General features: G+C 63.0%; 58 protein-coding genes (1 of these 58 running past the window's edge). 26 read left to right on the top strand and 32 right to left on the bottom strand.

Annotation, left to right across the window (positions count from 1 at the left end):
- Positions 1–1,351, bottom strand: the 5' portion of a protein-coding gene (gene leuS / locus KPG71_RS10170) for a leucine--tRNA ligase (protein WP_216337960.1). It extends 1,211 nt beyond the left edge of the window; the window shows 1,351 of its 2,562 coding nt (coding positions 1–1,351); the start codon lies at positions 1,349–1,351; the stop codon falls past the left edge of the window.
- Positions 1,352–1,502: 151 nt separating this feature from the next.
- Here leuS and KPG71_RS10165 point away from each other — a divergent pair, with 151 nt between their 5' ends.
- Positions 1,503–2,750, top strand: a complete 1,248-nt coding sequence (locus KPG71_RS10165) for a glycosyltransferase family 4 protein (RefSeq protein ID WP_216337959.1) — start codon at positions 1,503–1,505, stop codon at positions 2,748–2,750.
- A 27-nt stretch (positions 2,751–2,777) separates the two neighbouring features.
- Here KPG71_RS10165 and KPG71_RS10160 read toward each other — a convergent pair whose 3' ends face one another.
- The gene (locus KPG71_RS10160) at positions 2,778–3,260 is read right to left on the bottom strand and encodes a DUF3576 domain-containing protein (protein ID WP_216337958.1); all 483 of its coding nucleotides are present in this window, start codon (positions 3,258–3,260) and stop codon (positions 2,778–2,780) included.
- A 159-nt stretch (positions 3,261–3,419) separates the two neighbouring features.
- Between KPG71_RS10160 and KPG71_RS10155 the strand changes: the two genes are divergently transcribed.
- Positions 3,420–4,070 carry a YggS family pyridoxal phosphate-dependent enzyme gene (locus KPG71_RS10155; protein ID WP_216337957.1) on the top strand — a complete coding sequence of 217 codons (651 nt, stop codon included), beginning with the start codon at positions 3,420–3,422 and terminating at the stop codon, positions 4,068–4,070.
- Here KPG71_RS10155 and KPG71_RS10150 read toward each other — a convergent pair.
- The 5 genes from KPG71_RS10150 to KPG71_RS10130 all read right to left on the bottom strand — a co-directional run bounded on the left by KPG71_RS10150 (position 4,064) and on the right by KPG71_RS10130 (position 9,233).
- The gene (locus tag KPG71_RS10150; protein ID WP_216337956.1) at positions 4,064–4,564 is read right to left on the bottom strand and encodes a L,D-transpeptidase; all 501 of its coding nucleotides are present in this window, start codon (positions 4,562–4,564) and stop codon (positions 4,064–4,066) included. The two genes, KPG71_RS10155 and KPG71_RS10150, sit on opposite strands and share 7 nt — an antisense overlap.
- A 275-nt stretch (positions 4,565–4,839) precedes the next feature.
- The gene (locus KPG71_RS10145; RefSeq protein WP_216337955.1) at positions 4,840–5,058 is read right to left on the bottom strand and encodes a hypothetical protein; all 219 of its coding nucleotides are present in this window, start codon (positions 5,056–5,058) and stop codon (positions 4,840–4,842) included.
- Between the two features lie 3 nt (positions 5,059–5,061).
- A complete protein-coding gene (locus KPG71_RS10140; RefSeq protein ID WP_216337954.1) occupies positions 5,062–5,796 on the bottom strand; it encodes a hypothetical protein in 735 nt (244 codons plus the stop codon).
- A complete protein-coding gene (locus KPG71_RS10135) occupies positions 5,793–8,231 on the bottom strand; it encodes a Lon protease family protein (protein ID WP_216337953.1) in 2,439 nt (812 codons plus the stop codon). Before KPG71_RS10135 ends, KPG71_RS10140 begins: the two co-directional genes overlap by 4 nt.
- Positions 8,232–8,315: 84 nt before the next feature.
- Positions 8,316–9,233: a LysR family transcriptional regulator gene (locus tag KPG71_RS10130; protein WP_216337952.1), complete on the bottom strand. Its 918-nt coding sequence runs from the start codon at positions 9,231–9,233 to the stop codon at positions 8,316–8,318.
- A 243-nt stretch (positions 9,234–9,476) separates the two neighbouring features.
- Between KPG71_RS10130 and KPG71_RS10125 the strand changes: the two genes are divergently transcribed.
- From KPG71_RS10125 to KPG71_RS10075, 11 genes are all read left to right on the top strand, one after another.
- Positions 9,477–10,259, top strand: a complete 783-nt coding sequence (locus KPG71_RS10125; RefSeq protein ID WP_216337999.1) for a 5-oxoprolinase subunit PxpA — start codon at positions 9,477–9,479, stop codon at positions 10,257–10,259.
- Between the two features lie 27 nt (positions 10,260–10,286).
- Positions 10,287–10,523, top strand: a complete 237-nt coding sequence (locus tag KPG71_RS10120; protein ID WP_216337951.1) for an acetyl-CoA carboxylase — start codon at positions 10,287–10,289, stop codon at positions 10,521–10,523.
- Positions 10,524–10,526: 3 nt separating this feature from the next.
- On the top strand, positions 10,527–11,909 hold the full coding sequence (locus KPG71_RS10115; RefSeq protein WP_216337950.1) for an acetyl-CoA carboxylase biotin carboxylase subunit: 1,383 nt from the start codon (positions 10,527–10,529) through the stop codon (positions 11,907–11,909).
- Positions 11,906–12,781 carry an allophanate hydrolase subunit 1 gene (locus tag KPG71_RS10110; RefSeq protein ID WP_216337949.1) on the top strand — a complete coding sequence of 292 codons (876 nt, stop codon included), beginning with the start codon at positions 11,906–11,908 and terminating at the stop codon, positions 12,779–12,781. Before KPG71_RS10115 ends, KPG71_RS10110 begins: the two co-directional genes overlap by 4 nt.
- Positions 12,771–13,742 carry a biotin-dependent carboxyltransferase family protein gene (locus tag KPG71_RS10105; protein ID WP_216337948.1) on the top strand — a complete coding sequence of 324 codons (972 nt, stop codon included), beginning with the start codon at positions 12,771–12,773 and terminating at the stop codon, positions 13,740–13,742. Before KPG71_RS10110 ends, KPG71_RS10105 begins: the two co-directional genes overlap by 11 nt.
- 74 nt (positions 13,743–13,816) lie before the next feature.
- A complete protein-coding gene (gene torT / locus KPG71_RS10100) occupies positions 13,817–14,890 on the top strand; it encodes a TMAO reductase system periplasmic protein TorT (protein WP_216337947.1) in 1,074 nt (357 codons plus the stop codon).
- Positions 14,891–14,962: 72 nt separating this feature from the next.
- On the top strand, positions 14,963–16,465 hold the full coding sequence (locus KPG71_RS10095) for a sugar ABC transporter ATP-binding protein (RefSeq protein WP_216337946.1): 1,503 nt from the start codon (positions 14,963–14,965) through the stop codon (positions 16,463–16,465).
- Positions 16,462–17,472: an ABC transporter permease gene (locus KPG71_RS10090; RefSeq protein WP_216337945.1), complete on the top strand. Its 1,011-nt coding sequence runs from the start codon at positions 16,462–16,464 to the stop codon at positions 17,470–17,472. The genes KPG71_RS10095 and KPG71_RS10090 overlap by 4 nt, the downstream gene beginning before the upstream one ends.
- Before the next feature lie 94 nt (positions 17,473–17,566).
- Positions 17,567–18,295, top strand: coding sequence for an energy-coupling factor ABC transporter ATP-binding protein (locus KPG71_RS10085; RefSeq protein ID WP_216337944.1), 729 nt, complete (start codon positions 17,567–17,569; stop codon positions 18,293–18,295).
- Positions 18,276–18,890 (top strand): energy-coupling factor transporter transmembrane protein EcfT, encoded by a 615-nt coding sequence (locus tag KPG71_RS10080; protein WP_216337943.1) that lies wholly within the window; start codon positions 18,276–18,278, stop codon positions 18,888–18,890. Before KPG71_RS10085 ends, KPG71_RS10080 begins: the two co-directional genes overlap by 20 nt.
- A gap of 33 nt (positions 18,891–18,923) precedes the next feature.
- Positions 18,924–19,469: a biotin transporter BioY gene (locus KPG71_RS10075; RefSeq protein WP_216337942.1), complete on the top strand. Its 546-nt coding sequence runs from the start codon at positions 18,924–18,926 to the stop codon at positions 19,467–19,469.
- Here KPG71_RS10075 and KPG71_RS10070 read toward each other — a convergent pair whose 3' ends face one another.
- The 11 genes from KPG71_RS10070 to KPG71_RS10020 form a co-directional block, all read right to left on the bottom strand.
- Entirely contained in the window at positions 19,470–19,793 is a 324-nt protein-coding gene (locus tag KPG71_RS10070; RefSeq protein WP_216337941.1) for a cupin domain-containing protein, read from the bottom strand.
- 105 nt (positions 19,794–19,898) lie between these two features.
- Positions 19,899–21,278 (bottom strand): sigma-54 dependent transcriptional regulator, encoded by a 1,380-nt coding sequence (locus KPG71_RS10065; protein WP_216337940.1) that lies wholly within the window; start codon positions 21,276–21,278, stop codon positions 19,899–19,901.
- Entirely contained in the window at positions 21,275–21,412 is a 138-nt protein-coding gene (locus KPG71_RS10060; protein ID WP_216337939.1) for a hypothetical protein, read from the bottom strand. Before KPG71_RS10060 ends, KPG71_RS10065 begins: the two co-directional genes overlap by 4 nt.
- 1 nt (position 21,413) lies before the next feature.
- Entirely contained in the window at positions 21,414–22,733 is a 1,320-nt protein-coding gene (locus KPG71_RS10055) for a c-type cytochrome (RefSeq protein WP_216337938.1), read from the bottom strand.
- Between the two features lie 3 nt (positions 22,734–22,736).
- Positions 22,737–23,951: a formate dehydrogenase subunit gamma gene (locus KPG71_RS10050; protein ID WP_216337937.1), complete on the bottom strand. Its 1,215-nt coding sequence runs from the start codon at positions 23,949–23,951 to the stop codon at positions 22,737–22,739.
- Between the two features lie 112 nt (positions 23,952–24,063).
- The gene (gene fdh3B / locus KPG71_RS10045) at positions 24,064–24,657 is read right to left on the bottom strand and encodes a formate dehydrogenase FDH3 subunit beta (RefSeq protein ID WP_216337936.1); all 594 of its coding nucleotides are present in this window, start codon (positions 24,655–24,657) and stop codon (positions 24,064–24,066) included.
- Positions 24,658–24,669: 12 nt separating this feature from the next.
- On the bottom strand, positions 24,670–27,708 hold the full coding sequence (locus KPG71_RS10040; RefSeq protein WP_216337935.1) for a formate dehydrogenase subunit alpha: 3,039 nt from the start codon (positions 27,706–27,708) through the stop codon (positions 24,670–24,672).
- Positions 27,709–27,827: 119 nt separating this feature from the next.
- Positions 27,828–28,019 (bottom strand): ubiquinol-cytochrome c reductase iron-sulfur subunit N-terminal domain-containing protein, encoded by a 192-nt coding sequence (locus KPG71_RS10035; protein ID WP_073035413.1) that lies wholly within the window; start codon positions 28,017–28,019, stop codon positions 27,828–27,830.
- A gap of 56 nt (positions 28,020–28,075) precedes the next feature.
- Positions 28,076–28,705 carry a molecular chaperone gene (locus tag KPG71_RS10030; protein WP_216337934.1) on the bottom strand — a complete coding sequence of 210 codons (630 nt, stop codon included), beginning with the start codon at positions 28,703–28,705 and terminating at the stop codon, positions 28,076–28,078.
- Positions 28,702–29,325 (bottom strand): DUF3306 domain-containing protein, encoded by a 624-nt coding sequence (locus KPG71_RS10025; RefSeq protein WP_216337933.1) that lies wholly within the window; start codon positions 29,323–29,325, stop codon positions 28,702–28,704. Before KPG71_RS10025 ends, KPG71_RS10030 begins: the two co-directional genes overlap by 4 nt.
- Complete coding sequence (locus tag KPG71_RS10020) at positions 29,322–29,861, bottom strand: DUF3305 domain-containing protein (protein WP_216337932.1); 540 nt, start codon at positions 29,859–29,861, stop codon at positions 29,322–29,324. Before KPG71_RS10020 ends, KPG71_RS10025 begins: the two co-directional genes overlap by 4 nt.
- 378 nt (positions 29,862–30,239) lie before the next feature.
- Between KPG71_RS10020 and KPG71_RS10015 the strand changes: the two genes are divergently transcribed.
- On the top strand, positions 30,240–32,198 hold the full coding sequence (locus tag KPG71_RS10015; protein WP_216337931.1) for a 4Fe-4S binding protein: 1,959 nt from the start codon (positions 30,240–30,242) through the stop codon (positions 32,196–32,198).
- On the opposite strand, the gene KPG71_RS10010 is transcribed toward KPG71_RS10015, so the two are convergent.
- Complete coding sequence (locus KPG71_RS10010; RefSeq protein WP_253196185.1) at positions 32,192–32,947, bottom strand: hypothetical protein; 756 nt, start codon at positions 32,945–32,947, stop codon at positions 32,192–32,194. The two genes, KPG71_RS10015 and KPG71_RS10010, sit on opposite strands and share 7 nt — an antisense overlap.
- A gap of 60 nt (positions 32,948–33,007) precedes the next feature.
- Between KPG71_RS10010 and KPG71_RS10005 the strand changes: the two genes are divergently transcribed.
- Genes KPG71_RS10005 through KPG71_RS09990 form a run of 4 tightly spaced genes read left to right on the top strand, consistent with a single transcriptional unit; the run spans position 33,008 to position 35,461 of the window.
- Complete coding sequence (locus KPG71_RS10005; RefSeq protein WP_216337930.1) at positions 33,008–33,211, top strand: DUF6494 family protein; 204 nt, start codon at positions 33,008–33,010, stop codon at positions 33,209–33,211.
- A gap of 2 nt (positions 33,212–33,213) precedes the next feature.
- Positions 33,214–34,278, top strand: coding sequence for an iron-sulfur cluster carrier protein ApbC (gene apbC / locus KPG71_RS10000; RefSeq protein ID WP_216337929.1), 1,065 nt, complete (start codon positions 33,214–33,216; stop codon positions 34,276–34,278).
- The gene (locus tag KPG71_RS09995; RefSeq protein ID WP_216337928.1) at positions 34,275–34,982 is read left to right on the top strand and encodes a biotin/lipoate--protein ligase family protein; all 708 of its coding nucleotides are present in this window, start codon (positions 34,275–34,277) and stop codon (positions 34,980–34,982) included. The genes apbC and KPG71_RS09995 overlap by 4 nt, the downstream gene beginning before the upstream one ends.
- Entirely contained in the window at positions 34,979–35,461 is a 483-nt protein-coding gene (locus KPG71_RS09990; protein ID WP_216337927.1) for a DUF6505 family protein, read from the top strand. Before KPG71_RS09995 ends, KPG71_RS09990 begins: the two co-directional genes overlap by 4 nt.
- Before the next feature lie 39 nt (positions 35,462–35,500).
- Here KPG71_RS09990 and KPG71_RS09985 read toward each other — a convergent pair whose 3' ends face one another.
- The 11 genes from KPG71_RS09985 to coxB all read right to left on the bottom strand — a co-directional run bounded on the left by KPG71_RS09985 (position 35,501) and on the right by coxB (position 45,336).
- On the bottom strand, positions 35,501–36,925 hold the full coding sequence (locus KPG71_RS09985) for an FAD-binding oxidoreductase (protein ID WP_216337926.1): 1,425 nt from the start codon (positions 36,923–36,925) through the stop codon (positions 35,501–35,503).
- Between the two features lie 64 nt (positions 36,926–36,989).
- Positions 36,990–37,808: an MBL fold metallo-hydrolase gene (locus KPG71_RS09980; RefSeq protein ID WP_216337925.1), complete on the bottom strand. Its 819-nt coding sequence runs from the start codon at positions 37,806–37,808 to the stop codon at positions 36,990–36,992.
- 73 nt (positions 37,809–37,881) lie between these two features.
- Positions 37,882–38,466 (bottom strand): GNAT family N-acetyltransferase, encoded by a 585-nt coding sequence (locus KPG71_RS09975; RefSeq protein ID WP_188745006.1) that lies wholly within the window; start codon positions 38,464–38,466, stop codon positions 37,882–37,884.
- A complete protein-coding gene (locus KPG71_RS09970; RefSeq protein ID WP_216337924.1) occupies positions 38,466–39,728 on the bottom strand; it encodes a pitrilysin family protein in 1,263 nt (420 codons plus the stop codon). The genes KPG71_RS09975 and KPG71_RS09970 overlap by 1 nt, the downstream gene beginning before the upstream one ends.
- Positions 39,725–41,113, bottom strand: coding sequence for a threonine synthase (gene thrC / locus KPG71_RS09965; RefSeq protein WP_216337923.1), 1,389 nt, complete (start codon positions 41,111–41,113; stop codon positions 39,725–39,727). The genes KPG71_RS09970 and thrC overlap by 4 nt, the downstream gene beginning before the upstream one ends.
- Positions 41,110–41,793, bottom strand: a complete 684-nt coding sequence (locus KPG71_RS09960) for an SURF1 family protein (RefSeq protein ID WP_216337922.1) — start codon at positions 41,791–41,793, stop codon at positions 41,110–41,112. Before KPG71_RS09960 ends, thrC begins: the two co-directional genes overlap by 4 nt.
- Before the next feature lie 84 nt (positions 41,794–41,877).
- A complete protein-coding gene (locus KPG71_RS09955; RefSeq protein WP_216337921.1) occupies positions 41,878–42,690 on the bottom strand; it encodes a cytochrome c oxidase subunit 3 in 813 nt (270 codons plus the stop codon).
- Positions 42,691–42,716: 26 nt separating this feature from the next.
- Positions 42,717–43,301: a cytochrome c oxidase assembly protein gene (locus tag KPG71_RS09950; RefSeq protein WP_073035399.1), complete on the bottom strand. Its 585-nt coding sequence runs from the start codon at positions 43,299–43,301 to the stop codon at positions 42,717–42,719.
- A complete protein-coding gene (locus tag KPG71_RS09945; protein WP_216337920.1) occupies positions 43,301–43,465 on the bottom strand; it encodes a hypothetical protein in 165 nt (54 codons plus the stop codon). Before KPG71_RS09945 ends, KPG71_RS09950 begins: the two co-directional genes overlap by 1 nt.
- 2 nt (positions 43,466–43,467) lie before the next feature.
- On the bottom strand, positions 43,468–44,409 hold the full coding sequence (cyoE, locus tag KPG71_RS09940) for a heme o synthase (RefSeq protein WP_216337919.1): 942 nt from the start codon (positions 44,407–44,409) through the stop codon (positions 43,468–43,470).
- 84 nt (positions 44,410–44,493) lie between these two features.
- Positions 44,494–45,336, bottom strand: coding sequence for a cytochrome c oxidase subunit II (gene coxB / locus KPG71_RS09935; protein WP_216337918.1), 843 nt, complete (start codon positions 45,334–45,336; stop codon positions 44,494–44,496).
- Between the two features lie 193 nt (positions 45,337–45,529).
- Between coxB and tldD the strand changes: the two genes are divergently transcribed.
- Positions 45,530–46,957, top strand: coding sequence for a metalloprotease TldD (tldD, locus tag KPG71_RS09930; RefSeq protein WP_216337917.1), 1,428 nt, complete (start codon positions 45,530–45,532; stop codon positions 46,955–46,957).
- A gap of 92 nt (positions 46,958–47,049) precedes the next feature.
- Here the strand turns inward: tldD and KPG71_RS09925 are convergent, their stop codons facing one another.
- Positions 47,050–47,514, bottom strand: coding sequence for an Lrp/AsnC family transcriptional regulator (locus KPG71_RS09925; RefSeq protein ID WP_216337916.1), 465 nt, complete (start codon positions 47,512–47,514; stop codon positions 47,050–47,052).
- Between the two features lie 122 nt (positions 47,515–47,636).
- On the opposite strand from KPG71_RS09925, the gene KPG71_RS09920 reads away from it, so the two are divergent.
- The 5 genes from KPG71_RS09920 to KPG71_RS09900 all read left to right on the top strand — a co-directional run bounded on the left by KPG71_RS09920 (position 47,637) and on the right by KPG71_RS09900 (position 53,585).
- Complete coding sequence (locus KPG71_RS09920; RefSeq protein ID WP_216337915.1) at positions 47,637–47,852, top strand: DUF6356 family protein; 216 nt, start codon at positions 47,637–47,639, stop codon at positions 47,850–47,852.
- A 386-nt stretch (positions 47,853–48,238) separates the two neighbouring features.
- The gene (dprA, locus tag KPG71_RS09915; RefSeq protein ID WP_216337914.1) at positions 48,239–49,396 is read left to right on the top strand and encodes a DNA-processing protein DprA; all 1,158 of its coding nucleotides are present in this window, start codon (positions 48,239–48,241) and stop codon (positions 49,394–49,396) included.
- 170 nt (positions 49,397–49,566) lie between these two features.
- On the top strand, positions 49,567–52,086 hold the full coding sequence (gene topA / locus KPG71_RS09910) for a type I DNA topoisomerase (RefSeq protein WP_216337913.1): 2,520 nt from the start codon (positions 49,567–49,569) through the stop codon (positions 52,084–52,086).
- Between the two features lie 112 nt (positions 52,087–52,198).
- Positions 52,199–52,894: a CoA transferase subunit A gene (locus KPG71_RS09905; RefSeq protein WP_216337912.1), complete on the top strand. Its 696-nt coding sequence runs from the start codon at positions 52,199–52,201 to the stop codon at positions 52,892–52,894.
- Positions 52,895–52,958: 64 nt separating this feature from the next.
- Positions 52,959–53,585 carry a CoA transferase subunit B gene (locus KPG71_RS09900; protein ID WP_216337911.1) on the top strand — a complete coding sequence of 209 codons (627 nt, stop codon included), beginning with the start codon at positions 52,959–52,961 and terminating at the stop codon, positions 53,583–53,585.
- Positions 53,586–53,640: 55 nt separating this feature from the next.
- On the opposite strand, the gene KPG71_RS09895 is transcribed toward KPG71_RS09900, so the two are convergent.
- Positions 53,641–54,450: a lytic transglycosylase domain-containing protein gene (locus KPG71_RS09895; protein WP_253196184.1), complete on the bottom strand. Its 810-nt coding sequence runs from the start codon at positions 54,448–54,450 to the stop codon at positions 53,641–53,643.
- A gap of 355 nt (positions 54,451–54,805) precedes the next feature.
- On the opposite strand from KPG71_RS09895, the gene KPG71_RS09890 reads away from it, so the two are divergent.
- Together KPG71_RS09890 and KPG71_RS09885 are read left to right on the top strand one after the other, a co-directional pair.
- On the top strand, positions 54,806–55,024 hold the full coding sequence (locus tag KPG71_RS09890) for a Flp family type IVb pilin (RefSeq protein ID WP_216337910.1): 219 nt from the start codon (positions 54,806–54,808) through the stop codon (positions 55,022–55,024).
- An 83-nt stretch (positions 55,025–55,107) separates the two neighbouring features.
- Positions 55,108–55,386, top strand: a complete 279-nt coding sequence (locus tag KPG71_RS09885) for a hypothetical protein (protein ID WP_367397339.1) — start codon at positions 55,108–55,110, stop codon at positions 55,384–55,386.
- Positions 55,387–55,488 lie beyond the last annotated feature (102 nt).

The following is a 55,488-nucleotide window of genomic DNA, read 5'->3' as shown; positions in this document are numbered from 1 at the left end:
TGTCGCAATGCACCACCGGAATCGGGCACCCCCAGTACCGCTGACGCGACAGGCCCCAATCGCGCAGGCGGTACTTGGTCACGCCCTGCCCAACGCCGTTTTCCTCACAAAAGGCGATGGCCGCGTCGATCCCTCGCTCGCCGGTCTGCACCTCGTCACCTGCGAACCCTTTGACGTAACGCACCTTTTCGGTTTTCGGCGGGACATAGGCCTCGCCCCCGTCCTCGGGCAGAGTGAAATCGTCACCCGGCGTTTCCGGTGCATAGGTCGAGGTAACGGGAAGTCCGTACTTGTTGGCGAAATCCAGATCCCGCTGATCATGCGCCGGACAGCCGAAAATCGCGCCGGTGCCGTAATCCATCAGGATAAAGTTGGCGACGTAAACCGGCAATTCCCATGCGGTATCGAACGGATGGCGCACACGCAGGCCGGTGTCGAACCCCTTTTTCTCGGCCTTCTCAAGCTCTTCCTCCGAGGTGCCCATGCGGCGGCATTCGGCGTTGAAGGCGGCCAGTTCGGGGTTGTCCTTTTCCATCTGGCGGGCCAGCGGATGATCCGGAGAAATCCCGATAAAGCTGGCGCCCATCAGGGTATCGGGCCGGGTGGTATAGACTTCGATCCGGTCGTGGCCTTCGGGGCCATCAATCAGCGAAAAGGCAAACTGCAACCCGCGCGAGCGACCGATCCAGTTGGCCTGCATCAGCTTGACCTTGGCGGGCCAGTCATCCAGCCCGTCCAGCGCCTCGAGCAATTCCTCGGCAAAATCCGAGATGCGGAAGAACCATTGCGTCAACTCACGCCGTTCCACCAACGCGCCCGACCGCCAGCCGCGCCCGTTTTCAACCTGCTCGTTGGCCAGCACCGTCATGTCCACCGGGTCCCAGTTGACCACGGCGTTCTTGCGATAGACCAGTCCCTGCTCCAGCATATCGAGGAACAGCGCCTGTTGCTGGCCGTAATATTCCGGATCGCAGGTGGCGAATTCCCGGCTCCAGTCGATGGACAGGCCAAGCGGCTTCATCTGGCCGCGCATGTCGTCGATATTGCCATAGGTCCAGTCCTTGGGATGTCCGCCAATGGCCATTGCCGCGTTTTCGGCGGGCATGCCAAAAGCGTCCCATCCCATCGGGTGCAGCACGTTGTGGCCGGTGGCCAGCTTGTAGCGTGCGATCACGTCGCCCATCGTGTAATTACGCACATGGCCCATGTGGATGCGCCCCGAAGGATAGGGGAACATTTCAAGCACGTAGTACTTGGGCTTGTCCCCGGACCTGCTGGCGCGGAAAATTCCGGCCTTGTCCCAGGCCTCTTGCCATTTCGCTTCGATCTCGGCGGCAGAATAGCGCGACATGTGCAGCACACCCTTTTGCGGTCATTCGTGTTGCCCTGCGTGATAGGGCCCACACGCCGCGGGGTCCAGTGGCAAGGCGCAAAAAGCGGGGGTTTGCAGGGGCGAGGGCCCCGCCTATAACCGGAAAAAACGGTATCGGGCGGTGCGTTCCATGAAAATCCTGTTCATCCACCAGAACTTTCCCGGCCAATACAAGCATCTGGCGCCGCTGCTGGCCTCGAAGGGGCATCACTGCGTCGCGCTGACCCTGCGGGTGAAAGAGCCGACGACCTGGAACGGGGTGCGCGTGCTGCCTTACGCCCTGCCCGACCGCAAGGGACAGAACACGCATCCCTGGCTGGTCGATCTGGACACCAAGGTCACCCGTGGCGAGGCATGCTATCGTGCGGCGCGCAAGATGAAGGATGCCGGGTTTTCCCCCGATCTGATCCTTGCCCATCCCGGATGGGGCGAATCGTTGTTCCTGCGTGATGTCTGGCCGGATGCGCGGATCGGTCTTTATTGTGAGCTTTATCACAGTGCAGAGTATCCCCATCTGCGGTTCGATCCCGAGTTCGACCAGGGCGATGCCGTTCTGTCGCGGCTGCGTATCCGCATGAAGAACATCAACAATCATCTGCATTTCCAGATAGCGGATGCCGGTATCAGCCCGACCCGGTTTCAGGCCGATACCTTTCCGTCTGAATTCCGCGACCGCATCACCGTCAGCCATGACGGGATAGACACCGCCCTGTCACGCCCTGACCCGAATGCCCGCCTGACTATCGACGGTCAGGTCGATGTGACGCGCGATGACGAGGTGATCACCTTTGTGAATCGCAATCTCGAACCCTATCGCGGATATCACGTTTTCATGCGTGCCTTGCCCCGCCTGCTGCGTGAGCGTCCCGAAGCGAAGGTTCTGATCGTCGGTGGCGACGAGGTCAGCTATGGCGCGCGTCCCCCCAACGGAAAAACCTGGAAGCAGATTTTCATCGACGAGGTGCGCGGCCAGATTTCCGATGCCGATTGGGAGCGTGTGCATTTCCTGGGCCGAATTCCGCATGACAAGTTCACCCGGCTTCTGCAGGTCAGCCGTGTGCATGTCTATCTAAGCTATCCCTTTGTTTTAAGTTGGAGTCTTCTGGAAGCCATGAGCTGCGGCGCGGCCATCGTGGCCTGCGATACCGCGCCGGTCAAAGAGGTCATTGCGCAGGGAGAAACCGGACGGCTGGTGGATTTCTTCGATGGCGATGCGCTTGTCGGGCAGGTCTGTGACATGCTCGACGATCAGAAGGCGCGCGAACACCTGGGCGCTGCGGCGCGAGGTTTGATCCAGAAACGGTATGATTTGCGCGGCATTTGCCTGCCGCGGCAATTGTCCTGGGTCGATGATGTGATGTCAGGTGCGGGGGCCTGAACACCCCCGAACTACGTTACCTGGAAATCAGAACTTTTCGGCCTGAATCCGCAACTGACGGGCGCGCGCAAGGATCGCATCCTCGACAGCACGTTGCGTTCCGCCCGCCACCGGACCGCTACGCGTTTGCAGCGCCACGTTAAGCGAGCGTGCGTCGAGCGCGGGATCGCTGATCAGGATGGTCGCGCGATAGGCCCGTCCACCCCCCGGAGGTGTGCCATACCCCGTTGAAATCACACCCGTAAACGGATCAGCCGTTTGCACCGGGAGGAAATCCAACACGTCCAGAGATGCCGTCCAGAGATACCGGTTGACCTTGACCTCGGCATCGCCGCCCTTGAAGGCGTCGAAAATCGACGATCCGCCGATAAAGTTTCCTTTGGATTCGCGCCCGCCTTCGATGCGATAGGCATCCGGATCGAGCTTGGCGTCGCGGAAGCCCCCGCAAGAGGCAAGCAACGCAAGGCAAACCGTGGTCAGTGCGGCATTTCTGATGCTGTACATGGTCATTACGCGATCCGGCATTGTTTCCCTTCCCTACTATCCAAGGTAACGGATCGGAGCAAGGAGTTTACTGAAATCGTCCTGCCTTGGCCGCCAGGCATTGTGCCTTTGCATCGCCCTGTGGCAAACAGGCACCCGATACCGCATCAGACAAAGGGGCGTGGCATGGGGCTGCAAGAGATCAGAACCCGCATTCACAAAGCCGAGGACGCCGCCGGGCGCGCACCCGGAAGTGTCACGCTTGTCGCGGTTTCGAAACAACAGCCCAATGACCGGGTCGAAGCCATTCTGGAGCAGGGGCATCGGTGCTTTGGCGAAAACCGCGTGCAGGAAGCGGCAGGCAAATGGCCCGATTTTCGCGAGCGTTTTCAGGGCATTGACCTGCATCTGATCGGCCCCTTGCAAACCAACAAGGCGCGTCAGGCATTCGAGTTGTTTCAGGCCATTCACTCGGTCGACCGGCCCAAGCTGGCCAAGACCATTGCCCGTCTGGCCCAGGAAGAGGGGCACTGCCCCGATCTGTTCATCCAGGTGAACACCGGCGAGGAAGAGCAAAAGGCCGGTATCCTGCCAGCCGAGGCCGACGATTTCATCAAGGATTGCAGGGGCATGGACCTTCCCGTCAAAGGATTGATGTGCATCCCGCCCGTCGAGGAAGAGGCCAGTTTGCATTTCGCCCTGCTGGCCAAGATCGCCAACCGCAACGGGTTGGGCGGGTTGTCGATGGGGATGAGCGGGGATTTCGAAAAGGCGATTGCGCTTGGCGCGACCCATGTGCGTGTGGGCAGCGCGATTTTCGGCGAACGCGCCTATTGAGGACGCACGATCAGCCGCGTGGATGGCTGAATTTTCCTTGCGATATCAATCAGGTGATCACGCCGAAAGGCAATACACCCCTCGGTGGGGTAATGCGGCCTGCGCCATTGGTGCAAGAATATGCATGACCCGTGGCCGGGTTTGGCCTCCGGCCAGTTCCAATCGGTGATCAGCACCAGATCGTATAGCGGATCAGCCCGGCGCAGCACCTCATGCGAATGCGGATAAGGCTTTCGAATCATGAGGTTATAGTGGCGATCCTCGGGATCGTCGGACCAGATGTCGCCAGGCCCGATGGGCACCGCCCAGTCGGCGGGCCGCGCCAAGCGATCCAGGCGATAGAGCATGCCGACGATTCGATGCACTCCGATGGGCGTGGCGCCATCCCCCTCGCGTTTACAAGCGGTTACCCCACCGCGCCCGACCGAGCAGGGATAGTGGCGACCGCGGAATCGCAGCCCCATCGGCGTGAGAACGAGATCATCAGGTGTCATGCAGATGTGATGCCCGAAATCACCCCGGCACGGAAGCCGGAGTTTTGTACGAAACGTACGAAATGGACGCGGGTTTCGTACGAAATTCGGCCCCTGGCAGACGGAAAGCATTCATCATGGACGCAAATTCGCCGATTTCACGCGGGGTTAGCAGTTTGGAAAGAATTTCATGATTGGGTCGGGGCGCATATTACGAAAGGGACCGTCGAACCGTCATGCGCAGCGCTCTGCATATCGCCATCCAAGTCATCGCTGTCGGGCGATGGCTATGGGGGTTATTGCGCCTCGCGTTCGGTGATCGCCACCCCGTCGGCAATCGCGTCCGATGGGTGGGTAATGACGCGCTGACCGGGCTCAAGCCCCGCCGACACCAGAACCTGCGTGCTGCCCGTGTCGTAGACCCTGGTCACGCCCCGAGTTCTGAAATCGCCTCCGGCATCCGCCTCCCCCTGGCCATTGTTCCGCACCTGTTGCCCCGCCGGGAGCCATGGCATGCCTCAAACCGGGAGAGCGGTGTCCGGTTCCAGAATGAGCGGACAGCGCGCGGCATCAAGCAGGCGCGCGACGGGTGGCAAGACCCCATGCGGCCCCGATGCGACCACGACGGCGGGGCGGCAACGCTCGAGCCGGGCCAGAAGCGCCTCGGGTGTATCGAACGCGACGACATCCACCCCCGCAAGTCCGGCCAAGGGCGCGGGCCGCACCTCAGACGTCTGCGCCGGAACCAGAACGATCAGCGGTTTGCCCAGCCCCTCGGACAGGTGCGCAGCCAGAGCGGTAAGCCGTGGGGCGGGATCGGTCGCGGAGGCGATCAGAATTACGCAATCGCTGTCGCGCGGTGCGCGGCGGAATCCATAAACGATCAGGTCGCCCGCCCCGGCCCCCTGTTCGAGCACCGCGGCCAGCCGCCCGCGTTCCTGCCGGAACCCCGCCCCAAGAGAGGCGCCGCGCGCCGTGCGCAAAAGCTGTTCCCGAAAGCGGCGCGCATCGGCGCGGAAGGCGGCCTGCATCTGCTCGGCGGTGATTTGCGCGATGCGGGCGCCGGAAAACCCCACGCTGCACGCACGCGGTGCAGCGGCGGCCGCGAGGATCGATTCGTCCACCACCAGCAACCCGTGCAGTTCCGCCCCGATTTCGCGCGCCGCCAGAACGGCGATCTGCATCGTGCCCTCGGCATCGGTATAGCATGTCGCCCCCAGCAGGACGCGCGCGGGGCGTTTGGCCGCGTTCATGACGTGCCCCCCTGTTCCATCGCCGCGCGCATGTAGGTGCGGCGCATGGCGGCATATTCGTGCAGGCGGGATTCGACCCGCGCATTGACGCTGCCCTCGGGGAACGTGCCGTCCTTGCCGCGCGTGCCCGGCTCCTGCCCCGTCAGGACGGCGATGGCATCGGACAGGTGGGACATCGGGACGATGCGGAAGGTTCCGGCCTCGACCGCGTCGACCACCCGGCGGCGCAGCGCCAGATGTTTGACATTGGCCTGCGGGATCAGCACCCCCTGCCTGCCGGTCAGCCCGCGCGCGGCGCAGATATCGAAAAAGCCCTCGATCTTTTCGTTCACGCCGCCGATGGCCTGAATATCCCCGAACTGGTTGACCGATCCGGTGATCGCGAAGGACTGGTCGACCGGCACCCCGGAGAGCGACGAGATCAGCGCCAGAAGCTCTGCCGCCGAGGCGCTGTCACCGTCCACGCCGCCATAGCTTTGCTCGAACACCAGCGAGGCCCAAAGCGACATGGGCGCATCGGTGGCATAGGTCGTGGCAAGATAACCCTGCAGGATCAGCACCCCCTTGGAGTGGATCGGGCCGCCCAGTTCGGTTTCGCGTTCGATATCGACCAGCTTGCCCGAACCCATCCGCGTGCGGGCCGTCAGGCGCGAGGGGCGGCCAAAGGCATAGCCGCCGATTTGCAACACGGAAAGCGCGTTGATCTGGCCGACGCGCGTGCCGTCCGTGTCGATCAGGAGGGTCTCGCGGGTGATCGCCTCGTGGCTGAGATCGCGCAGGCGGCTGGCGCGGCGTTCGCGTTCGTGCAGGGCCTTTTCGATATCGGTTTCGGCAATGGCGTCATGGCCGTTGCCGTCGGCCCAGTGATCGGCCTCGCGCAGAATGTCGGACAGGGTGTCGGTGTTCAGCGTCAGCCGTTCGGAATCGCCGGTGAGGCGGGTGCTTTCGCGCAGCAGCGCGGCCACCCCGGCGGCCTGAAGCGGACGGGTGCCAGCCTTGCGCGTGATGGCGGCGATCATCCCGGCATAGGCGGTCAGATCCTCCGGGTCGGCGGGCATGTGATCGTTGAAATCGGCTTCGAGCTTGAACAGGTGGGCGAAATCCGGGTCGAGCGCGGACAAGAGATAGTAATGCGAGCGCTCGCCCACCAGGATCACGCGCGTCCTGAGCGGCACCGGGTCGGGATCGAGCGAGACGGTGGAAATCAGGCTGAGCCGTTCTCCCGGCGAATAGATGGCGATTTCGCCGGTGCGCAGGCAGCGTTTGAGCGCGTCCCAGGCCAGCGGCTCGGACAGGACATGCAGCGCATCCAGCACCAGGAACCCGCCATTGGCGCGGTGCAGCGCACCGGGTTTGATCATGGTGAAATTGGTGACCAGAGCGCCCATTTCCGAGGCGTATTCGATGCGCCCGATCAGGTTGCCGAGAGTCGGCAGGGCCTCTTGCACCACGGGTGCGCCACTGTCGGCATCCTCGGGCTGGCCGACGATCACGTTGACGGCGTAGCGCTGAAACTGGGGCTTGGCGTAATGTTTCGAGGTGGCGCCGGGAAAGGGGCCGTCCTGTGCGCCGTCTTCGCGCAGCAGGAACAGCGCGGCGTTTTCGATCAGGTCGGCGCGCACGGTTTCGAGATAGGCGCGCACGGCATCGAGATCGGGAAAGGCGCGCTGCACCCCGGCAATGGCCGCATCCACCCCGTTGCGGGCCATTTCGGCATTCAGCGCCTCGACCTGCGCGCGGTGTTCCTTTTCGCGGGCGGGCGCGGATTTGAGCACTTCGGCCAGTTCGTCCTGCGTGAGGTCGACCGCCGCGTCGATGGTGTCGCGCTCGTCGTCGGACAGGGCGTTGTAGGTATCGGGCGTCAGCACCTCGCCCTCATGGGTGCCCGCGACGGTGAACCCCATCGGCGTGCGCAGGATCGCCACGCTGCGCGACCGGGCGCGTTCGAAGAGTTGGGTCATCTCTTCTTCGTGGGCGTCGGCGAAGGTCTGCTCGATGGCGTTGCGGCGGGTCTGGTAATCTTCGGATTCGAACAGTGCCGGGATGTCGTTGGCCAGTTCGTCGATCAGTTGTTCCATCGCGTGACGCAGGCGGTTGGCCTGCCCGGCGGGCAGTTCGATAGCGCGGGGTTTGTGCGGGGCGTCGAAATTGTTGACATAGACCCAGTCACTGGGAAGGGGGCGGGTTTTCGCGGCCTCGTCGAGAATGGCGCGCACGATACGGTGGCGGCCGCTGCCGGGGGTGCCGAGGACGAAGGCGTTGAAATCGCCATGCCGCATCCCGGCGGCCATGCGGATGGCATCGACCGCGCGGTCCTGCCCCAGCCAGCCGGGATCGGTGGGCAGGTCGGCGGTGGTGTCGAAGCCGAAATCCCCGGCGGTGATACGTGCGCCAAGCGCCGAGGCCGGGAGGGCTTCGGGAAGTCTGGAGGTCATGGCCGGTCTCTCCTGTTGCCCCGAGGCTGCCGGGGCGGCGGATGTCAGTCTGGGACACAGCGTAGCGGCAGGCCTTGATCGGGATCAAGGCCGGGGGCTGGTGAACCAGGTTTGCGGATCGACGAAAGATTCGCGGAAATAGTCATGCACCAGCGCCAGCGGCCCGGTGATCTCGGTGCCCTCGCGCCAGGCCAGCCCGACATCCATCGAGGGGATTTCAAGCGTCGTGGAGGCCGTGCCGATGCGTTTGCCTTCGAGCGACCACGGACGATAGACCATATCGGACAGGATGGTGACGCCCTGCCCGTTGGCCACCATCGAGCGCACGGCCTCGACCGAGGCGGTGCGCAGTTTCACCTTGGGCTGATAGCTGGTGGTGGACCAGTATTTCATGGTGGTATGCGCGGCCTCGTCCACGGTGAGCATGATGTAATCTTCTTCGGCGATATCGGCGAAGCTGGCCTTACCCGCGCGGTGGAACGGGTGGTTCGACGGCACCCAGAGCCGCCGGGTGGAGCGCAAAAGCGTTTCGGTTTCGATCTCGGGGTTGGTGAGGTTCGAGGTCAGGACCACGGCCATGTCGAAGCGGTTGGACAACAGCCCCTCTTCGATGCTTTCGCGGTTCAGTTCGCTGAGACGGATCTCGATGCCGGGGTAGAGATGCGCCAGCCGGTCGAGGTGATACGGCAGGAAATAGCCGATCACGGTATAGGTCGCGGCGATGGAGATCACCCCCTCGGCGGTCGAGCGGCGATGGCTGAGGTTCTTGGCCTCGTCCAGCCGGGTCAGGATATCCTGCGCCGAGGCTAGGAATTCACGGCCCGCGTCGGTCATTTCCATACCGTGGGCCGAGCGCAGGAACAGGTCGGCGCCCAGTTCGGTTTCCAGATCGCGGATCGCCGTGGTGATGGCCGATTGCGAAATGGACAGCGCGGTGGCGGCGCGGCTGACCTGCCCCGATTCTGCGGTGGCCACGAAGTACTTGAGATGGCGAAAGTTCATGATCTGCCCATTCTTTCATCCTGTATCCAATGAATACCGAAACACCGAGTATCGGAAAATCAGATAGAACTGTTCACAAACCGACTGAATTTCCAGCATAGCTTTATTTATCAGATAGTTGGAATTTCCCGAGCCACACAACCTATTCTGTTTTTCAGATATATTAAAAGCAAATATTAGAAATTTACAAGTCATGGGTCCGGCGTTGATCCTTTCCCAATCCAAAACGCGGGGATCATGACGATGAAGACTATAGTCGATCTGAATTGCGATATGGGCGAAGGCTTTGGTCAGTGGACCCTCAGCGAAGCCCCCGACGAAGAGCTTATGTCGCTGATCAGCTCGGCCAATATCGCGGCCGGGTTCCATGCGGGCGACCCCAATTCGATGGACCGGGTGGTGAAGCTGGCGCAGCAATACGGCGTGGGTCTGGGCGCGCATCCCGGCTATAACGACCTTCAGGGGTTTGGCCGCCGCTATATCCACACCAATGCCGAGGAACTGGTCAACGACATCGTTTACCAGGTGGGCGCGATCCGCGAGTTCGGGCGGCGCTACGGCATCCCGCTGCAGCATGTGAAACCGCATGGCGCGCTTTACATGGAGGCCGCCGTCAACGAGGAACTGTCGCAGTGGATGGTGGACACGCTGCAAAAGATCAGCAGCGACACGATCATTTTCTGCATGGATATTTCCAAGACCTACGAGGTCGCCACGCGGCTGGGGCATCCGGTGGTGCGCGAATTCTACGCCGACCGCGATTACGACGACAGCGGTTCGATCGTGTTCAAACGGCAGGTCGCCCGCCCCGATCCCGAGCAGATTGCCGAAAAATGCGTGCGCGCCTGCAAGGAAGGCAAGGTGCGCACGGTCGATGGCAACGATATCGGGATCGAATTCGAATCGATCTGTTTTCACTCGGACACGCCCGGCGCGCTGGAGATCGGCCGCGCCATTCGCAAGGGGCTGACCGATAACGGCATCACCGTCGCAGCCGCCGCGACGGTTCTGGAACAAGCAAGCTGAGACGACAACCCGTCAGGAGGACACATCATGGCAGACATTCAATCCCCCCTTCCCGGAACCTTCTATCACCGCCCCTCGCCCGAGGACGCGCCCTACAAATCCAAGGGCGATGCGGTGGCCGTGGGTGACGTGATCGGGCTGGTCGAGGTGATGAAAACCTTCATCGAGGTCAAATCCGAAATCGCGGGCACCTTTGGCGACTATGCTACCGGGAACGAGGCCGCGGTGACCGCCGGTCAGGTTCTGGCAACGCTGGACGACTGAGCCATGGCCATCGAGCGCCTTTTCATAGCCAACCGGGGCGAGATCGCCGTGCGGGTGATCCGCGCCGCGAAAGAGCTGGGTATTCACACCATTCAGGCCCATTCCGAGGCCGATGCCGACATGCTGGCGGTGAAGCTGGCCGACGAGGCGGTGTGCATCGGGCCGGCGGCGTCGAAAGATTCGTATCTGGACGTGGACCGTGTGGTAGCCGCCGCGAAAGAGGCCGGCGCGGACGCGGTGCATCCCGGCTATGGGTTCCTGTCGGAAAGCCCGCGGTTCGCCCGCGCGCTGGAAGATGCCGGGATCACCTATGTCGGGCCGTCGGCGGACACTATCGAACGGATGGGCGACAAGGTGGCGGCGCGGCAGGCCGCCGAAGCGGCGGGCACGCCGGTTGTGCCCGGATCGAAAGGCCGGATCGAAAACGTGGACGAGGCGGCGCAAGTGGCTGCCGAAGTCGGCTATCCGGTGATGATCAAGGCCGCTGCGGGCGGTGGCGGGCGCGGTATCCGCATTGCCGACACCGAGGATGACTTGCGCAAGCTGGCCCCGCAGGCGCAGGCCGAGGCGCAGGCGGCCTTTGGCGAAGGGGGTCTTTACCTGGAACGCGCGGTGCGCGATCCGCGTCATATCGAAGTGCAGATTCTGGGCGACGGCACCCGCGCGGTGCATTGTTTCGAGCGCGAGTGCTCCCTGCAGCGCCGCCGCCAGAAGGTCTGGGAAGAGGCCGGTGCGGTGTGTCTGGACGACGAGACGCGCACAAAGCTGTGCGCCTCTGCCGTGGCGCTGGCCGAGGCGGTGAACTACAAGGGGGCGGGCACGCTGGAGTTTCTCTATGACGAGGCCAGCAACGAGTTCTTCTTTATCGAGATGAACACCCGCATTCAGGTGGAACATCCGGTGAGCGAAATGATCACCGGCATCGACCTGGTGCAGGAGATGATCCTCATCGCGGGCGGCGAGCCGCTGCGCCTGACGCAGGATCAGATCACCCCGCAGGGCCATGCGATCGAGGTGCGGATCAATGCCGAAGACCCGCATATGCAGTTCATGCCCTTCCCCGGCCAGGTCGGTGCGCTGACCCTGCCCGAGGGAGATGGCGTCCGGGTGGATCATTTCCTGTACGAGGGATACCAGATTCCGCCGTTTTACGACTCGCTCATCGGCAAGGTGATTGCCCATGCGCCCACGCGCGCGCAAGCCATCGACCGGCTGCGCGACGCATTGCAGGCCCTGAAGATCGAGGGCCTCAAGACAACCATTCCCCTGCATCTGGCGCTGGCGGACGACCCGTATGTGCAAGCGGGCGCGTTCCACACCCAATGGCTGGAACCGTGGCTGGATGCCGGAAACCTGACCCCCGAAACAACAGGAGGTGCATCGTGAAGACACGTTACACATATGGCGGAGACGAGCATGTCTACGTGGAGATGGACGAGGAAATGTCGCTGGAGGCGTTCTTCAAGTCCCTGTCCATGTCCAATGCCGTCCGAGAGGCCGACATTCCCGGCGTGACCGAGATCTGCCCGGCGAACGCATCGTTCCAGGTGCGGTATGACCCGGACGTGACCGCGCCCGACGAGATGCTGAAGCGCATTCAGGATCTCGAACACATGGCCGACAAGGCCGAAAAGCGGATGACCACGCGGATCATCGAAGTGCCGGTCTATTATCAGGACCCGTGGACGCACGAGACCTTGATGCGCTTTCGCGAACGCCATCAGGACCCGGACGGGACCGATCTGGATTATGCGGCGCGCATCAACGGCTATGACAGCGTGGAGGCGTTCATCGAGGCGCACCATTCGCAGCCGTGGTTCGTGTCGATGGTGGGCTTCGTGTCGGGCCTGCCGTTCCTGTACCAACTGGTCGAGCGCGACAAGCAGATCGAGGTGCCCAAGTACCTGCGCCCACGCACGGACACGCCCAAGCAGACGGTGGGCTATGGCGGCAGTTTTTCCTGCATCTACTCGGTGCGCGGCGCCGGGGGCTATCAGATGTTCGGCATCACCCCTATGACGATCTACGACCCGCGGCAGGAAACGTCCTATCTGCGCGATTTCCTGGTGTTCTTCAAACCCGGCGACATCGTGAAGTGGAAGCCCGTCGACCGCGCCGAATACGACCGCATCCTTGCCGAGGTGGACGCCAACACATGGACGCCGCGCATTGCCGAGGTCGAGTTCGATCTGGACGAGTTCAACAAGGACATGACCGCCTATAACGCCAAGCTGATGGAGGCGCTCAATGACGCTTAAAATTGTCAAATCCGGCCTCGCCACCACGATTCAGGATATGGGCCGCCCCGGCTATTTCCATCTGGGCATCCCCGAGGGGGGCGCGATGGACCGCCTGTCGATGCGAGCGGCCAACATGCTGGTCGGCAACCCTGAGGACGCCGCCGGTCTGGAAGCCGTGTTCATGGGCCCCGAGATCGAGTTCACCCAGGAGGCCAGCGTCGCCGTGACCGGCGCGGAACTGCCGGTGATGGTGGACGGCGAACCGCGCGAGACCTGGACCAGCTTCACGGTGAAGCCGGGACAGGTGTTGAGCTTCGGCTTTCTGCAAGCGGGCGCGCGGGCCTATATCGCCGTGTCCGGCGGCATCGCGACCGAGCCCGATCTGGGCAGCCGTTCGACCTATCCCATCGGCGCACTTGGCGGGGTCGAGGGCCGCGCGGTGCAGCCCGGCGACGAATTGCCGGTGGGCGATGCCCCGACCGTGGCCGAGGGGCGCAGCGTGCCCGCCGCGTTGCGGCGCGGGCCGGGTAATCCGGCGGAATTGCGGGTGCTGACGGGGCTTTACTGGTACCGTCTGACCGACACCGCCGGACAGCAGTTCTTCGAGGACACCTGGACCGTCGCGGCCGAGGCCGACCGGATGGGATACCGTTTCAAGGGCGGTCGTCCGCTGGATTTCGTCGAGCGCGAACAGCCCTTCGGCGCGGGGGCCGATCCGTCGAACATCGTGGACGGGTGCTATTCCTATGGCTCCATCCAGGTGCCAGGCGGAACGGAACCCATCGTGCTGCACCGCGACGCCGTGTCGGGCGGGGGGTATTTCACCCTTGGCGCGATCATCTCGGCGGACATGGACCTGATCGGGCAGTTGCAGCCCAATACGCAGGTGAATTTCGTCAATGTGGACATGGACACCGCATTGGCCGCACGGGCCGATCGCAAGGCCATCATCCAGAAAATCCGCGAAGAGCTGGGGTAACCGCCTGCGGGACAGCGGGGCGCGGGTGCGCCCTGCCAAACAAACAAAACCGAACTGACAAGGAGGTCAGACACATGAACAAGCATCTGAAACTGGCAAGCGCACTGGCGCTGGCCACGGCCCTGCCCGCCAGCGCGATGGCGCAGGACGCGTGGTATCCCTACCCCGCCGAGGAAGTGACCCCGGCCTTCAGCGCCGATGGCGAGGTGAGCGAGGTCACCTATACCCCGCTCGAGGCCGCAGCGCAGCCGTGGAACATCTGCGTGTCCTTCCCGCACATGAAAGACGCCTATTGGCTGGGCGTGGATTACGGCGTGGTGGACGAGGCCAAGCGCCTTGGCGTCAAGCTGAACGTGGTCGAGGCCGGGGGCTATACCGAGTTGAACACCCAGATCAGCCAGATCGAGGATTGTGTTTCCGGCGGGGCCGACGCGGTGATCATCGGCGCGATTTCCTATGACGGGCTGAACAACGTGATCAGCGAAGTCGCGGGCCAGGGCATTCCGGTGATCGACGTGATCAACGGCGTGTCCTCGGGCGACATCGCGGCCAAATCGCTGGTGTCGTTCCGCACGATGGGCTCGGAGATCGGCAACTACCTGGCCGAAAAGCACCCTGCGGGCAGCGACGCTGTCAAGGTGGGCTGGTTCCCCGGACCGGCGGGCGCCGGTTGGGTCGAGGCCGCGCATGAGGGCTTCATGGCCGCGGTCGAGGGATCGGCGGTCGAGGTGCTGGAGCCGCGCTTTGGCGATACCGGCAAGGAAACCCAGCTGAAACTGGTCGAGGACGTGCTGCAGGCGAATCCCGACGTGCGCTATCTGGCGGGCACCGCCGTGACCGCCGAGGCCGCGCAGGGCGTGATCCGCGAGCGCGGACTGAAGGGCGAGGTCGATCTGCTGGCCTTCTACATGACGCCGGGGGTTTATACCGGCATTCAGCGGGGCTTCATCCTGGCCGCGCCTGCGGATTCGATGGTCATTCAGGGCCGGATCGCCGTGGACCAGGCGGTGCGCATTCTGGAAGAGCAAGACTACGTCAAGCATGTGGGGCCGAAGATTTTCGTCGTCGACCCCGAAAACATCAACGACGTGCCGCGTGAAAACATCCTGCCGCCCGACGGGTTCCGCCCGGAATTCTCGGTCGAGTAATCCACCACTCACGATCAGGTGCCGGGGCTGCCATGCGTGGCCCCGGCACGGTCCTCCCCCGGAGACATGACAATGCCTTCCCAACCCCTGATCCGCACCACGGGTCTGTCCAAGCAATATCCCGGCGTTCTGGCGCTGGATTCAGTCGATTTCGAACTGATGCCCGGTGAGGTGCATGTTCTGTTCGGCGAAAACGGCGCAGGAAAATCGACGCTGATTTCGATGCTGGCCGGGGCCAACAGCCCGAGCGCCGGCACAATCGAACTGAATGGCGAAAAGATGCGTTTCGGCTCGGTCGCGGATGCGCAGGCCAAGGGGATTTACACCGTCTTTCAGGAATTTTCGCTGATCCCGACGCTGAGCGTGGCCGAGAACATCTTTCTGGGTTGGGAGCCGATGAAAGGCCCGTTCGTGGATCATCGCGAGATGCGCCGCCGCGCCGCCGAGATGTTTCGGGAACTGGATTTCGAGATCGACCCGACCGAGGTGACGGGCCGCCTGTCGCGGGCGCAACAGCAGATGGTCGAGATCACCAAGGCGTTTCATGGCGACCTGTCGGTTCTTATTCTGGACGAGCCCACCGCATCGCTGACCGACCGCGAGGTGGATCACCTGTTCGATTTCATCGAAACGCTGAAGGCGCGCGGTGTGGGCATCATCTATATTTCGCACCGGATGCAGGAATTTGCGCGGATCGCCGACCGGGTGACCGTGCTGCGCGACGGGGCCAGGATCGGCACCGTGGCCATGAATGAGACCGATGACGACGCGCTGGTCGAAATGATGACGGGCCGCGCGATTTCCGAGATTTACCCGCAGATCGCACATAATCCCGGCGAGGTGCTGGTGCGCGCCGAGGGGTTGCGCACCAACGGCGTGCAGGCCGCCGACGTGGACATCCGCGCCGGTGAGGTGCTGGGCGTGGCGGGGCTGGTGGGGTGCGGGAAGTCGCGCCTGTTTCGCGCGATGATGGGTGTGGCGCCCCGGCTGGCCGGGCGCGTCACGCTGAAAGGGCAGGACATCACCCACGCCCCCACAAGGCAGATCATTCATCACGGCATGTATTACCTGTCGCCCGACCGCAAGGGCGAAGGGCTGGACCTGGCGAAAACCGCGAATGACAATCTGGCGGTGAACCTGGTGATGGGCGGGCGCGGCGGGACGGGGCTGATCAACTGGTCGGCGGTGCGTGAGGCCAGCGTTCAGATCGCCGACTATGTGGAGTTGCACGAGGGATACCGCACCAGGCTGGTGTCGCAACTGTCGGGCGGCAACCAGCAGAAGGTTCTGTTCGGCAAGTGCTTTGGGCAGGACGCGGATATTTACATCCTCGACGAGCCGACGGTGGGCGTGGACATGGGCACGCGCGCGGCGCTCTACCTGCTGATCAAGGAACTGGCCGAGGCAGGCAAGGCGGTGGTCGTCATTTCCTCGGACCTGCCCGAGGTGATGCATCTGGCGCACCGGATGCTGGTGATGGCGCATGGCAGGCTGAGCGCCGAGTTGAGCGGCGACGAGATGACCGAGGACACGATCCTCAAACACTTCTTCGATGAAAGCGGAGCGACACAATGAGTTCAGACACCCAAGCGACCGGCGTCAAGGCGTGGATCACGCGGCTGTTCGTCAAGGTCGGCGTCTTGCCGTTCTTCCTGCTGGGGGCGCTGGTGATTTTCACCTTGCTGTCCTCGAAGTTCCTGACCGGGCAGAACCTGATCAACGTGGCGCGGCAATCGGTGTATCTGGTGCTGGTGTCGATGGGCCAGATGCTGGCACTGGTCACCGGGGGGTTCGATTTGTCGGTGGGCACGGCGATTGCGCTGACATCGGTGGTATCGGCGATGGGCATGGTGTGGCTGGCGGGGATTTTCCCCGATGCGATCTGGCTGGCGATCCTTCTGGGTGCGTTCCTCGGCTTTGGCGCGGCCCTGATGGTGGGGTTGGTGAACGGCATCGGCGTGGCCTATTTCGAGGTGTCGCCCTTCATCATGACGCTTGGCGTGTCGTCGGTGGGGGCGGGGTTTGCCCTGTTCCTGACCGGGGGCGTGCCGGTTTCGGGCCTGCCCTTTCAATTCGCCGACACCTTCGGGTTCGGGCGATTGTGGGGCATTCCCGTGCCGGTGATCATCGCCGTGATCTGCATCGTCATCATGTGGGTGCTGATGGCGCGCACCCGGCTGGGCACGCAGATTTACGCCGTGGGCGGCAATATCAAGGCCGCGCATCTGTCGGCGATCAACACGAAGCGCACGTTGCTGCTGGCCTATATGATCTGCGCGCTGATCGCGTCACTGACCGGCCTGCTGCTGACCGCGCGGGTGGAATCGGGCGAGGCGAACCTTGGCGGGTCGATCGCGCTGGAATCCATCGCCGCCTGTGTGATCGCGGGCGTGTCGCTGCGCGGCGGGATCGGCCGGGTGGAAAACGTGGTTCTGGGGGCGTTCTTTATCGTGCTGGTGCAGAACGGGATGAACCTGGCGCAGGTCAGTTCCTACATGCAGATGGTGTTGCTGGGCGCGCTGCTCATTCTGGCGGTGATTTTCGACCAGATCCGGTATCGCATCATCATGCAGGGGCGCTGAGCACAGGATTTCTGTCTGGCATGTCGGGGGCGCGCGGGCTATTGAACCGGCCCAGACCGGGCCCCGCGCGGGCCGCAACGCGGGGCAAGGCGCGATGACGGCACAGGCCGCACCCAGCACAGGCATCGAGATCACCGGCGTGACCTGCCGGTTCGGTACGCGGGAGGCGCTGCGCGATGTCTCGCTGTCACTGAGCGAGCGGCGCATCGGGATCATCGGGCGCAACGGATCGGGCAAGACCACCCTGTCACGCCTGATCGCCGGTCTGATCGCCCCGGACGAGGGCGACGTGCAGGTTGCCGGTGTGGATGTCTACAAGGACCGCAAGGCGGCGATCCGCACCGTCGGCATCCTGTTCCAGAACCCCGATCACCAGATCATCTTTCCCACGGTCGAGGAAGAGCTGGCCTTTGGCCTGCGCCAGTTGGGCCAGTCCAAAGCCGAGGCGCGCGATGGCGCGCGCAAGATGCTGGCGCGGTTCGGGCGCGGCGAATGGCATGACCGCCCGGTCGACAGCCTGTCGCAAGGGCAGCGGCATCTGGTTTGCCTGATGGCGGTTCTGGCGATGGAGCCCAGGGTGATCGTTCTGGACGAGCCGTTCTCCGGCCTCGATATCCCGACGACGCGGGCGCTGCGCCGTCATCTCGACGCCCTGCCCGCCACGCTGATCCATGTCACCCATGACCCGGCGGCGCTGACGGGGTATGATCGGGCGATCTGGCTAGAACAGGGTACGCTGGCCGGGGACGGCCCGGTTGACACCGTGCTGGCCGAATACCTGAGCGCAATGCAGGAGGCGGGCGATGCTGACGCTGACCTCTGACATCCGCACGCCGTATCACCGGCTGCGGGCGGGCGTGAAACTGGCGGCGCTCTGCGTGGCGACGGTTGCGCTGTTCTGGCTAGAGAGCGTGCCGGGCATGGCCGCCGGACTGGCGGCGGTGGCGGCGCTCTATTTTGTGCCGGGCTGGCGGTTTCTGCGCGAAGGCATCGCCCTGCTGAAACCCGTGTGGTTCTTCGTGGCGCTGGTTGTCGCCTGGCACGCCGTCATGGGGCAGACCGTGGCCGGACTGATCATCGCCCTGCGCCTGATCGCGGCGGTGGCGCTGGCCAATCTGGTGACCATGACCACCCGGTTCGACGACCTGACGGACGTGGTGATGTGGCTGCTGACGCCACTGCGCAAACTGGGCGTGAATACTGCGCCGCTTGGGTTTTCCATCGTGCTGGTGGTCCGCTTCATTCCCGTCCTGATGGACAAGGCGCACAAGCTTATCGACGCCTGGCGCGCGCGCAGTGCGCGGCGTGTGGGCTGGCAGATCGCCCTGCCGATCACGCTGATTGCCATTGACGACGCCGAGCATGTGGCCGAGGCTTTGCGCGCGCGCGGCGGGCTGACCCCGCCGCAAGATCAGTGACGACCAAGATCACACATAAAGGAAACGCGACCCATGGAACGTCAAATCACCCTAATCGCCCTGTTCGCCGCGCTGATCGCGGTGCTGGGGCTGGTGCCGAAATTCACGCTTGCCTCGGGCATCCCGATCACCGCGCAGGGCATGGGTATCATGCTGTGCGGCACGGTTCTGGGCGCGCGGCGCGGAGCGCTAGCCGTTTTGCTGTTCCTCGGGCTTGTGGCGCTTGGCCTGCCCCTGCTGGCCGGTGGGCGCGGGGGTTTGGGCGTGTTCGCCGGGCCGACCGTGGGGTTCCTGATCGGTTTCCCCATTGCCGCCTTCGTGGCCGGGTGGATCACCGAGCGGATGCGCGGCACGCCGGTATTCCCCGCCGCGCTGATCGCATCAATCGTCGGCGGGATTCTGGTGCTTTACATCCCCGGCATCCTTGGCATGACGGCGATGCTGGACATGAGCGCCAAACAGGCCACGCTGTCGATGGCGCCGTTCATCCCCGGTGACCTGATCAAGGCCGGTCTTGCCGCCGCGCTGACCGCATCGCTTTACAAGGCGCGTCCGGCCAGCGTGCTGTCGCGCGCCTGATCAGCCCTGATCCAGGAGGTCGAGATCGAGCCCCTGCTTGAACTCGACCTCGACAAAGGCCATCGGCGCATCGCCGCCGTTGATCACGTTATGCTCGACACCCGTGGGCCGGTGATAGGTCCGGCCCGGCGGCAACAGCACCTCGTTCACCGTGCCATCGGGCATTTCCAGCTTCATGTTGCATTCGCTCAGGGCGACGATCACGTAGTCGAATCCATGCACATGCCAGCCGGTTTCGGCGCCGGGGGCGAAATCGAACCGGGTGATGCGATGCGCTTCGGTATCGGTGAGGGTTTGCGGCTGTGCTTCGGGGCGGGCGGTCATCGGAAAATCCTTTCGTGATCTCATCGACCGGCAGCCTAGGATCTGCCCCTGTGAATTGCCAGACCTATCCTGCGGAGACGGCCCCGATCCGGGGACTCAGGCGGGTCAGATGCCCCAGGCGGCGCATTTTCGATCCACCGTCTTGCGCGATACGCCAAGGCGGCGGGCGGCCTCGGCACGGTTGCCGTCACAGGCATCCAGAACGTTCAGGATATGGCGCTGTTCGACCAGTTCCAGCGTTTCGATGGCCTCGGCCCCGGTCACTTCGCCCGCGCCGGAAAATTCGGTCGGAAATTCACCCAGAATCACCGAGCGCTCGATCAGGTTGCGCAATTCGCGCACATTGCCGGGCCAGTCATAGCGGCTGAGCTTGAGCAGCACCTCTTGGTTCAGGTCCAGCGCGGGCAAGCCAAGGGTGCGGGAAAATTCGCTCATGAACACGGCGGCCAGTTCGACGATGTCTTCCGAGCGGTCCTTGAGCGGGGGCATCGCGATATTGAGCACGTTGATCCGGTGAAACAGGTCGGCACGAAAGCGGCCCTCGGCCACGGCCTGTTCCAGATCGGCATTGGTCGCGAACAGAAAACGCAGGTTCAGCGGGATCTCGCGTTCGGCCCCGGCAGGGCGGATGCGGTGATCTTCCAGCACGCGCAACAGGGTGGCCTGCACCTGATCGGGCAGTTGCGCGATCTCGTCCAGAAACAGGGTACCGCCCTCGGCATGCAGCAACAGCCCGTCCTTGCGCCGCTCGCCGCCTTCGATCTCGCCGAACAGTTCCTCGGCGATGTGATCGGGTGAGATGGTCGCGCAATTGACCGCGACAAAGGGGTTTTCAGCCCGGTCCGACAGCCCGTGCAGGGTGCGCGCGGCGATTTCCTTGCCCGTGCCGCTGGCGCCGGTGAACAGGACCGAAGTCGGCAGCGGCGCGACCCGGTTCAGCATATCGCGGATTTCGGCGATGGCGGGCGATTTGCCCATCAGCCGCCCGCGTGCGGTGGTGCCGCTTTCGCTGAGCGCGTGTTTCAGAAGGTAATTTTCGCGTCGCAGGTATTTGCGGTCCAGCGTGCGGGCCACGGCATTCAGGATCTGGTTGGCGCGAAACGGTTTCAGCACGAAATCGGCCACACCCGCGCGCAGGGCCTGAATGACGGTGTCCAGATCGGCATAGGCGGTGATCAGGATGGTTTCGGCAAAGAAGCCCACGCGGCGCTGTTCGCCCAGCCAGTCGAGCCCGGTGGTGCCCGGCATGATGTTGTCGAGAATGACCAGATCGAAATGCGCCCGGTCCAGAATATCGCTGGCCTCGGCGGCAGAACGGGCCTGTTCCACCCGTTTGCAGCGGGGCGTCAGGGTTTTGGTCAGGAAGTTGCGCATGCCCGGTTCGTCATCGACCACGAGGATCGAGGCGGCGGCGAGCGTTTCGCCGTAATCGTCCTTGCCCGCCTGCGTGGCGGGTTTGTCCTGTGCGGGCGTTTTACGGGTCATTCGGGTGCGTCACCCACGCGAACGGATTCGCCCGCCAGACGGTCCTGACTGGAAAACCCGATTTCGCCGAGGATGTAATAACCGGCAATCGAGATCACCACGGTGGCCGCAAAGGCCGTATACATCGCTTTCATCTCAGTTCTCCTTTTGTGGCGCCGTGGCCCGGCGCAGATATGCGATCAGATCCTGCCGGTCGCCCGGCGCGGTGATCCGTTGCATCGGCATTCTGGACCCCGGAATATAGTGGTCCGGGCCGATATCGAACAGGGCGTCGATGGTATCGTCGGACCAGACGATATCGGACCCGGTTAGAATTTCCGAATAGGGATAGCCCGGCACGCTGCCCGCCTTGCGCCCGAAAAGGCCATAGAGCGACGGCCCCGCCTTGCGCGAGGGCGGCGGGGTGAGCGCATGGCAGATCGAGCATTTGCGCATGAACTGCCGTTCGCCATTGGGCATCTTTTCCGGGTCGCGCAGGAAGCTGCGCTGCTCCCCGCCCGCCGGGTCGAATTCATCGAGCAGCGCGATGGGCCAGGAATAGACGATATCCTCGATCCCGCCGGCAAGGATATTCTGGCCGTTGGCCGAGAAATCCAGCGCCCAGACCGGACCTCGGCGCATGGCGCGGAAATCGCGCAGGATGCGCCATTGATCGGTGTCGATGATCATGATGTAGCCATGCCCGTCGCCCACCGCCAGTCGATGGGTTTGCGGGTGGTGGGCCAGCGCAAGGATCGGGCGGCGATCCAGCGAGAAATCCGCCAGTTGATCGCCGGTTTGAGTGTCGATCACACGGGTGACGCCATCGACCGCGCCATAGGCCAGCCAGGCATCCTCCGGCCCCGGAACGATACGGTTCACGCCGAAGCCCTGATCGGTCAGGATGCGGCTGCTGTCATCGGTCATGTCCCAGACGCGGATCGTACCGTCGGCGGAGGCCGAGTAGAGCCGCGCGCCATCGGCGCTGAAGGCCACGGCGTTGACCCCGGCCTCGTGCCCGGACAGGAACCGCGCCGTTTCCCCGGCATCGCCTGAAAGAGGCCAGAGCCCGATGGTTCCGTCCCAACTGGCCGAGGCCAGCCACGCGCCATCGGGCGACTGCGCCAGATCGACGATCTTGCCCTTGTGCCCTGTCAGATGCGTGGAGCCCCCTGCCGCCCGATCCCACAGGATCACGGTAAAATCGTCCCCCGCCGAGGCGAGGCGATCCGCCCCCAGAAACAGCACGGTGTTGACCGCCGCGTCATGCCCTTCGAGCCACAGGGGCGCGCGGCCCTGCCACAGCCCGACAGAGTTGTCGAAACTGGCGCTCGCCACCTGCCCCGTCGCATCGTCCACCGTCACGCCCATGACCGGGCCGCCATGCCCCTTGAGCGTGGTGAATTGCTGCGCGGCGGCCCAGGCCGGGGCCAGCGCAGCGCAGCAAAGGATCAGACGGCTCAGGAGCGGGCGCATCGGTTATTCCGCAGGCGTGGCCGCCTTGCCATCGTCCGGGGCCTTGCCCTTTTCCTGCAACTCTTCCAGCCACAGGCCGTGGTGTTCACGCGCCCATTGTTCCTCGACCTCGCCCGAACCCATGGCATCGAATGCGCCCTCCATCCCGACCGAGCCGATATAGATATGCGCCAGGATGATGCCCATCAGGACAAAAGCCACGATCGCGTGCCAGAGCTGGGCCAGTTGCATCTCCTCCTGCGGGGCCAGATCGGTGGGCAACACGCCAAAGCCCAGCGCCTGCGGCAGGCCGGTATCGTTCAGGATCGAGAAGGTCTTGGCGAACAATGGCAATTCGAACGGAAACAGCAGCGACAGCCCAGACACCGAGATCGACACGCCCAGCACGATCACCGACCAGAAGATCAGTTTCTGACCGGCGTTGAATTTCTTGGCCGGCGGATGCACGCCCTTGGTGAAAATCCCGCCGCCCACGGCCAGCCATTTCAGGTCGGTCCGGTTGGGGATGTTGTGCAGAACCCACATGAAGAACACCATGACCAGCCCGATCATGAAGGCCCAAGAAATGTTGTTGTGCACCCATTTGGAGCCCACGGCGATGGCCGAGAACGCGTCATGCCCGAAAGCGGGAATCAGGAACTTGCGCCCCATGAGCGAGATCAGCCCGGTGATCCCCAGAACCACGAACGAGCCCCCCATCAGCCAATGGGCAAAGCGTTCGATGAACTGGAACCGGGTGACGGTGCGACCGGTCTTTTCTCCGTCGATGCGGATGCGGCCCCGGATCAGGTAGAACAGCGCCAGCAGGCCCAGCACCGCGACAAGGCCCCAGCCGCCATAGGTGATCAGAGGCCCCTGACGGAATTGCAGCCACGCCATGCCGCCGTCCTGCACCAGAACCCTAGCGGTGTCGCCGCCAGCGGACACTTTGACATTGGCCTCGTTGAACCGCAGGTCACGCCAGACCTCGGCGTCCGACAGGCCGCCAAGCGGCCCCAGCCCCGGTGCGTAGCTTTCCGGTGCGGGGCCGGCATCCGGGGTATTGTGGCGATAGCTGTTATCGACCTTCTCGCCGCGTTGGCGGGCGAGGATGTCTTCCAGCGTGGTCGCGCCACCCGTGGCAGAGCGGTCGGTTTGAGGGGCCTCCGGGATCTCTTGCGCGGCGACAGGAGCCACCAGCAGCAGAGACAGGATCAGCGTGTACAGAAGACGGGTCATGACGATCTGTCCAGTATATCAGGTGAATGGCGATACGGTCGGGCAGCACACAGGCCGCCCGACCGCATGTCACAAAGCAGGGAAACGCCGCAGCGTTTCCACGGCCAACAGGTCAGCCGCCCTTTTGCTCATAGGCGGTTCCCCAGCCCCAGGCCCCGCTGCCGAAGCCGCGGGCCACGACGCGTTCGCGGTAGATGGCCGACACTACGTCGCCATCGCCCGCCAAGAGCGCCTTGGTCGAACACATCTCGGCGCAGATGGGCAGTTTGCCCTCGGCGATCCGGTTGCGTCCGTATTTCTGGAACTCGGCCTGACTGTTGTTTTCTTCGGGGCCACCGGCACAGAAGGTACATTTGTCCATCTTGCCACGGCTGCCGAAGTTGCCTGCCTGCGGATATTGCGGCGCGCCGAAGGGGCACGCGTAGAAGCAATAGCCACAGCCGATGCAGAGGTCCTTGGAGTGCAGAACCACCCCGTCCTCGGTCTGATAGAAGCAGTCCACAGGGCAGACCGCCATACAGGGTGCATCGGAACAGTGCATGCAGGCGACCGAGATCGACCGTTCACCGGGTTTGCCATCTTCGATGGTCACGACCCGGCGCCGGTTGATCCCCCAGGGCACCTCATGCTCGTTCTTACAGGCGGTGACACAGGCGTTGCATTCGATGCAGCGTTCGGCGTCACAGAGGAATTTAGCTCTAGCCATATCCGTTTCTCCTTATGCTGCGCTGATTTTGCAGAGAGTCGCCTTGGTCTCCTGCATCTGCGTGACCGAGTCATAGCCGTATGTCTGGGCGGTGTTGGTTGATTCACCCAGAACATAGGGATCGGCGCCGTCGGGATACTTGTCCCTCAGGTCCGCACCCTGGAAATGACCGCCGAAGTGGAAGGGCATGAAGGCAACGCCCTCGCCCACCCGTTCGGTGACCATGGCCATGACCTTGACCTTGCCGCCCTCGGGCCCTTCGACCCAGACCTGCGCGCCGTCGCGAACCCCAAGGTTGTTGGCATCCCTCGGGTTGATTTCGACGAACATGTCCTGTTGCAGCTCGGCCAGCCACGGGTTCGACCGGGTTTCATCCCCGCCGCCCTCGTATTCCACCAGACGCCCCGATGTCAGGATGATCGGGTAATCCTTGGAGAAATCGTTCTTCTGGATAGAAGCGTAGAGGGTGGGCAGACGATAGAACTTCCGGTCCTCGTAGGTGGGATAATCCGCAACAAGATCGCGCCGGTTGGTATAGAGCGGCTCGCGGTGGAGCGGCACCGGATCGGGGAAGGTCCAGACGACGGTACGGGCCTTGGCATTGCCGAAGGGGGCGCAACCATGCGCGATTGCGACCCGCTGGATTCCGCCCGACAGGTCGGTCTTCCAGTTGATGCCCGCAGCCTTTTCGTTGAAATCGGACGGGAAAGGCGACATCGACTGTTCGCCGACCTCCTCGCTGCTTCCCTGCTCACCGCCGGATTGGGTGAGTCCGGCGGTATCGCCATCGTCGCTTTCGCCGAGGTCGCCGATTGCCGCGATCCCCGCGACACGTCCGATCACCTGCTTTTCTTCCGTCGTCAGGTCACCGTCCCAACCCAGGTCGACAAGCATCTGGTAGGTAAATTCGGGATAGCCGTCCTGAATTTCCGACCCTTGGCTGTAGACGCCTTCGGCCAGCAGGTTGTCGCCATCGTGTTCCACCCCGAACCGGGCGCGGAAGGTCAGGCCGCCTTTGGCCACAGGCTTGGACATATCGTAGAGGTTCGGCGTGCCCGGATGGTTCATCTCGGGTGTTCCCCAACTGGGCCAGGGCAGACCGTAATAGTCACCGTCTGCCGGGCCACCCACGGCCTGCAACGTCGTGCGGTCGAAGGTATGCTGATTGGCCATGTGCAACTTGAGCCGTTCAGGCGATTGCCCGGTATAGCCGATGGTCCACATGCCCCTGTTGATCTCGCGCAGGGTGTCTTCGATGTCCGGGGTCAGCCCGTCGTCTTCCAGTGCGATATTGCGGAACAAACGGTCGTGGAACCCGAATTTCCTGGCGAAGAGACCGATGATTTCCTGATCGGGCTTCGACTCGAACAGCGGGGCGACCACCTGATCGCGCCATTGGAGCGAACGGTTCGACGCCGTGACGGAGCCACGCGTTTCGAACTGCGTCGCCGCCGGCAACAGGTAAACCCCGTCGGTACGATCGTGCAGCACCGCCGAGACAGTCGGATAGGGGTCGATCACGACAAGCAGATCGAGCTTTTCCATCGCCGTCTTCATCTCGGTCATACGGGTCTGCGAGTTGGGCGCATGCCCCCACAGAACCATACCCCGCACCCGGTTGGGCTGATCGGTGTTTTCAGGGTCTTCCAGGACGCCGTCGATCCAGCGGGAGACCGGAATCCCCGTCAGGTTCTGAAGCGACTTTTCCTTGCCGTCCTTGCCGGTGACCTTCTCGAACTGGCCGGCCAGCCATTCGGGATCTTCCTCCCAGACGCGGGCCCAGTGAGCCCAGGCGCCCGCCGACAGGCCGTAATACCCCGGCAGCGTGTGCGACAGAACGCCAAGGTCCGTGGCGCCCTGCACGTTGTCATGGCCGCGGAAAATGTTGGTGCCGCCACCCGACGTGCCCATGTTGCCAAGGGCCAGCTGCAGGATGCAGTAGGCGCGGGTGTTGTTGTTGCCGTTGGTGTGCTGGGTGCCGCCCATGCACCAGATCACGGTGCCGGGACGGTTGTTGGCCAGGGTGCGTGCGACGCGCTCGAGCTGGCTGCCCGGTGTGCCGGTGACGCGTTCGACCTCTTCGGGGGTCCACTTGGCCACTTCCTCGCGGATCTGGTCCATGCCCCAGACACGGGTGCGGATGAATTCCTTGTCTTCCCAGCCGTTCTCGAAGATGTGCCACAGGATGCCCCAGATCAACGCCACGTCGCTGCCGGGACGGAAGCGCACGTATTCGTCGGCATGCGCCGCCGTGCGGGTAAAGCGCGGGTCGCAGACGATGAGAGGCGCGTTGTTCTGTTCCTTGGCCTTCAGGACGTGCAGCAGCGAGACGGGGTGTGCCTCGGCCGGGTTGCCGCCGATGATGAAGATGGCCTTGGAATTGTGGATGTCGTTGTAGCTGTTGGTCATGGCGCCGTAGCCCCATGTGTTGGCAACACCCGCAACGGTGGTCGAGTGACAGATCCGGGCCTGGTGATCCACGTTGTTCGTGCCCCAGTAGGCGGCGAACTTGCGGAACAGGTAGGCCTGTTCGTTGTTGTGCTTGGCCGATCCCAGCCAGTACACGCTGTCGGGGCCGCTTTCGTCGCGGATCGCCATCATCTGGTCGCCGATCTCGTCGATGGCCTGTTCCCAGCTGATGCGCTTCCACTCACCGCCCTCTTTCTTCATCGGGTACTTGAGGCGGCGTTCGCCATGAGCGTGCTCGCGCACCGACGCGCCCTTGGCACAGTGCGAGCCCAGGTTGAACGGGCTGTCCCAGCCGGGCTCCTGCCCGATCCAGACGCCGTCCTGAACCTCGGCCACGACAGTGCAGCCGACGGAACAATGCGTGCAGACCGATTTCACGGTATCGACCGCGCCTTGCGCGGCAGAGGCCGCGCTGGCCTTGGTCACGGTGCCGCCAGTGGCACCGATGGCAGCCAGGCCACCGATGGCCAGACCGCTGCCGCGCAGGAAGGCGCGGCGATCGACGGATTTCCCGGCGACCTCAGACAGGATACTTGCCCGCTGGGAGCGTCTCGCAACCCCGTTGGTCTTTTTCCTAAGCATGTTTTCATCTCCTCCCGAGCTGAGCCCTGAACCAGAGCGTGCTGGGTACTAAGGTTATCCGCTGAACAGTCGGGCCAATTGCAACCAGTCGTCAGCGGGTCGGGTGACTTCGTCCGGTATCAGAACCGGGCGGAATCGAAGTATGCGCGCGTGTGCGCGGTGTCCTGCATCCGTTCGGATGACAGGTCGGGCTGGGCCGCTTCGGCCTGCCCGCCGGTCGCTGCCGTCACGACCGCAACCGCGGGCGCGCCGGTGGCGGCCAGTTTGAGAAAATCGCGGCGGCTGGTGCCGTCCTCAACTTTCTTCGACATGAGAGTCCTCCTCTCTGGTTGATGGCGGATCGAAGACACCCGCCGGATCATGCGGGTTACCCCGCGCTCATTCGGAAGCCTTCGGCCTCGATCTCCATGAACACCCGGCCGACAGCGCCGACCGAGGCATAGAGAACCGAGTTCCTCGCGGCCTCCAAATCCGTGAAAAAGTGCCCGGCCCAGGGACCGATATGCTTGTTGAAGAACGTCTTCTGATCCGACAGCGTGGCCGGAGCACCGAAGCGCCCGGTGATCAACCCGGCCATCATCTCCATCAGCGATGCGATGTTGTCCTCGGGCTCATAGACATTTTCGGCGCGCGTCATGCTGCGCGCGGCCATGTCCCGGCGCAGCGCCGCGAGCGGCTTTTCATTAAGAAAGCCCGTCAGGTAATAACTGGCATAGGGGAGCAACTCGCCCCGCCCCAGACCGATGAACAGCGCGTTGAACTCCCGCTCGACGGCGGGGGCTTTGGTGTGTTGTGCGATCCGCGACAGCGCACCGATGGCCGTGCCGAGATCGGTTTCGTCCCCCGACAGCCTTGCGGTCTGGTCCAGCAAACCCTGGTTGGGCGGCGCCGCCAGCAGAACGCCCAGAAAATCGTACAGATCGGCGCGCAGCCGGTCCTCTTCCGCGATATCGTTGGTCACGGTCGGTCGCTCCATCGCTGCCTCTTGTCCGGTCATGTATACGCCTCCTGCGGGTCATCGAAGGCAAATCGCATGCGCCGCCGGGGCGGCGCGTGCGACAGGTCATCCTCGGGGGGCGAGTGCACCTGCGCCGTGGGTTCCACGGCTGTCTCCGGCTCGGGGTCCGGTGTCGGTTCGGCAACCGGCTCGGCAACCGCCAGTTCCGGCTCTTGCGGCGTGGGTTCGGCCTGCGGGGGATCGGCATCTTCGGCGGCCTGCCGCACCAGTTCCTCGACATGGCTCAGCATGCCCTTACCCACCTGATAGGCCGTTTGCAGGTTTTCGATCACCGTCGCCTTGTCGGTGAAATCCTCTCCGTAATCCAGCAATCCATCGAGATTGGCCAGCGCCGGGTTGCTCATCCACAAGCGCCGCAACGCACGGCGGCGGAGACGGTCAGGCACGGCCTTGGCCAGGAACGCCTTGAAATCGTCGCCGGGTTGCAGGCTGTCGGGATCGGGCAGGCCCAACTCTTCCAGAATATCCTCGTCGGATTTCCCGGCCAGTTCGGCGTCGCGCAACGCGATCTCGTGCGCCTCATGCGCACGGGCATCGGCCTGTTCCTCCTCGACCACCCTCGCCTTGCGGCGGGACCAGAAATCGCCAGCGCGGGTCAATTCATCCTCTCCTTGCGCATTTGCGGCGCCTGATAGACATCGCCCGCCTTGCGGATGCGCGGATCGCCGACGCTCAGTTCCACCTTGTCGGTGCGCACCTTGTCACGGCGGCGTTTCTTGAATTCCTCTTCGACGTGATGCTTTTCGATGAAGGCTTGCACCCAGGCGATCAGCGCCTCGGTCATCGGAATCTTCTCGATGATCTCTTCGCCGCTGTCGGCATAGTCCTGCGCCTCGTAGGGCGAGGCCGTGACCAACAGCACCTCAAGCGGCGGACCGCCCGGCGCATCGCTTTGACGCAAAATGACATAGATCGCCGGAACACGGGCCGCCAACCCGTGGACATACGCATCCGTATCCGCGCCATGCAGTTCCAGAGTGGGTGTCGCGGCGTGATATTCCACGGCATCGCCATCGCTGCGCAGGACACGCCAGTCTGCCTGTGCCGCACCGGGCAGTACGGCAACGGCTTTCCACGCCCATTTCGCCCACCGGGTCACACCCGGCGTGCGCCGGAGCACTACGCCAAGAGGCATACTGTCATATCGGGCGGGATTGTGCACCAAACCGATCCTCCCCAGTTTCGGTTCTTCAAGATTGGTACAACTTCCGGACCAGTCAAAGTAAATTCTGCATTCAACGGTCGACAATCGGATCGCAGGGTCAGTTTGACCGGCACCTTGCCGGACAATCGGCCGCATTGGACAAAAAGTCCGGATCGGTCGATTTGCGCGGCTGGACGAGTCGTGCGCGATTTCCACCGGAAACAGAATCGATGACGCGGGCGCCTGAAGCCGGGAGTGATCGGAAGCGCGGTAAATCTTGTTTACCACGGCTCCGAATCATGCCTACTCTTGGGCCGGTACGCCGCGACGAACCGGCATGAACTCACTGATCTCACACCAGCAGGCACCATGGCTAAGCGATTGATTCTCTGTAATTGTTCCGGAACCCAAGAGCTTGACTCCGGGGCCCTCGAAGGAGCGACCGGGCAAGCGTGCTCACAGGTGCATTCCAACCTCTGCACGACCCAACTGGACCGCGCCGCCGAGGAAATCGCTGCGGGTGACGCAGTGATTTGTTGCCGTCAGGAGCAGCGGGTTTTCGAGGAGCTGGCCGCCGAAACCGGGGCCCCGGAACCAGCGTTTACCGATCTGCGCGACAGGGCGGGATGGTCCGACGACCCCCGTCCGAAACTACCCAAAATGGCCGCGCTGATGGCCGAGGCGACGCTGACTGCGCCCCCGGAAAAGGCCGTTGACGTAATATCCGAAGGCCTGTGCCTGATCATTGGGGAGTCGGATGTGGCGCTGGAGTCCGCGCAAAAACTGGCCCCCATGCTGGGGGTCACCGTCTTGTTGACCGACGACACCGATCCGCCGGACACCCGCGACTTCGACGTGATCCGCGGACGGTTGAACCGGGCCGAAGGCGCACTCGGACAGTTCCGCGTGCGCATCGACGCGCTGCAACAGGTGAACCCCGCCGGACGGGGCGCGCTGACATGGTCCGCACCGCGCGATGGCGGGCAGAGCGAATGCGATGTCATTCTGGACCTGACCGGCGGCACACCTTTGTTCCCCGCCCCGCAGAAACGCGAAGGCTATCTGCGCGCCGATCCCCGCAGCATCGGGGCCGTGGCCGATGCCGTGCTGGAAGCCTCGCAACTGATCGGGACGTTCGAGAACCCCCTTTACGTCGCGATGGAGCCGCTGATCTGCGCCCATTCCCGCGCCGGAAAGACGGGATGCACGAGGTGTCTCGATATTTGTCCCACCGGCGCTATCAGCCCCGCAGGCGAGCATGTGAGCATCGACCCGATGATCTGCGCGGGCTGCGGCTCCTGTGCCGCGCTCTGCCCTTCGGGGGCGATCACCTACGACGCCCCGCCACCCGACATGACCTTCCGGCGCATCCATACGCTGGCGTCTGCATATCGCAAGGCCGGGGGCGATGCCCCTCGCCTGCTGGTCTGCGACCGTGAGCACGGTGCCGAAATGATCCGACTTGGCGCGCGGTATGGGCGGGGCCTGCCTGCGGATGTTATCCCGCTCGAGGTGGATGTGGTCTCGGGGTTCGGCCATGCCGAGATGCTGGCCGCGCTGGCCTCGGGGTTTGCCGACGTGACGATCCTGCTGTCGCCGACCACCGAACGCGACGCACTGGATCAGGAGGTGCCGCTGGCCCGCGCCATTGCCGGGGAGGACAGGATCGCCCAGCTGGACCTGGCCGATCCCGATGCCCTGTGCGAGGTGCTCTATGCGCCCATGGACGTGCCCGCACCGGTCGGACAGCCGGTCCTGCCCATGGGCAGCCGCCGGCAGGTTGCCCGGCTCGCCGCCAGGGCCCTGAACGCGCCCGACAGTATCCTGCCCCTGCCCGAGGGTGCGCCTTATGGCGCCGTAGAGGTGAACACCGACGCCTGCACCCTGTGCCTGTCCTGCGTGTCGCTGTGCCCGTCGGGGGCATTGGTGGACAATCCCGACATGCCGCAGTTGCGGTTTCAGGAAGACGCCTGCCTGCAATGCGGGTTGTGCGCCAATGTCTGCCCGGAGAATGCCATCGGCTACGAGCCGCGCCTGAACCTGCGCGACGAGGCGCTGACGCAAACGGTTCTGAACGAGGAAGAGCCGTTTGCCTGCATCGAATGCGGCGCGCTGTTTGGCGTGAAATCGACCGTCGAGCGGATCACCGAGAAACTGGCGGGCAAACACGCCATGTTCGCCAATGAAAACGCCGCACGTATGATCCAGATGTGCGACGATTGCCGGGTCAAGGCGCAGTTCCACTCAAAGAACAACCCGTTCTCCGGGGGCGAGCGCCCGCAGGTGCGCACGACCGACGATTATTTCAGCAAGCGCCGGGATCACTGATGCCGGATCGGCGCGCCCAGATCGGCGGGCTCCAGAGCCGCCACATAGGCAAGGATTGCCTGCAGGTCGTCCAGCGTCATTTCCACGGGGATGATCGGCGGCGGACGTTCCTCGTGGAAGGGCGGGGTCACGTCGGCCACTTGCGTAAAGGCCGGATGCGGGTTGAGCACGTAAAAACTCTGGAACCGGCTGTCCCAGTCCTTGAGCGCACGCAGCACGAAAAACGACGGGGTCGAGCCGATATCGCACATCTTCTTGTCCCGCCGCACCACATGGCAGCGCCCGCACAGCTTGTCGGACAGTGTTTTCCCGCGCGCGACATCGCCGTCAAAACTGATCTCGGCAACCTCCGCTTCGGCAGGCTTTGGCGGGCCGAACGGGGCCACGCCATCGACCTCGAAACCGGCAATGGTGCGCTGACCGACCTCCGAGGTCAGCCAGTCGGCAAACCGCGCCGCTCCCTCGCTGGACCGGGCGAGGACCGTCATGCGCCATGTCGCCTGCGGGCCGGTGAACACCGCGCGCCCCGCGCCATCGGGCGACAAGGACACATCTGCCTCGGCGGGATCGGCAACCAGTTCGATCCGCACGCCGGTCTTGAGCGAAAAGCGCGGCAGCACATATTTGAAAAGGCCACTGTCCTGCAATGCCTGCGGTGCGGCGAGCGTTACGTCTTGCGCCGCGCCGATGCGTGGCGCACACAGCACCACAATGGCGGCAAGGCAGGTCATGGTAACGAAACGGCGCATGGCCCAAGGGTAGAAACCCCACCGGCCCTGCGTCAATGATCTTGGAAAGGACCACGACAAATGAGCGACGATCTCAGCGATTTCAACATGTCCATGCGCAAGTTCCTCAAGCAGGTTGGCGTTACCTCGCAACAGGCGATCGAAGAGGGCCTGCGCAATGCCGGCGATCTCGGAGGGCGTGAATTCAAGGCCAAAGTCGTCCTGACCGTCGACGGATTGGACATCGAACATGAAGTGACCGGCACGATCAAGGGGCAAGGCTGACCGTGGCATTGACTAGGGAAAGCGTTCTCGAGGCGCTGAAAGGCATCGCCGATCCGTTGCGCGGTGGAGATATCGTTGCCTCCGGCGCGATGCGTGGTTTGAACGTGGAAGGCGGCACGGTTCGGTTCGTTCTGGAGATCGACCCGGCCAAGGCCGAAGCCTATGAACCGGCCCGTGCCAGCGCCGAAGCGGCGGTCAAGGCGCTGGAGGGCGTGGCCGAGGTGTCGGCGGTCCTGACAGCGCATTCCGCCAAGGCCCCGCCCGACCTCAAACCGCAGCGCAAGGCCGAGCCCCAGGGCCCGCAGCCGGTGCCGGGCGTCAAGCACATCATCGCCATCGCCAGCGGCAAGGGCGGCGTCGGCAAATCTACCGTTTCGGCCAACCTGGCCTGCGCCCTGGCCGCCGAGGGGCGGCGCGTGGGCCTGCTGGACGCCGATGTGTATGGACCCAGCCAGCCCCGGATGCTGGGCGTCTCGGGCCGCCCCGCCAGCCCGGACGGCAAGACCATCCTGCCGATGCGCAATCACGGCGTCACCATGATGTCCATCGGGTTGATGACGAACGAGGATCAGGCCGTGGTCTGGCGTGGCCCGATGTTGATGGGCGCGCTGCAACAGATGCTGATGCAGGTGCAATGGGGCGCGCTTGACGTGCTTTTGGTCGATCTGCCGCCCGGAACGGGCGATGTTCAAATGACCCTGTCGCAAAAGGCGGTGGTGGATGGCGCGATCATCGTTTCGACCCCGCAGGACGTGGCGCTTCTGGATGCGCGCAAGGGGATCGACATGTTCAACCAGCTCAAGGTTCCGATCCTGGGCATGATCGAGAACATGTCCACGCATATCTGCTCGAACTGCGGGCACGAGGAACACGTGTTCGGTCATGGCGGCGTCAAGGCGGAATGCGACAAGCTGGGCGTGCCGCTGCTGGCCGAAGTGCCGCTGCATATCGACATTCGCACGGCCTCGGATGGTGGCGCGCCCATCGTGGTGTCGAACCCCGACGCGCCGCAGGCGCAGGCCTTTCGCGACATCGCCAGGGCACTGGTCGCGCAGGGGGTGGCATGAGCGATCCGGCCTTTCCGCCTTTGATGTCGGGCCACCCGGTAGACGCCGGGATCGACCCGTTCGAAAAGGCCTGCGCCATGGCTGCGCTTGGCTGCGACGCGGGCCTGATCGTTTACAACGTGGCCACCAACCGGCTGGCCGCGGCTTTGGTCATGGCCCCCGAGGTGCCGCTGGAACAGGCGATGGCCATGCTGCCCGCCTGTGGTATCGGCTTCCAGAACGCCCTTGGCGCGCTTGGCCCGCCCGAGGTCGCCGTGCATCTGGAATGGGACGGCGGGCTGCGCATCAATGGCGCTGCCTGTGGCCGGTTGCGCACGATGGCGGGAACTTCGGATTCGCAGGCCATGCCCGGATGGCTGGTGGTGGGGCTGGAACTGCCGTTGTTGCCGGCGGGCGGACAGCCGGGGGAACGCCCGGACGAAACCGCGCTCTATGAAGAGGGTTGTGCCGATGTGGACGCCACCGCCCTGCTAGAGGCTTGGGCACGGCATACGCTGCACTGGATCACCCGGTGGGAGGCCGACGGCCCACGCCCGCTGCATGCCGAATGGCGCGGACTGGCCCATGACATGGGCGAAGACATCACCCGGAACGGCCAAAGCGGCACGTTCTTGGGCGTGGACGAGAATTTCGGGATGCTGCTGCGGGACGGGGACGAGACAAAGCTGATCCCGCTCAGCACGGTATTGGAGCAGACAACATGAAACTGGCCCGCGCGATCCATTTCGACGAAAGCGACATGCGGGTCTATGCCAGCCCCGCGCGCACCGGGGAGTGGTGCATCTCGGGCGGGTTCGAGTTTTCCAACTGGTCCGAGGCCGACCTGACCGGCAAGCCGCGTCAGGCGTTTTCAAATGGCTGGCTGGGTGTGGAAACCTTTGGCCGGGTCACCTTCGTGGCGGTCACGCAAATCGAAGACGACGAACGCACCGCTCTGGCGCAGGCACTGGCGCAGCATTTCGTCGATATCTATGGCGCACCGGATGTGGACACGGCCCTGCCGGTGGCCGAGGCCGAGATCGCCCATATGTGCGATCTGTGCGAGGACCATACCCCGAACACCCTTCTGACCGTCGCCCGCGAACTGACCGAAGCGGGCGTGCGCGAAACTTTCCGCGTGATCGAGGCGCAGGAGGCCGGGCTGGAGCAATTCGCCATTCATGGCGATCTGGACGATATCTAGGAGGGTGGAGCGCGTTTGCAGTAAACGGAGGCCGGAGCGTTACGAACCGGACCTGCGCAAAACCGCACCGGGGTTCATGATGCCCACCGGGTCCAGCGCCGACTTGACCGCGCGCATGGCCGACAGTTTGACCGGATCGCCATAGCGTTCCAGATCGTCGACCTTGAGCCGCCCGATCCCGTGCTCGGCGCTGACCGATCCGCCCATCCGGTCGACCAGATCATGAACCGCGCGTTTGATTGCGTCGTGATCCTTCGCATGGTCGTCCCGGCTTTGCCCTTTGGCCGGAAACACGTTGTAATGCAGGTTTCCATCGCCAAGATGGCCGAAACAGTTGATGCGAAACGTGCCGAGCCCGGCAAGGACCCTGGCTCCCTTTTCGATGAAATCGGGAATCGCGCCCAAGGGCACCGAGATGTCGTGCGAACTGATCGAACCGATCCGGCGGTTTGCCTCGGGGATCTGTTCGCGCACCTCCCAGAACGCGTGCCGCTGCGCCTCGTTCTGGGCGATCATGCCGTCGCTGACCAGACCGGCCTCGAAGGCCTCGGCAAACAGGGTTTCCAGCGCTTCGGCCGGATCGAGCCCACGCGCCAGCCCCACGTCGATCAGCACGAACCAGTCTGGCGGGGTATCGAATGGCTGGCGCAGGTCGGGCAATGTTTCGGACAGGAAATCCAGCCCCATGCGGTGCATCAGTTCGAACGCGCTCACGCCTTCGCCCATGTGATCGCGCGCCATCGCCAGAAGTTTCAGCGCCGCTGCAGGACTGTCCACCGCCATGAGCGCCGTGCCTTCCCCGGCGGGGCGCGGCACGAGGCGCAGGGTGGCGGCTGTGATGACGCCAAGGGTGCCTTCGGCACCGATCAGAAGGTCGCGCAGATCGTAGCCGGTGTTGTCCTTGCGCAGCCGTTTCAGCCCGTGCCAGATGCGCCCGTCCGGCAGCACCGCCTCCAGACCCAGACAGAGTTCGCGCGCATTGCCATAGCGCAGCACGTTGACCCCGCCCGCGTTGGTCGAGAGCAGCCCACCGATCCGCGCACTGCCCTTGGACGCGATGCTGAGCGGATAGAGCCGGTTCACGGCCTCGGCGGCATCGTGCACGTCCTGCAGGATAGCCCCCGCCTCGACGATCATCAGGTTTTCGTCGGGATAGACCGCGCGCACCGCTGTCATCCTCTCGAGGCTGAGCACGACAGGCGCAGGCCCCTCGGCGCAGATCTGCCCGCCCACCAGCCCGGTACCGCCGCCATAGGGCACGACGGGCACACGCGCTGCCAGTGCCTCGCGGATCACGGTGGCGACCTGTTCGACGCTGTCCGGCGCCACGACGATCCCGGCCTGCCCGGCCCAACGGCCGCGCGGCTCTTCCAGGTAATGCGGTGCCGTTTCGCGCAAGGCGGCGGCTGGCAGGGCCGCGCGGAGGCGGTCGATGAATTCGGGCGTCACAGGGGTCAGGTCCATACCCAAGTGCTAGCATGCCCTGCGGTACGGTCCAGCCCTTCTTTGAGCGCGGGCGGGCACGCCCCTATTGCGCCTCCCGCAGAAGCGCGGGGCGCAGCACCATGATCGTCGGGCGCTCCGGCAGGCTGCGCAGCGATACGGTGAGTTCCGACGTGCCGGTTTCGACGATCTCGAAATCCCCTTCCATCCCGGCCAGAAAGCGTCCAAGCGACCCATCGGCGAACCAGTGCATCGGAATCACGATCCGGGCTTTCAAACGGCGCAACACGTTCATCATGTTATCCAGCGGCATGGTATACCCGCCGTCGACCGGGGCCATGACGACATCCATACGGCCAAGCGCCGCGTATTGTTCATCGCTGGGTTCATGATGCAAATGCCCCAGATGGCCGATGCACAGGCCCGCAGCCTCGAACACGAAAATCGAATTTCCGTTCGGTTCGCCGCCGCCGTCCCAGCCACGAATATCGGTGGAAACATTGCGCACCACCATACCGCCAAGATCGAGGTAATGCTCGGCTCCTGCGCTGGTGTCCCCCCATCCGCGCAGCACATGGGGAATCGCCGGATCGGGGTTGGCCGTCCAATGGGTGGAATGGGCATGGTTCATCGTCACCACGTCGGGAATGAAATCCACATTGCCGATGAACCCCGTGAAATCGGTCACCGCCGAGAGGCCATCCTCGGTCTGCAACAGAAACGCGGCATGCGAGATATAGCGCAGCCGGACCGAAAATTCAGGCACCGGATCACGAAAGCTGGCCTTGTGCAGGACTTCGACGCCGGGTGTGTTTTGCGCCACGGCGATGCAATGGCTGGGGCGACGGTCCTGCGCGGCGGCGGATGTGGCCAGCAGGCCCATGAACAGGAGTAGTCGAATCATGGCTCAGCACCTCCTTGTCATCACAAGGATAGGGCAATCGGCGATTTTACGTCAGTCTTTGTTGGTGAGCTGGTCAGCCGACACCGGTGCGCCCGCGCCTGTCCATGCGCAACGCGGCATAGAGAACATGGGTGCGCCAGCGGCCATTGATCTGCAAATAGCTTTGCGCGACGCCTTCGTACTTGAAGCCGGATTTCTCCAGCAACCCGCGCGAGGCATGGTTTTCGGGCAGGCAGGCGGCTTCGATCCGGCTCAGGTCAAGGCGTTCAAAGGCATGGTGAACAACCCCAAGGATCGCTTCACGCATGTATCCCTGCCGGGCATGGGGCTCGCCGATCCAGTAGCCCAAGGTGCCCGCCTGTGCCGGGCCGCGCCGGATATTGTCGAGCGTAATCGCCCCCAGCAATACGTTATCCGTCCGGCGGATCAGGAACAATGGCAACGCCGTGCCCTGCGAGATCGACCGCTGCGCCCAGTAAACCCGATTGGAAAATCCCTTGCGCGCCAGATGATCATCCGCCCATGTCGGCTCCCACGGGATCAGGAAATCGGCGCTTTCCTTGCGCAGGGTCGCCCATTCGCGATGATCGTTCAGCAGGGGCTGGCGCAGGGTCAGGCGTTCGGTTTCGATCCGAACTTTCCGGCGCGGCAGGAACATCAGGCGGCGCGCCTGTCCTGTAACGCCGCAAGGGTGGGTGCGGCCTCGACCGGGCCATAAAGGGCCATCGCCGCCGGTGCGGTGCTGATCGTGGTTTCGGCCAGACGCCGGACATCGCCCAGGGTTACCGCATCGATCCTTTCGACCACCTCGTCCAGTGGCGGCACGCGGTTCCATATCTGCAACATGCGCGCCAATCGCTCGGCCCGGTTCGACGGGCTTTCCAGCCCCATCATCAGCCCGGCCTTCATCTGCGCGCGCGCACGCTCGATCTCGTCCACGCGGAAATCGCCTGCGGCACGTTTCATTTCGTCCAGCGTGATCTGCGCCAGATTGGCCATTTCATCGGCCGAGGTGCCGGCATAGATCGTCATCATGCCCGTATCGGCATAGGCCCCGACCTGCGAGAAGATCGTATAGCACAGGCCGCGCTTTTCGCGGATTTCCTGAAACAGACGGGACGACATCGAGCCGCCAAGCGCCGAGGCATAGATTTGCGCGGCGTAGATATCGGGATGGCTGTATTCGGGGCTTTCGAAGGCCAGCGCGAAATGCGCCTGTTCCAGTTCCTTCACCCGGCGGCTTTCCCCCCCGGCAAAGCGCGCGATATCGGGGGTATAAGGTGCCTTGGGGGCCATATCTCCGAACAGCCGCTCGGCGGCCTTGACCAGCGCGTCGTGATCCACGGCCCCCGCAGCGGCCAGAACCATCTGGCCGGGGCCGTAATGTTCATCGACGAAGGCCACAAGATCATCGCGGGAAAATGCCCCCACACGTTCTTCGGGACCGAGAATGGTGCGCCCCAGCGGATGATCGGGATAGGCCTTTTCCTGCAGCCAGTCGAAAATGATGTCATCGGGCGTATCCAGCGCCTGACCGATCTCTTGCAGGATCACGCCGCGCTCGATCTCGATCTCACGGCCCTCGAACAGCGGATTGCGCAGGATGTCCGCGATCACGTCCAGCGCCAGCGGCACGTCATCCTTCAAGACCCGCGCGTAATAGGCCGTCACCTCGCGCGAGGTATAGGCGTTGATATAGCCGCCCACATCCTCGATTGCCTCGGCGATGGCCAATGCGCTGCGTGTCCTGGTGCCCTTGAACGCCATGTGTTCGAGGAAATGCGCGATGCCGTTCTGCGCGGCGCGTTCGTGCCGCGCGCCTGCGTTGACCCAGATACCGATGGCTGCGGATTGCAGGCCCGGCATGGCCTCGGTCACGATGCGAAACCCGTTGTCGAGCGTAGTCAGATTGACGGTCAATGCCCGGTCCGTTCCTTTATGAGTGCTTCAATCGCGCCCAGATCGTTATCGACTCGGCTGACGCGTTCCGACCGCTCATACAGGTCCGACATGCGTTCGGGCAAGGGGGGATGCACATTGCTGGCCTCTTCCACCGCTGCGGGGAACTTGGCCGGGTGGGCGGTGGCCAGCGTGATCATCGGGGTGCCGGAAACGCGCGCCTCGTTCGCAACCTTGACGCCCACGGCGCTGTGCGGGCACAGCAACTCGCCCGAGGCGGCCCATGTATCGCGGATGGTGGCGCGGGTTTCGTCCTCGTCGCAACGGCCGCTGTCGAAGGTCTCGCGCAGCGCCTGCAAGGCCCCCTGGCTGACACTGAACCCGCCTGCCTTCAGCTCGTCCATCAGTTGCGCCACGGCGTTGCCATCCTGCCCGTAGGCGTAATACAGCGCGCGTTCGAAATTGGAACTGACCTGAATGTCCATCGACGGGCTGATCGAGGGGATCACGCCATCGGGTTTGTATTCGCTGCTCGTCAGGCAGCGGTGCAGAATATCGTTCTGATTGGTGGCCACCACCAGCCGGTCGATGGGCAGGCCCATCCGCTTGGCGATGTAACCGGCGAAAATATCGCCGAAATTGCCGGTCGGCACGGTAAAGCTGACCTTGCGCTGCGGTGCGCCAAGGCTGACCGCCGAGGTGAAGTAATAGACCACCTGCGCCAACACCCGCGCCCAGTTGATCGAGTTGACACCTGCCAACCCCACCGCATCGCGGAAGGCGAAATCGTTGAACATGTCCTTCACGCGGGCCTGGCAATCGTCGAAATGCCCGTCCATTGCCAGCGCATGCACATTGTCTTCGGTCGGGGTGGTCATCTGGCGGCGCTGCACTTCGGAGACGCGGCCATGCGGAAACAGGATGAACACATCCACCGCATCCAGCCCCCGGAACGCCTCGATCGCGGCGCTGCCGGTATCGCCGCTCGTCGCACCGACGATGCACACCCGCTGACCGTTGCGTTTCAGCGCGGCCTCGAAGAGCTGGCCGATCAGTTGCATGGCAAAGTCCTTGAACGCCAGCGTCGGGCCGTGGAACAGTTCCAGCAGAAAATGCCCACTGTCCAGTTGCACCAGCGGCGCGCGGGCGGCATGGCCGAACCCGGCATAGGCGCGTGCGATGATGTCCTGAAATTCCTGATCGGTGAAGGCATCGCCGATGAACGGGCGCATCACGCGAAACGCCACCTCTTCATAACTCAGCCCCTCGAGCGCGGCGATGTCGCCCGCGCTCATCTGCGGAATGCTTTCGGGCAGGTACAGCCCGCCATCGCGCGCAAGCCCGGTCAGCATCGCCTCTTCAAAGCTGAGAACGGGCGCCTGCCCGCGGGTCGAGATATATTTCATGTGCCTTCGCCTTTGGCTGACTGGCGCATCCGCCAGAGAAAATAACCGGTCATCGCCGCCCAGACCGCGGCCAGCGAAAACCATGTGATCGCATATTCCAGATGATCGTTCGCAATAGTGCCGGTGTCCACGGGCAGCGGCATCAACGGATCGTCGGGAAACGACGCGTCGCGCATGACCACCAGAAGCGGCTCGGCATCCAACACCCCGGCCATCTGATCCAGATCGCGGGCAAACCACGTATTGTCCGCCACGTCGTTGTCGGGGGTCGAACTGTTACGGTCGTCCGGCCAATGCAGGTTGCCCATAACCGTCACATCGCCCTGTGGCGGGGCGGGAATGTCGCGGCCCACCTTGATGAAACCGCGATCCAGCAGAATGCGCCGATCACCCGTGTCCAGCGCCGAAATCACCCGATAGCCCGCACCGACCTGTTTCTGGCTGACCAGCACGCGCAAGGCCTGATCGCCCACCTGCCCCGTCACCTGCACCGGCAGGTAACGATCCCCCTCGGGATCGGGCGCAGCAGGCAGTTCCACGGGATCTGCAGCGATACGCGCCTCGATATCGGCCAGGACGCCCTCTTTCCACGCCAGCCGTTGCATCTGCCAGACGCCCAGCCCCACCAGCACCGCGATGCCGGCAATGCCGAAGATCAGGGGAACGATATAGCGTGCCAAGTCGGGCTCCGTTCAAAAGGAAAAGCGCGCGAAACCCGCGCGCTTTGCTTTCTTGCGTTTTGTGGCCGGGTTTTCAACCCACGTTCAGCCGCCCCAGATGTAAACTGCGGCGAACAGGAACAGCCAGACCACGTCGACGAAGTGCCAGTACCATGCCGCCGCCTCGAACCCGATGTGGTTTTCCGGGGTGAAATGGCCGCGCATCACGCGCATCAGGCAGACGAACAGGAAGATCGTCCCGATGACCACATGCGCGCCGTGGAAACCCGTGGCCATGAAGAAGTTCGCGCCATAGATATTGCCCGAGAACCCGAACGCCGCGTGGCTGTATTCATAGACCTGGAAAAGGGTGAACAGCGCACCAAGGGCAATGGCGATCGTCAGGCCGGTCTTCATGTCCTTGCGGTTGTTCTCATGCACCAGAGCATGGTGTGCCCATGTCGCCGCCGCACCCGAGCAAAGCAGGATCAGCGTGTTGATCAGCGGCAGGTGCCACGGGTCGAAGGTTTCGATCCCCACCGGAGGCCACTGCCCGTCCACCGCGGGGCTTTCCGGCCCCATCGGGTACATGGCGTGCTTGAAGAAGCTCCAGAACCACGCGGCAAAGAACATCACCTCGGACATGATGAACATCATGAAGCCATAGCGCAGGCCGATGCGGACAACCGGGGTGTGATCGCCCGCCTGGTTTTCGGCCACGGTGTCCGACCACCAGCCGAACATGACATAGAGTACGCCAACAAGGCCGATCAGGAACACCCAGGGCTGATTGCTTTCCGCTTGCGGCGAAATCATCAGCACCGCGCCAAACAGCATGACGAACGCCGCCAATGCGCCGAGCAACGGCCAGATTGAGGGGTTCAGAATGTGATAATCGTGGTTCTTTTCGTGTGCCATCTTGGTCTTTATCCCTCGTGGAAGGCTCAGTTCAGAGTGTTATCGGTTTCATCGCCCCGATCAAGAGCGGCCTGCTCTTCCTCGGGCATGTCGATTTCGTAGAATGTATAGGACAGCGTGATCGTGTGAACGTATTTGGCGTCCCTGTCGGTGACGATCTCGGGGTCGACATAGAATGTGACCGGCATCTCGACCCGCTCGCCGGGTTGCAGGATTTGCTCGGTAAAGCAGAAGCAGTCGATCTTGGTGAAGAATCCGCCCGCCTCGAACGGGGTCACGTTATAACTGGACTGCCCGGCAATCGGGTGGTCTGTCGGGTTGTAGGCCTCATAAAAGGCCAGTCCGGTTTCGCCGATCTTCAACTCCATCTCGCGCTGCATGGGCTTGAACGTCCACGGAAAGCCGCGTGCCTTGCTGGCGTCGAAACGGATCTTGATGGTTTTATCCAGAATTTCGTCCGATCCGGCGGTTGCAACGCTGGTTTCGCCACCGAACCCGGTGACCCGGCAGAACCAGTCATACAAGGGCACAGACGCCCAGGCGAGGCCGCCCATAAGCAGCACGACGCCCACAAGGCGCACCACCACTTTGGAATTTGCGTCCATCGCCATCAGTCCTGCACCTCGTTTTGCGGCTTCATGGTAAAGCCTTCGACACCGACCTTGACCACCGTCAGGCCGAACACCAGCGCCACAAACGCGGCCAGTACCAGACCAAGGCCCAGATTGCGGCTGAAGCGGCGCTTGTGCAGGTCATGCTGGTCACGAAAGCTCATGCTCACCAGCCTCCCAGCCCGAAGGGCACCAGCGACGCCTCGAGCGCGATGGCCACGAAATGGGCGAACAGGTAGTAAAGCGACAGGCGGAAAAACTTCTTCTCCACCGCATAGTTGTCATCCTCGGCCATGCCTTCGTCACGCCGCCAGATGCGCAGCGCGCCGATCACGAAGGCCGCGTTCAGGACAATGGCCACCGTCAGGTAAATCGGCCCGCCGACCGAGGTGAACGCCGTGGCGATGGCCAGACCGGCCAGAAGCAGTGTGTAAACAAGGATATGAATACGGGTCGCGCGGCGGCCATGCGTGACCGTCAGCATCGGCACGCCCGCCTCGTCATAGTCCGAGCGCATGAACAGCGCCAGCGCCCAGAAATGCGGTGGCGTCCACATGAAGATCAGGGCGAACATCAGGATCGATTCGATGCTGATCGTTCCGGTCGCGGCGGCCCAGCCGATCATCGGGGGGAACGCCCCTGCGGCACCGCCGATCACGATATTCTGCGGCGTCCACCGCTTGAGCCACATCGAATAGATCACGACGTAGAAGAAGATCGTGAAGGCCAGCAGGCCAGCAGCCAGCAGGTTCGTCGCCAGCCCCAGCATGACAACGGCAAAGCCCGCCAGCGTGATCCCAAACGCAAACGCCTCGTCCTCGCTGACCTTGCCGGCGGGGATGGGGCGTTTGCGGGTGCGCTTCATCACCCGGTCGATATCCGCATCCCACCACATGTTCAGCGCGCCCGAGGCACCGCCGCCCACGGCAATGAACAGGATCGCCGCAAAACCCACAAGCGGATGCACCCCCACCGGGGCGGCCAGAAGGCCGACAAAAGCGGTAAACACGACCAGCGTCATTACACGCGGCTTGAGCAGGGCAAAATAATCGCCGAACTCGGCGTCGCCTTGCTGCGTGCTGGCTGTATTCAGGCTTGCGTCGCTCATCGTGTTCTCCGTAGGGGCCGAAACGCCGCGATGAGGTCATCGCGGAGGCGGCGGGCGGGCACGCCGCAGCGCACCCGCGTCAAATCAGTTGGCCGAGGCCACCTGCACACTTTGCGGCGTACCGGCGTATTCGTCGATCGCGCCTTTCAGCCAGAGATCGTATTCCTCCTGGCTGACGACTTTGACCGTGATCGGCATATAGGCGTGGTCCTTGCCGCAGAGTTCACTGCACTGGCCGAAATAAACGCCTTCCTTCTCGGCCTTGAACCACAGTTCGGCCAGACGGCCCGGCACCGCGTCCTGCTTCACGCCGAAGGCGGGGATCGTCCAGCTGTGGATCACGTCCGCGCCGGTAACCTGCATGACCACGGTCTTGTCCACCGGCACGACAACGGCGGTGTTGGTTGCCAGCAGGTATTCATCCTGGCTGTAGCCGTATTCCTCGAGTTCGTCGCGCGCCAGCAGGAAGCTGTCGAAGGCGAATTCGTGATCGGTGTATTCATAACCCCAGTACCACTGATAGCCGGTCACCTTGATGTTGATGTCGCCCTCGGGGATTTCCTGCTGCTTGAACAGAACCGGCAGCGAGAACGCACCGATGAACACCAGGATCACGATCGGAACGATTGTCCACGCCACTTCCAGCGGCTGGTTGTGGGTAAAGCTGGCCGATTCCGGGTTCGACTTCCTGTTGTAGCGAAGGATCACGATCAACAGCAGGGCACAGACGAAAATGACGATTGCCGTGATGATCACGAGGATCATGCCATCCAGCCACTGAAGGTCGCGCGCCAGTTCGGTCGCTGCCGGTTGGAACCCGGTGCCGCCCTGCTTGGGCCGGCCGATGATCTCAAGCCCCTCCTGCGCACGTGCAGGGAGGGCAGAAAAGGCGGCCAGTACGGCCAGAAGGCTGGAAAGAAGTCGCATTTTACACCCTGATCGGTTGAAGCGGTATCTGTTTTGGACACGAAATTCCCCGCATACGGCGGAATCCCGTTGTTTCATCGCAGGTAGAAACCATATTCTGAGCAACCAGACAAGAAAGACACTGCGGCAAACGGACGCTTTTTTTGATTTAGATCAAAATTCCGTGTCGCACCCCTAGCAAGGACGCCCCTTTATGACCGACACCGCCGCCTTTCGCCCGTTCGAAACGATGCTCGACCGCGACACAGCCCTGCGCCGCCTGTCCGAGGCGACCGCAGGTGCAGATGACGGAGAGCTGTTTCTCGAACGCCGCCAGTCCGAGGCGCTGGTGTTCGACGATGGCCGGGTCAAGACCGCCTCCTTCGATGCGGCGCAGGGATTCGGCCTGCGCGCCGTGCGTGGCGAGGTGTCGGGCTATGCCCATTCCTCGGAGATTTCCGAACCCGCGCTGACCCGCGCCGTTGAAACCGCGCGCCTGGCCGTGGGCGACGGTGGCGGCACGATGGCCCCGCCCCCTCCACGCACCAACCGGCACCTTTATACGGATGCCGATCCCATCGCCGGGGCGGAATTCCCGGTCAAGCTGGAAACCCTGCGCGAGATCGACGATTTCGCCCGCAGCCTCGACCCCCGCGTGGTGCAGGTCACGGCCACGCTGGCCGCCTCGCATCAGGAGGTGGTGATTCTGCGCCCCGATGGCACCGAGGTCTCCGACTCGCGGCCCATGACCCGGCTGAACGTATCGGTCATCGTCGATCAGGACGGGCGGCGCGAATCCGGCACCGCTGGCGGCGGCGGGCGGATCGGGCTGGATGGGCTGATCGACCCCGCCGACTGGCAGGCCAAAGCGCACGAGGCGCTGCGCATCGCGCTGGTCAACCTGCGCGCCGAACCGGCCCCGGCGGGTGTGATGGATGTGGTGCTTGGCCCCGGCTGGCCCGGTATCCTGCTGCACGAGGCCATTGGCCACGGGCTGGAAGGCGATTTCAACCGCAAGGGCAGTTCCGCCTTTGCCGGGCTCATGGGCCAGCGCATCGCGGCCCCCGGCGTGACCGTGCTGGACGATGGCACCATCCCCGACCGGCGCGGGTCGATCACCGTGGATGACGAAGGCACCCCAAGCGGCAAGAACGTCCTGATCGAGGACGGCATCCTTGTCGCCTATATGCAGGATCGCCAGAATGCCCGCCTCATGGGCGTCGATCCAACCGGCAATGGCCGCCGCGAAAGCTATGCACATGCGCCGATGCCGCGCATGACCAACACCTACATGCTGGGCGGCGATTCCGACCCTGCCGATATCGTGGCCGATCTGAAGGACGGGATTTATGCCGTGGGCTTTGGCGGCGGACAGGTGGACATCACCAACGGCAAGTTCGTGTTTTCCTGCACCGAGGCTTACCGCGTGCAAAACGGCAAGGTCGGCGCGCCGGTCAAGGGTGCCACGTTGATCGGCGACGGGGCCACCGCACTGCAACAGATCCGTGCGCTCGGCAACGACATGGCACTTGATCCCGGCATGGGCAATTGCGGCAAGGCGGGCCAATGGGTGCCGGTTGGCGTGGGCCAGCCCACGGTGATGATCGGCGGGCTGACGGTGGGCGGCTCGGCGGCCGGGTAACGAAAGCCCCTGGAAAACGGCTTGATCACAGCAGGGCTTCTCTTCTCCCCCACCACGCCGAGAGGAAGAGAAGCCCTGAGACCAAACGGCCCTCAAATGTGATCGAGGGGCAGTTCTGTCGTGTCCTTTATCTCTTCCATGACAAAACTCGCCGATATGTCGGCGACCTCTACCTTGCGGATGAGTCGCTGATAAAATTCGTCATACTCTCGGACGCTCGCGACCCGCACTTTCAGGAGATAGTCAAGCTCACCGCTGGTTCTCCAGACACCCTGAATTTCCGGCATATCCCGCACGGCGCGCGTGAACGTATCCAACCAATCCGGGTCATGACGATCTGTTCGCACGGCGACAAAGACGCTTACCTCAAGACCAAGAGCGGCCGGATCGACGAGCGCGACCCTAGCCGTTATGATCCGCGCCTCCTCAAGCCTCCGCACACGCCGCCAGCACGCATTGCGAGACAACCCGACCCGAGCCCCGAGGTCCTCCACCCCGACCGAAGCGTCGCGTTGCAGTTCGCGCAAGATTTTTCGATCAAACCGGTCAATTTCCACTCAAATCCCCCAAGTGTGAGAAGTTTTCTCACTATATAGACCAGAAGAAGAAAATTTGGGAAAAATTTACAATCACTTTGTGGCATTCATCCCTTTACACAACATCAACTCCGGGGTCATCCATGATTGCAATCGTGAAATCCGCCTTCCTGAGCCACCCTCACTCCGTCAACGAAAGCTATATGCAGCATATGGCGTTCGCCTTCCGCTTCGCCGTGACGTTGCTTCTTGCCGCTCTTGCTGCCCTTGTTCATGCGATACTGCCGTTTCTGTTCGAGAAAACCGCAAGCCGGATGATCGCCGAGATGTATGCGCGCACCCAAAACAGGGGGGCGTGACAAGGCGGGCCGCCGCACGAATTTACCTGTCGGTAATGAGCAGACGAATGCGCCACGCTTCTTTCGGGGCTCCGGCCATCTGGTCAGTCATGATCTCACCCCAAACGGATCAGCCTGTCGCGCAAACCCTTCCCATTTCGCAACCCCATCGCGCGCTCGGGTCACGACTCACCTGTCCGGTGTCGTGACCGACATCGGCACTGACACGATACCGACGTGATACCGATGCAATACCGACCCCTCCCGAAAACCGGGAGAAAAATAATTAATACTATAAATCAATAATATACGTGAATTCCCCCAAAAACACACGACTCGCCCGCCGCAGGTTTACCCGGCATTAACCACCCGGCCCGATAGTGATCGTGCAGCACGGCGAGGTCACGATGTCCGAGGATACACATCCTTCCACTCACCCCCCACTCCCACCCACCACGGAAGATGATCGGGTATCGTGGCTTCGCCTGTTGCGCTCACGCCGGGTTGGCCCCTCCACCTTCTACCGGCTGATGGGCGAACACGGATCGGCCCGCGCCGCGCTTGACGCGCTGCCAGAGGTCGCACGTGCCGCCGGGGTCGAGGATTACAGCCCCTGCCCCGAAGGTGTGGCACATGCCGAACTGAAAGCCGCCCGCGCCGTTGGCGCGCACATGATCTGTGTCGGCAGCGATACATACCCCGCTGATCTGCAACAGATTTCCGATGCACCGCCCATCCTTTGGGCTATCGGCGATCTGTCGGTGCTCACCCGCCCGATGATCGCCCTCGTGGGCGCGCGCAACGCCTCGTCGCTTGGCTTGCGCATGGCCAAGGGTCTCGCCGCCGATCTGGCCGGGCATGGCCATGTAATCGTATCGGGGCTGGCCCGCGGCATAGATACGGCGGCCCATTCCGCCACGCTGGACAGCGGCACCATCGCCGTCATGGCCGGCGGGGTGGACGTGATGTACCCGGCGGAAAATGCCCGTTTGGCCGAAGACATCGCCAGGACCGGGCTGCGCCTGTCGGAGCAGCCCATGGGAACGGTCCCGCAGGCACGCCATTTTCCTCGGCGGAACAGAATCATAAGCGGCCTCTCCCAAGCGGTCGTGGTAGTCGAGGCCGCTGCAAAATCCGGCTCGCTCATCACAGCACGCACCGCGCTCGACCAGGGGCGCGAGGTTCTGGCCGTTCCCGGCCACCCCTTCGATGCCCGCGCCGCCGGATGCAATATGCTGATCCGCGACGGGGCCACGCTGGTGCGTAAGGCCGAGGACGTGATCGAAGCGCTGCCGGATCGCAACGCCGCACAGACGGCACCTGAAACACAACAGGAAATGCCGCTTCGGCCACCGAACGCTCCCGCGCCCGACAAACGCAGCCTGCGTGAAACCGCAGCCCTGCACAGCCAGATTCTGAACCGTCTCGGTCCCTCGCCCTTGGCCGAGGATCAACTGATCCGTGACCTCCAGGCCCCGGCCAATGCGGTAACCCCGGCCCTGACCGATCTCGAACTGGATGGCCGCATCCGGCGGCAGCCCGGCGGTTTGCTGTCGCTGGCCTGATCGCCCCATACCTGCGCTCCTTTTCCGCTCCGCGGACCAATCACGCCTGTCTCCGAGGGCGCGCGGCACAATGTCCACCACCCCCTTTGATCAGGTGACATTGACAATTCCCCTTGCCACCCCACATGGTCCGCCGCCATAAGTCTCGTCCCGAGTCGAAAGGAGTTTCCATGCCCGTCGTCGTTGTCGAATCCCCGGCTAAGGCCAAGACTATCAACAAATATTTGGGGTCCGACTATACGGTTCTGGCGTCCTATGGGCATGTCCGCGACCTGCCGCCCAAGGACGGCTCGGTCGATCCCGAACACGATTTCGACATGAAATGGGAGGTCGGATACGACTCTCGCAAACACGTCAAGGCCATCGCCGACGCGCTGAAAGACGACCAGACCCTGATCCTCGCCACCGACCCCGATCGCGAGGGCGAGGCGATCAGTTGGCACCTGGAAGAGGCCCTGCGCAAACGCAAGGCCATCAAGAAGGACACCAAGGTCAGCCGCGTGGTGTTCAACGCCATCACGAAATCCGCCGTGACCGAGGCGATGAAAAATCCGCGCGACGTGGACGGGGATCTGGTCGAAGCCTATCTGGCACGGCGTGCTCTCGATTACTTGGTGGGTTTCAATCTGTCACCCGTGCTCTGGCGCAAACTGCCCGGCGCGAAATCGGCGGGTCGGGTGCAATCGGTCTGCCTGCGCCTGATCGTCGAGCGCGAGATGGAGATCGAGGCGTTCAAGCCTCGCGAATACTGGTCGGTCAAGGCATTGCTGGCCACGCCCCGCGGCCAGGAGTTCGAGGCACGCCTGACAATTCTGGCCGGCAAGAAGCTGGACAAATACGATATCGAAAACGGTACGCAGGCCGAACTGGCCGTGCAGGCCATCCATAGCCGCGATCTGAGCGTGCTGTCGGTCGAAGCCAAGCCGACTTCGCGCAACCCGGCCCCGCCTTTCATGACGTCGACCCTGCAGCAAGAGGCCAGCCGCAAGTTCGGCATGGGCGCCCGTCAGACGATGAGTGCCGCACAACGGCTGTATGAGGCGGGATACATTACTTATATGCGGACCGACGGGATCGACATGGCGCCCGAGGCCGTGATGGCCGCGCGTGACGCGATCAAGGACCGGTTCGGCGAGAATTATGTTCCCAAGTCCCCGCGCATGTACAAGAACAAGGCGAAGAACGCGCAGGAGGCGCACGAGTGTATTCGCCCCACCGACATGACGCGCGATGCCAAGGCGATCAAGACCACCGATGCCGATCAGCGCAAACTCTACGATCTGATCTGGAAACGCACCCTCGCCTGCCAGATGGAAGGCGCACGGATGGAACGCACCACCGTCGACATCGGCAGTGCCGACGGGCAGGTGGGCCTGCGCGCCACGGGGCAGGTCGTGCTGTTCGACGGCTTTCTCAAAATCTACGAAGAGGGCCGTGACGATCAGGTTGTCGATGACGACGACAAGCGCCTGCCGCAGATTTCCCAAGGCGACAAGGCCGACAAGCGCAGCGTCACGCCCGAACAGCATTTCACCCAGCCTCCGCCCCGCTATACCGAGGCGACGCTGGTCAAGAAAATGGAAGAACTGGGCATCGGTCGCCCCTCGACCTATGCCAGCATCGTCACCACGATTCAGGATCGTGAATATGTCCGGAAGGACAAGAACCGCCTGATCCCCGAAGACAAGGGGCGGATCGTCACGATCTTCCTTCTGAATTTCTTCCGCAAATACGTGGGATATGAATTCACCGCCGACCTCGAAGACGAGCTCGATACCGTCAGCGCGGGCAATCTGGACTATAAGGAAGTGCTCAGCCGGTTCTGGCGCGATTTTTCGGCGGCGATTGCGGAAACCTCCGAATTGCGCATCACAGAGGTGCTGGACGTTCTGGACGATGCGTTGGCCCCCACGCTTTACCCCCCGCGCGAAGATGGCAGCGACCCGCGCGTCTGCCCGCTCTGCGGGGAAGGCAGCCTGCACCTGAAAACCTCACGCACGGGCGGCTTTGTCGGCTGTTCGCGTTATCCCGAATGCCGTTACACCCGGCCCATTGGTGGCGATGCCAACGACGCGGGGGATCGTATCCTTGGCGAGGATGACGGGGAAGAGATCAGCCTGCGTTCGGGCCGGTTCGGTCCCTATGTGCAGCGCGGCGAAGCCACGGAAGAGAACAAGAAACCCCCACGCGCCAGCCTGCCCAAGGGCTGGAACCCGGATGACATGGACCTTGAAAAAGCGCTTACACTGCTGAGCCTGCCGCGCGAAATAGGCCCGCACCCCGACGATGGCGAAATGATCGAGGCCGGGATCGGGCGCTATGGTCCTTATGTCAAACACGGGCGGCTTTATGCCAACCTCAAGGAGGTCGATGACGTCTTCACCATCGGCATGAACCGCGCGGTCGAGGAACTAGCCAAGAAAGCCGCCTCGCGCGGGCAAGGGCGCGCGACGGCCAAACCTCTCAAGGAACTGGGCGACCACCCCGAATCCGGCGGACCGGTCAATGTCATGGACGGGCGCTATGGCCCCTATGTGAAATGGGACAAGATCAACGCGACCCTGCCCAAGGGAACCGAACCGCAAGACGTGACCATGGACATGGCCGTGCAGTTGATTGCCGAAAAAGCCGCGAAAAAAGGCAAGGGCCGCAAGACCACAGCCCGCAAGAAAGCCACCGCCAAGAAATAGGCCAGCCCTACGTAGTAATCCTTATGGACGCTTGCGGGCGGGCCTGATCGTTGACTTTGGCCCGTTCCGCACCCCATACCGTTGCAAACGGTTTATCCAGGAGGGTTATGGAATGAACAAGGTCTATGGTACGGCGGCCGAGGCGCTGGACGGTCTTCTGCACGACGATATGCTGATTGCCGCCGGGGGCTTTGGCCTCTGCGGTATTCCTGAACTGCTGTTGCAGGCAATCAAAGACAGCGGCGTCAAGGATCTGACCTTTGCCTCGAACAACGCAGGTGTTGACGATTTCGGCATCGGCATTCTTCTGCAAAGCCGCCAAGTGAAGAAGATGATGAGTTCGTACGTTGGCGAAAACGCCGAGTTCATGCGTCAGTACCTGTCGGGCGAGTTGGAGCTGGAGTTCAACCCCCAGGGCACCCTGGCCGAGCGCATGCGTGCCGGCGGTGCCGGCATTCCCGGCTTCTACACCAAGACCGGCGTCGGCACGCAGGTTGCCGAGGGCAAGGAACACAAGGATTTCGATGGCGAGACCTATATTCTCGAACGCGGCATCTTTGCCGATCTGTCGATCGTCAAGGCATGGAAGGCTGATACCACCGGCAACTGCATCTTCCGCAAGACCGCCCGCAACTTCAACCCACCGGCGGCGATGTGCGGCAAGATCTGTGTGATGGAAGTGGAAGAGATCGTCGAACCCGGTGAATTGGACCCCGATCACATCCACCTGCCCGGCATCTACGTGCATCGTCTGATCCAGGGCGAACACGAAAAGCGCATCGAGCAACGCACGACGCGCGCAGCCTGATCGCGGCAAGGGCGGGGCATGGCCCCCGCCGGCCTTCCTCAATTTCCCCAAAAGGAGCATGACCATGGCTTGGGACCGCAATGAAATGGCCGCCCGCGCGGCAAAAGAACTGGAAGACGGCACATATGTGAACCTCGGGATCGGTATCCCGACGCTGGTGCCGAACTTCATCCCCGAAGGCGTTCACGTGACGCTGCAATCCGAAAACGGGATGCTGGGCATGGGCCCCTTCCCCGTCGAAGGGACCGAAGACCCCGACCTGATCAATGCCGGCAAGCAAACCATCACCGAACTGCCGCATACCAGCTATTTCGACAGCGCCACCAGCTTTGGCATGATCCGGGGCGGCAAGATCGCCATGGCGATCCTCGGCGCGATGGAAGTCGCGGAAAACGGCGATCTGGCGAACTGGATGATCCCCGGCAAGCTGGTCAAGGGCATGGGCGGCGCGATGGACCTTGTTGCAGGCGTCGGTCGCGTGATCGTGGTGATGGATCACACCAACAAGCACGGCGACAGCAAGGTGCTGAAGGAATGCACCTTGCCGCTGACGGGGACGGGTGTTGTCAACCGGATCATCACCAATCTCGGCGTTCTGGATGTCGTCGAAGGCGGGTTGAAGATCGTCGAATGCGCCCCCGGCGTCACCGAGGAAGACCTGCGCGCGGCGACCGAGGCAACCATCGTCTGACCTTGGACAACAAAAGCGAACGGGAACGGGCCCCGACCACGGCGGCCCGTTTTAACTATTTCATCGCAAGATTAAGCGCACAGGCGTCGGTGATCAGGAGCGGCTTGGTCTTGCACAGGCCGATGGCCACCTTGTAGGCGGCCAGCACCTTGGGCACATAATCGCGCGTTTCGGCAAAGGGCGGCACGCCCTGATGTTTTTTCACGGCGTTTTCCCCGGCGTTGTATCCCGCCAGGGCCAGCACCGCATCGCCCCGGAATTCGGACAGCAACCAATCCAGATAGGCCACCCCGGCCGCAATATTCTGATCCGGCGACAGGCTGTCGGTCACGCCAAAGCGGCGCGCGGTATCCGGCATCAACTGCATCAACCCCTGCGCGCCCTTGGGGCTGACCGCCTGTTTACGCCCGCCAGATTCCACCGCGATCACCGCAAGGGCCAGCGCGGGCGAGACTTGCGTTCCGATGGTCGCACGCAGCACACGCTGCCCTTCGGCCTGCGCAATGTCTTGCAGGGTCTGCAGCCGGGGTTGCGATACCTGCGTATTTTCCGGCCCGTTGACCAAATGCGCGAAAGCGGTATCCAAACGTTCAACAGCGTTTTCGCCAATATCGGGCGATACCTCGGTCCAGAACCAGGAATAGACGCCTTTCGCCGGGGCAGCGGGTTCATCGGCAGGCACTGTCGGGGCGGCGACCGCGTCTTCGGACGGTTCAATCTGAACAGTGATACGTTTGCCTGCCCCGCTTTTCGGGGGCTTCCCCATCTTGAAGGTGAAATCGGGAAACGGTGGAGGATCGTCGGCCAGCAGGGCCACCGGCGCGAAAATCGCCGCCATAAGCGTCAGAATCCGAACGGATAGCATCTGAAAACTGCCTTGCCTCGTTTTTTATGGAGATCATTGTCGCAAAAGACGGCTGGATTATCCAGAATTGTATTATTCCGAGAAACACTCATCTGGAGATTTTTATCGCCAAATCTCGAAACACATATGAATTCACATTCTCATTTTAAAACTTAACAATACTTATCAATAAGTTACGTCGCACCACAGCAAAACCGCGAATGTTCACGAAAAACGATCTATTCACGCCTAAATCCTGCCTGAATTGAGGTGCTTTATCTGCCCATACCGCAACGGGGACGGCCATTGAGAGAGGCGGCCATCACCCCCCGGACGCGGTTGAAACCTGAGATATGATCCTTTGGAGGGACCTACCATGATGAAGTTTATCAACCAGTTCGTGAAAGACGAAGACGGTGCCGTGACAGTTGACTGGGTCGTGCTGACCGCAGCAGTCGTGGGCCTGGGCGTTGCCGGCGTTGCCGCCGTGAAGGGTGGCGTGGACAGCCTGGCAGGCAGCATCGGCTCGCAAATGAGCGATGCAAGCGTCGTTACCCTGGGCACGCTGGGTCAGGACGTTGGCTCGGGCGGCTAAGCTAGCCCGCCGGAACTGACCGGATTGAACTGGCCGCAAACGTCGCTTTGCGGCCAGTTTTTTAACGCCGCCATTAGATACCCATGGTCGCGTTTCAGGATGAGCGAATAAAACAATCCATCGCGCAGCGATCTGTGCGTCAAGCCCCAGAGGTGACTACCATGAGCGCAGCTAAGAAAACATTTCTGTCCGACGAAGACGGCGCGGTTACGGTCGATTGGGTGGTCTTGACGGCAGCCGTGGTCGGCATCGGCGTTGTGGCGGTCTTTACACTTATGACCGCAAATCAAGGCCTGGGTAGCAGCATCAGCTCGGCCTTGTCATCCGCAACGCTTACAGAACTCGATTTCACCACGAGATAATACGATCATCGACGATATCGCCGCATTGTTTTGCAGGCGCTGGTCGCGATGCGTACTGAAATTTTCACGTTTCATGACACTTCCGGGCAACGTACCCCATGT

The sequence above is a fragment of the Roseovarius sp. PS-C2 genome (assembly GCF_018862045.1).
Lineage (GTDB): Bacteria > Pseudomonadota > Alphaproteobacteria > Rhodobacterales > Rhodobacteraceae > Roseovarius.
Note: the sequence above shows the minus strand (reverse complement) of the source record. Positions and strands in the feature narration are given on the sequence as shown.

What these genes read in the sequence shown, in the direction of transcription:
- KPG71_RS10165 (WP_216337959.1), top strand. Translation starts at nt 1,503, where the DNA reads ATGAAAATCCTGTTCATCCACCAGAACTTTCCCGGCCAATACAAGCAT.
- KPG71_RS10160 (WP_216337958.1), bottom strand. Translation starts at nt 3,260, where the DNA reads ATGACCATGTACAGCATCAGAAATGCCGCACTGACCACGGTTTGCCTT.
- KPG71_RS10155 (WP_216337957.1), top strand. Translation starts at nt 3,420, where the DNA reads ATGGGGCTGCAAGAGATCAGAACCCGCATTCACAAAGCCGAGGACGCC.
- KPG71_RS10150 (WP_216337956.1), bottom strand. Translation starts at nt 4,564, where the DNA reads ATGACACCTGATGATCTCGTTCTCACGCCGATGGGGCTGCGATTCCGC.
- KPG71_RS10145 (WP_216337955.1), bottom strand. Translation starts at nt 5,058, where the DNA reads ATGCCATGGCTCCCGGCGGGGCAACAGGTGCGGAACAATGGCCAGGGG.
- KPG71_RS10140 (WP_216337954.1), bottom strand. Translation starts at nt 5,796, where the DNA reads ATGAACGCGGCCAAACGCCCCGCGCGCGTCCTGCTGGGGGCGACATGC.
- KPG71_RS10135 (WP_216337953.1), bottom strand. Translation starts at nt 8,231, where the DNA reads ATGACCTCCAGACTTCCCGAAGCCCTCCCGGCCTCGGCGCTTGGCGCA.
- KPG71_RS10130 (WP_216337952.1), bottom strand. Translation starts at nt 9,233, where the DNA reads ATGAACTTTCGCCATCTCAAGTACTTCGTGGCCACCGCAGAATCGGGG.
- KPG71_RS10125 (WP_216337999.1), top strand. Translation starts at nt 9,477, where the DNA reads ATGAAGACTATAGTCGATCTGAATTGCGATATGGGCGAAGGCTTTGGT.
- KPG71_RS10120 (WP_216337951.1), top strand. Translation starts at nt 10,287, where the DNA reads ATGGCAGACATTCAATCCCCCCTTCCCGGAACCTTCTATCACCGCCCC.
- KPG71_RS10115 (WP_216337950.1), top strand. Translation starts at nt 10,527, where the DNA reads ATGGCCATCGAGCGCCTTTTCATAGCCAACCGGGGCGAGATCGCCGTG.
- KPG71_RS10105 (WP_216337948.1), top strand. Translation starts at nt 12,771, where the DNA reads ATGACGCTTAAAATTGTCAAATCCGGCCTCGCCACCACGATTCAGGAT.
- torT (WP_216337947.1), top strand. Translation starts at nt 13,817, where the DNA reads ATGAACAAGCATCTGAAACTGGCAAGCGCACTGGCGCTGGCCACGGCC.
- KPG71_RS10095 (WP_216337946.1), top strand. Translation starts at nt 14,963, where the DNA reads ATGCCTTCCCAACCCCTGATCCGCACCACGGGTCTGTCCAAGCAATAT.
- KPG71_RS10090 (WP_216337945.1), top strand. Translation starts at nt 16,462, where the DNA reads ATGAGTTCAGACACCCAAGCGACCGGCGTCAAGGCGTGGATCACGCGG.
- KPG71_RS10085 (WP_216337944.1), top strand. Translation starts at nt 17,567, where the DNA reads ATGACGGCACAGGCCGCACCCAGCACAGGCATCGAGATCACCGGCGTG.
- KPG71_RS10080 (WP_216337943.1), top strand. Translation starts at nt 18,276, where the DNA reads ATGCTGACGCTGACCTCTGACATCCGCACGCCGTATCACCGGCTGCGG.
- KPG71_RS10075 (WP_216337942.1), top strand. Translation starts at nt 18,924, where the DNA reads ATGGAACGTCAAATCACCCTAATCGCCCTGTTCGCCGCGCTGATCGCG.
- KPG71_RS10070 (WP_216337941.1), bottom strand. Translation starts at nt 19,793, where the DNA reads ATGACCGCCCGCCCCGAAGCACAGCCGCAAACCCTCACCGATACCGAA.
- KPG71_RS10065 (WP_216337940.1), bottom strand. Translation starts at nt 21,278, where the DNA reads ATGACCCGTAAAACGCCCGCACAGGACAAACCCGCCACGCAGGCGGGC.
- KPG71_RS10060 (WP_216337939.1), bottom strand. Translation starts at nt 21,412, where the DNA reads ATGAAAGCGATGTATACGGCCTTTGCGGCCACCGTGGTGATCTCGATT.
- KPG71_RS10055 (WP_216337938.1), bottom strand. Translation starts at nt 22,733, where the DNA reads ATGCGCCCGCTCCTGAGCCGTCTGATCCTTTGCTGCGCTGCGCTGGCC.
- KPG71_RS10050 (WP_216337937.1), bottom strand. Translation starts at nt 23,951, where the DNA reads ATGACCCGTCTTCTGTACACGCTGATCCTGTCTCTGCTGCTGGTGGCT.
- fdh3B (WP_216337936.1), bottom strand. Translation starts at nt 24,657, where the DNA reads ATGGCTAGAGCTAAATTCCTCTGTGACGCCGAACGCTGCATCGAATGC.
- KPG71_RS10040 (WP_216337935.1), bottom strand. Translation starts at nt 27,708, where the DNA reads ATGCTTAGGAAAAAGACCAACGGGGTTGCGAGACGCTCCCAGCGGGCA.
- KPG71_RS10035 (WP_073035413.1), bottom strand. Translation starts at nt 28,019, where the DNA reads ATGTCGAAGAAAGTTGAGGACGGCACCAGCCGCCGCGATTTTCTCAAA.
- KPG71_RS10030 (WP_216337934.1), bottom strand. Translation starts at nt 28,705, where the DNA reads ATGACCGGACAAGAGGCAGCGATGGAGCGACCGACCGTGACCAACGAT.
- KPG71_RS10020 (WP_216337932.1), bottom strand. Translation starts at nt 29,861, where the DNA reads ATGCCTCTTGGCGTAGTGCTCCGGCGCACGCCGGGTGTGACCCGGTGG.
- KPG71_RS10015 (WP_216337931.1), top strand. Translation starts at nt 30,240, where the DNA reads ATGGCTAAGCGATTGATTCTCTGTAATTGTTCCGGAACCCAAGAGCTT.
- KPG71_RS10010 (WP_253196185.1), bottom strand. Translation starts at nt 32,947, where the DNA reads ATGCGCCGTTTCGTTACCATGACCTGCCTTGCCGCCATTGTGGTGCTG.
- KPG71_RS10005 (WP_216337930.1), top strand. Translation starts at nt 33,008, where the DNA reads ATGAGCGACGATCTCAGCGATTTCAACATGTCCATGCGCAAGTTCCTC.
- KPG71_RS09995 (WP_216337928.1), top strand. Translation starts at nt 34,275, where the DNA reads ATGAGCGATCCGGCCTTTCCGCCTTTGATGTCGGGCCACCCGGTAGAC.
- KPG71_RS09990 (WP_216337927.1), top strand. Translation starts at nt 34,979, where the DNA reads ATGAAACTGGCCCGCGCGATCCATTTCGACGAAAGCGACATGCGGGTC.
- KPG71_RS09985 (WP_216337926.1), bottom strand. Translation starts at nt 36,925, where the DNA reads ATGGACCTGACCCCTGTGACGCCCGAATTCATCGACCGCCTCCGCGCG.
- KPG71_RS09980 (WP_216337925.1), bottom strand. Translation starts at nt 37,808, where the DNA reads ATGATTCGACTACTCCTGTTCATGGGCCTGCTGGCCACATCCGCCGCC.
- KPG71_RS09975 (WP_188745006.1), bottom strand. Translation starts at nt 38,466, where the DNA reads ATGTTCCTGCCGCGCCGGAAAGTTCGGATCGAAACCGAACGCCTGACC.
- thrC (WP_216337923.1), bottom strand. Translation starts at nt 41,113, where the DNA reads ATGAAATATATCTCGACCCGCGGGCAGGCGCCCGTTCTCAGCTTTGAA.
- KPG71_RS09955 (WP_216337921.1), bottom strand. Translation starts at nt 42,690, where the DNA reads ATGGCACACGAAAAGAACCACGATTATCACATTCTGAACCCCTCAATC.
- KPG71_RS09950 (WP_073035399.1), bottom strand. Translation starts at nt 43,301, where the DNA reads ATGGCGATGGACGCAAATTCCAAAGTGGTGGTGCGCCTTGTGGGCGTC.
- KPG71_RS09945 (WP_216337920.1), bottom strand. Translation starts at nt 43,465, where the DNA reads ATGAGCTTTCGTGACCAGCATGACCTGCACAAGCGCCGCTTCAGCCGC.
- cyoE (WP_216337919.1), bottom strand. Translation starts at nt 44,409, where the DNA reads ATGAGCGACGCAAGCCTGAATACAGCCAGCACGCAGCAAGGCGACGCC.
- coxB (WP_216337918.1), bottom strand. Translation starts at nt 45,336, where the DNA reads ATGCGACTTCTTTCCAGCCTTCTGGCCGTACTGGCCGCCTTTTCTGCC.
- tldD (WP_216337917.1), top strand. Translation starts at nt 45,530, where the DNA reads ATGACCGACACCGCCGCCTTTCGCCCGTTCGAAACGATGCTCGACCGC.
- KPG71_RS09920 (WP_216337915.1), top strand. Translation starts at nt 47,637, where the DNA reads ATGATTGCAATCGTGAAATCCGCCTTCCTGAGCCACCCTCACTCCGTC.
- dprA (WP_216337914.1), top strand. Translation starts at nt 48,239, where the DNA reads ATGTCCGAGGATACACATCCTTCCACTCACCCCCCACTCCCACCCACC.
- topA (WP_216337913.1), top strand. Translation starts at nt 49,567, where the DNA reads ATGCCCGTCGTCGTTGTCGAATCCCCGGCTAAGGCCAAGACTATCAAC.
- KPG71_RS09905 (WP_216337912.1), top strand. Translation starts at nt 52,199, where the DNA reads ATGAACAAGGTCTATGGTACGGCGGCCGAGGCGCTGGACGGTCTTCTG.
- KPG71_RS09900 (WP_216337911.1), top strand. Translation starts at nt 52,959, where the DNA reads ATGGCTTGGGACCGCAATGAAATGGCCGCCCGCGCGGCAAAAGAACTG.
- KPG71_RS09895 (WP_253196184.1), bottom strand. Translation starts at nt 54,450, where the DNA reads ATGCTATCCGTTCGGATTCTGACGCTTATGGCGGCGATTTTCGCGCCG.
- KPG71_RS09890 (WP_216337910.1), top strand. Translation starts at nt 54,806, where the DNA reads ATGATGAAGTTTATCAACCAGTTCGTGAAAGACGAAGACGGTGCCGTG.
- KPG71_RS09885 (WP_367397339.1), top strand. Translation starts at nt 55,108, where the DNA reads ATGGTCGCGTTTCAGGATGAGCGAATAAAACAATCCATCGCGCAGCGA.